The organism is Burkholderia pseudomultivorans (assembly GCF_902499075.1).
GTDB classification, from domain to species: Bacteria; Pseudomonadota; Gammaproteobacteria; order Burkholderiales; family Burkholderiaceae; genus Burkholderia; species Burkholderia pseudomultivorans.
In genome coordinates this window covers 111,459-166,877 of the sequence record NZ_CABVPP010000002.1, presented here as the reverse complement: position 1 = coordinate 166,877, position 55,419 = coordinate 111,459, and the positions used below count along the sequence as shown (strand labels likewise).

The following is a 55,419-nucleotide window of genomic DNA, read 5'->3' as shown; positions in this document are numbered from 1 at the left end:
GGTTGTCGACCAGTATGGTCATCTGTCGATTGCCAAATTTCCGAAGGAATCCGACGAATACAGCATCGAAGCCTGGGAGGAGGTGGCCCTGCGCCTGGCCGAACGCGCCGGCATTTCCACCCCGCATCACGCGCTACTTGAGGTGGCAGGCAAGCTTGTCCTGTTGTCGCGTCGCTTCGATCGTACCGGGCATATTCGCATTCCCTTTCTCTCGGCCATGTCGATGACAGGATCGCGGGACGGCCAGCGCGGCAGTTATCCCGAGCTGGTTGACGCACTGACACAACACGGCGCGAGAGCGCGGGCCGATGCTGCACAGCTGTATCGCCGCGTGACCTTCAACGTACTGGTCTCCAATGTCGATGATCATTTGCGCAACCACGGTTTTCTCTGGGCCGGACGCGATGGCTGGGTGTTGTCACCGGCCTATGACCTCAATCCCACGCCAACCGATGTCAAGGCGCGCATCCTGACGACCAACATCGATCTCGACGAGGGCACGTGTTCGGTCGACCTCCTCGAGAGTGCGGCCGAGTTTTTCGGCTTGTCGCTGAAACAGGCTCGGGCCGCGATCCGGGAGGTGGCCGACGTGACGCGGACATGGCAGGCGGTTGCCCAGGAAGTCGGCTGCAGACGTGCAGAGATCGCGCGCATGGCAAGTGCGTTCGAACACGACGATCTTGATGCGGCCTTGCGGTTGTGACGATATCGAGGAATCCCTTCGAACGAGACTGATGTGCCGACGCACTCTCACCCGCGCGAGTGCCCGAGCGAGCGCAAGTACGTCGGCACTTTCGCCTTGCTCGTCGCCTGCACCCGCGTCATCAGCGTGTGATCGATCCGGTCGAGTCCGTAGGTTCGGGCAATGTCGTGCTGCAGTCTGCACCAGAGATGACCGGCCATTTCGGCATCGACCATCGCGCGGTGCGCACGGCCCGATTTCGGCAACTGCAGCATCTCGGCGAGACTCGATAGACGGTGGCTCCGGGCGTCCGGGTAGATGCGTCTCGCGACCAGCATCGTGCACGCGAAGGCGTGCTCGGCGTCGACATCGAGGCGGCCGAGTTCGGCCTGCCAGAACCGTTTGTCGAAACCGGCGTTGTGGGCCACGACCGCATGCTTGCCGACGAACGCCGCCGCTTCTTTCATGACCTTCGACGCGGGCGGGGCCGACGCGATCATGTCGTTCGTGATGCCGGTCAGCGCGACGACATCGGACGGGATGCGTCTGCCTGCATTCATCAGGCTTTGATAACGGTCGACGATCTGCCCGTCCCGGAGCAGGATGACGGCGATTTCGGTCGCGCGGTCGCCCAGATTCGGCGAAAGCCCGGTTGTTTCAAAGTCCAGTACCGCAACGGTTTGCATGGTCAAGTCCTGTTACTTCTCGCGGCGATTTGTGGTTCGGCCGAGAGGGTAGCATCTTCGCGCCGGCGATGGCCTCGTCCATGCCGGGCAGCGACCGGTTTTGCCGTCTCGTCGTCGCGGCGAGCGGGACGGGCGCCGAATGACGATAATGGGCGCTTCGCACTGGTTTGCCTGCCATGCTGCCGTGACCCAGCTGACGCTACCCGGATTCGACTTGCCGCCACCGGTTCCCGAGCATCGCTTCTTCTTCGCGGTGATGCCCGATCCGGGCGCGGCCGCGCGCATTGCCGCGCTGGCCGAAGGCCTGCGGTCCGGGACGCCCGGGAGGGCAGCGATGTTGCGCACCGAGCGTCTGCACGTCACGCTGTATTCGCTGGGCGACTTCGCTTATGTGCCGGATGCCGCCATCGCGCGCGCACGTGCCGCGGCGGATCGTATCGCTGCATCCGCCTTTCGCGTTACCTTCGACAGGATCGTCAGCTTCAACGGGCGACCCGGCCATCAACCGGTGGTGCTGACGTCAAGCGCCGGAGCGGACGCATTGATCGCTTTTCAGCAGCAGCTTCGCGAGGCTCTGCGAGGGGCCGGCCTGCGTGTCTCGGCCGCGCGTTTCACGCCGCACGTGACCTTGCTGTATGGCGAACGCCGGCCCGAGCAGCCCCGCATCGAGCCGGTTACGTGGACCGTGAACGAATTCGTGTTGATCCACAGCTGGCTCGGCAGGACGCACTACGACGTCGTCGGGCGTTGGCTGATGACAGGCGGCGACTCGTCGGTCGACGCGCTTCGCTAGCGGTTCGAGACGGATTGACGAACTGCTTCCGAGAGTCGTCGGCCGGCCAGCGCAACAAAGATCGCGCCATCCCGCATTCACGACTCGCACGGTGATCCATCAAGCGCCGCCGCCCGTTCAACCGCGCGCCGCGCGACGTCCCGCACGCCCGCGCTCATCGGCAGATCGTCGCGGTCGAGTTCGGCGACACCGAACCAGCGTGTATCGAGCGCATCGTCGCCTGCGACGGGCGTGCCGCGCAGCCATCTGCACAGCACGACGACCAGCACGAAGTGGTAGCGCAGCGTGCCGTCGGCATCGCGGTCGAACGCATCGAGTGCGGTGAACACGTCCAATGCCTCGACGTCGACGCTCGTCTCTTCGGCGATCTCCCGCACGGCCGCGTCCGCGACCGGCTCGCCGGGCTCGATCTTGCCGCCGGGAAATCCCCAGCAGCCGGCGTCCGGCGGATTCGCGCGACGCACGAGCAATACGTCGCGCCCGCGAAGCACGACGCCGATCACGGCAGGAACGGGGTGGGCGGCGCGCGACGATTCGGACATGGCGTTCCTCAAGCGTGGTCGCGGGCAAACCCGCGTGTGTGCCGGCGGCTCATCGCGCCGCGTCGGTACGCTGCTCGATCGCGCGGATCACGGCGACCATGTCGTCCGATCCGTGTCCGGCGCGCTCGGTTTCGCCGTACAGCGCATGGCAGATGTCGAGCAGCGGCGACGCGACGCCGATGCTTCTCGCGGCTTCGGCGACGAGGCGCGCGTTCTTCAGCACGTCGGTAATCGCCGCCTGCACCGAGAAATCCGATTCGACGAGCTTGCCGAGCTTCACGCGCGACACGTCGCTCGCCATCGGGCCCGCGTTCAGCACGTCGGCGAAGCGGGCGAGATCGATGCCGTGACGCTGCGCGAAATGCGCGGCCTCGGTCAGGCCGGTGACCATCGTGATCAGGAACAGGTTGACGGCGAGCTTCATCGTCAGCGCCGCCGGCACGTCGCCGCACACGAAGCTGTCGCGGCACAGCGGCTGCACGAGCGAGCGTACCGCGTCGACGTCGTCCGGCGCGCCGGCCAGCATCACGACGAGCTGGCCCGCCTCGGCCGGCTTGCGCGAGCCCGATACGGGGGCCTCGACGTAGCGGCCCGACGCGGCGGCGACTTCGTCGGCCAGCGCGCGCGAGTATTCGGGGCGGATGCGTGCCCATGTTGACGATCGTGTGTCCGGCGACGCGGCGGGCAAAATCCGCCGTGCCGCGTCCAAGAACGGCGTCGGTTGCCGCGTCGTTCGCCAGCATCAGGATGATGGTGCGGCACGCGGCGAACACGTCGTCGGGGCCGTCGGCCACGCGCGCGCCGGCGTCGCGCAATGCGTCGGTGTTGCGGTTCGAGCGGCTCCACACGACCAGCGGCGTGCCGGCCCGCGCGAGATTGAGCGCCATCGGCGTGCCCATCACGCCGAGGCCGATGAATCCGACTGCTGTCTGCATGTGCGTGCTCCTGGAGAGGCGGAAACGAATGCCGCAGGCGTCAGTGTCGCAGCGTTTCGACGGGCGTGCAGGCGGGGGAGCGTTCGGAGACAGGAGCGGCGGCGTCTTCGTCGGGACATGACGACGTCATGATCGCGCGTCGGTGCGTGAGAGATCGACGGACGCAGGTGGCGGCACGAATCGTGTCTGCCGCGAGCCGGCGTTCATTGCGGTTGTCGATGACGACCGAGCCGCGTTGCACGCGATGCATGCTCGTCAGCGCGATGACGCAGGGAGGCGAGGGTCAAAGCAGCGAACGAACACGGTCGCATCCGGACGCGAAGCGGCCTGACGCGCGCAGCATCGTCCCGATCGGCGGCCGATCGGGACGACCCGGACCGCTTCCACCGCACGCGTCTTATGCTTGTGCGAGTTCCGCCAGATACGACCAAGGATAGATGCCGCGCGCATGACCGTCACCGAACACGAGGCGGATGCCATACCCCGCGGCTTCCACATGCTCCAGCGCAATGTCAGGCTGCACGGGGACGCTGCCACCGTCACGGCGGATCCTCCGGCATTCGGCGCACGGACAGTCGCGGCGCAGCCGCGCATAGTCGATGCGCTGCGTTTCGCGGTCCGGCCAGCGCAGCGTCATCGCGCGGCCCGAAGGATCGAGCGTGATGTCGGTCGGCGGCGTCATGGCGCTTCCCCGATTTGCCGGATCGCGATCCGCACGGCCTTGCGCACCTCCGGATCGCGATCCTCGAGCGCGTCGTGCAGGGCCGGCAGCGTAGCCGGGTCGCGCAGTTCGCCGAGCGCGAGCGCGGCTTCCTTGCGCAGGTTGCCGATCGCATGCGCGAGCAGCGCGGCGACAGCCGGCGCGGCGGCCGCGTCGCGCAACTGCCCGAGCGCGCGGGCCGCACGCACGCGCACTTGCCAGTAATCGTCGTCGAGTGCGGCGACGAGCGGTTTGCGAGCGTGCGCGACGCGCAGCTTGCCGAGCGTCGCGGCCGCTTCCTCGCGCACCTGCCATTCGCCGTCGCGCAGCGCGGCGAGCAGCGCGGCCGAGACAACCGTTTCGTCGGGCGTCGCGAACCCGACGGCGCCCACGGCGATGCGTCGCACCTCGGCGTCCGGATCGTTCGTCGCGACGCGTGCGAGCGGCGCCAGCGCGCGCGGGTCCCGCAGCCAGCCGAGCACCGCGACGGCTTCGCTGCGCACCGCCGCGGCCGCATCGTCGAGCGCATCCAGCGCGGGTTCGAACGCATCCGCGAAACGCAGTTCGCGCAGGCCGCGCAGGACGGCGCCGCGCACCAACGGTTCGGTGCGCTCGGCCCAACGTCGCAGCACCGGGCCGGATGCGGCGTCCTTCAGCTCGGACAGGCTCTGCGCCGCGGTGGCGCGAACTTCGTCGTCCGGATCGAGCAGCGCGCGGCACAGCGCGTCGACGACGTCGGGCTGTTCCCACGCGCCGAGCACGCGGGCGGCTTCATGACGCACGTCGGGCGATGGATCGTCGTGCAGCGCCGCGACGAATGCCGGCACGAGATCGGGATCCTCGAGATCGGCGAGTTCGTACAGCGCAATGCGGCGCACCGACGGATCGGGCGCGGCGAGGCGCGCGACGAGTGCAGCGGCGTCGTGCTCGTGCGCACCGGACAGCGGGAATGCGGAGGAATGGGCAGTCATGGGCAAATGGTCGGAGCGGTGAGGGGGCGGCGCGGGATCATCCCGCGTCGCGCAGCAGCGCGAGGCAGCGGCGCTTGATGTCGATGAACGCGGGATCGGTCGTGCTGTCGTCGGTGCGCGGCCGCGCAAGCGGCACCCGAATGTCGGCGACCAGGCGTGCGGGCCGTGGCGACAGCATCAGGATGCGATCGCCGAGAAACAGCGCTTCCTCGATGTCGTGCGTGACGAACAACACGGTCGTGCCGATCCGCGACCAGATGTCGAGCAGCAGCGTCTGCATCATCCGGCGCGTCTGCGCGTCGAGCGCACCGAACGGCTCGTCCATCAGCAGGATGCGCGGCCGGTTGATCAGCACGCGAGCAATCTCGACGCGCTGCTGCATGCCGCCGGACAGCTGGGCCGGGTAGTGCGCGCCGTAGCCGCCGAGCCCGACGAGTTCCAGCAGTGCAGCCGCTTCTCTCCGACGCTCGCGGGCAGGCACGCCCTTCATCTTCAGGCCGAACGCGACGTTGTCGATCACGCGTTTCCATGGAAACAGCGTGTGCTGCTGGAACACGAGCCCGCGATCGGGATGCGGGCGGTCGACCGGCACGCCGTCGACGACGATCTCGCCTTCGGTGGCCGCGACATGGCCGGCGAGCGCGCCGAGCAGCGTCGATTTCCCGCATCCCGACGGGCCGAGCACGCAGACGAATTCACCCGGCGCGATGTCGACGTCGAGCGCGTCGAGCGCCGCGAAGCGCGCGTGCGGCGGGCCGAGTTCGATCGTCAGCGCCCGCACGCCGACGCGGCCCGGCGCGGTCGATGCAAGCCCGGCCGCGCTCACGGCCGGCCTCCGCGCGGCGCGTACCACGGCGTGAGGGCCGCACCGATCCGCTTGACGAGCAGGCTGCTGCCCATCCCGAGCAGGCCGATCAACGCCATCCCGACCACGATGTCCGGATAGTTCTGCAGCGTGTAGGACTCCCATGTGAAGTAGCCGATGCCGTACTGGCCCGCGATCATTTCTGCCGTGACGAGGCAGAACCATGCGGTGCCCATGCCGATCGACAGGCCCGTGAAGATCGCCGGCGCGGCGCCGGGCAGGATCACTTCCGCATAGAGCGCGAGGCCGCGCGTGCCGAGGCTGCGCGCGGTCGCGACGAGCCGCGGATCGACGGCCTCGGCGCCGTGCACGGTGTTCAGCAGGATCGGGAACAGCGCGCCGACGAAGGTGATGAACATCATGCTGAGTTCCGACGACGGAAACATCAGGATCGCGAGCGGAATCCACGCGACGGCGGGGATCGGTCGCAGCACCTCGAGCGGCGGCAGCAGCGTATCCTCGAGCGCGCGGTAGCGGCCGATCGCGAGCCCGAGGCCGATGCCCGCGACGGCCGCCGCAACGAATCCCGCCAGCACGCGCGTGACGCTCGCGAGCAGGTGCATCGGCAGCTTCGGCGATTGCAGGAACGACCAGAGTGCCGGGCCGACGTCGGTCGGCGCGGGCACGTTCGCGAACGTGACGATGCTGAGCGACAGCCGCCAGTGGACGGCCGCCTGCCACAGCGCGACGCATGCGGCGAGCGACGCGATCCGCGAGGCGCGGCGGTGCAGCGAGGTGGAGCGGTCGCGCGTGGCGGCGCGCGACGCGAAGCCGTCGCTCGCGCGCGGCGGGTCGGGGAGACGACGTTTGGCGAGTTCGAAGGTGGCGGCCATGCGAATGTCCGGTGTCGATGAGTGGAGAAGGAGAGCCGGGCTCAGCGTACGGCGAGCGCCTGCGCGGCGCCGGTCTTCGCGGCCGCATAGTCGACGACCGCACCCGACACCTGCTGCGCGTATGCGTCGGCGCCCGTCTTCAGCAGGAACGCGGTGAGCGTGCCGCGCGCGTCTTTCACGTACCACGCCTGGTCGGCGAACAGTTTCAGGCCGCTCGCGTGGTCGTGCACGTACACCGCGCGCACCTTCGCGGACGGGCCGAGCTTATCGAGCGCGGCGAACGCGGCGAACGCGGCGGTCGGGCTCGCGTAGTGGCGCACGGCTTCGTCGCCGGCGAGCCAGACCTGTGCGACATCGTTGAAATCGCGAATCGGCTTGCCGGTCGATGCATCGTTCGCGACGAGCGGCTGCTTGCCGTAATGCTTGAGCGCCGCATCGTAGTCGAGCCCCGACGCCTTGAAGGCCGCGCGGATGTAGCGATCGTCGATGAAGGTCGCGGGATCGGGCGCGGTGTCGGTCTTCTTCAGCAGCTTGAGCGTATCGATCGCAGTGGCGACGGCCTGCCGGTATTCCGGCTTCCACGTCAGGTCGCGGGTCTGGATGCCGAGCGGGCCGTGATACAGGTAATCGACCGGTGCGTCGATGCCGGTGACCTTCTCGATCAGCAGACTGTACTTCTCCGGATTCTGCGCGAGCAGCCGGTTCGCCTCGATCACGGCCCGCAGGTACGCGACGACCACTTCCGGATAGCGCTGCGCATAGGCCGCGTCGACGAGCGCGCCGTGGAAGGTCGGTGCGTGGCTTTGCGCGCCGTCGTAGATCTTGCGCGCGATGCCGCGATACGGGAACAGGTCCGCGAACGGCACGAAGTCCGCATGCGCGTCGATCTTGTTCGCCTTCAGCGCGCTGCCGGCCACCTCCGGCGCCTGCGTGACGATGTTCACGTCGGTGTCGGGGTTCCAGCCCTGCGCCTTGATTGCGCGCAGCAGCATCCCGTGCGCGGTCGACGCGAACGGCACCGAGATCGTCTTGCCCTTCAGGTCGGCCAGCGAGCGCGCCGGCGAGCTCGTCGGCACGACGATGCCGTTGCCGCTGCCGTCGATGCTGCCGTCGAGCACGGTGATGAATACGCTGCTGCGGCCGGCCTTGCGGAACGCCGCGCCGTTCAGCGCGCCGGGAAAGTCGGCCATCGCACCGAAGTCGAGCTTGCCGGCGACCATCTCGTTGGTCAGCGGCGCGCCGGACGTGAAGTCCTTCCATTGCACGTCGTATTTCACGCCCTGGTATTTGCCGGTGCGCGGCAGGTACTTGTCGAGCAGGTGCAGTTCGCGAATCAGCAGGCCGCCGGTCGCGCAGTTGATCGTCGTGTCCTGCGTGCCGATCGCGACGCGAATCGTTTCGGCATGCGCGAAGCCGGTGGCGGCGACGACGAGCGATGCGGCGAACAGGCGGAAAATCCGTAGCGTGGGGTTCATGATGTTCGGAATCCGGAAAGAGGGAATCGATGCACCGGTCTTGCGCCGGGTCAGCGCAGCAGGTACGGGATGTCGACCTTGACCGCGCCGGTCGGGCAATCGCGCTCGCACGGCATGCAGTACCAGCATTCGTCGAACTGCATGTAGGCCTTGCCCTTGCCGACGTCGATCGCGAGCAGGTCGAGCGGGCATACGTCGACGCAGACGGTGCAGCCTTTGTCGGCGATGCAGCGTTCCTCGTCGATCGTGACGGGCGCGCTGCTGCGCAGGAAGATGTCGTGCGGGGTATGGGGCACGGTGAGGCTCCTCAGAGGGCGGCCGCGAGCGCGGCCGGTTCACGGATGCGCAGATGCGCGTAGGCGCTGCGCTCGTCGTCGGCGAGCGGCACGATGTACGGCTCGACCGCGCGCTTCTCGCTGCGCATCGCGCCGTCGGCGCCCTTGCTCAGCCACGTGTGGCAGAACCACTCGGCATCGTTGCGGTGCGGGAAATCGACGCGGTGGTGGTAAAGCCCCCAGCGGCTCTCGGTGCGGAACAGCGACGCGCGCGCGGCCATTTCGGCGCAATCGCGGATCGCGCGCACCTCGGCCGCACGCATCAGTTCGTGCGGATGGCTGGCCTTGATCGATTCGATATCCTCAGAAATTTCGGCAAAACGCTGCAAGCCGATTTCCATCTTGCGCGTCACCTTCGGCGGCTGCAGGTAGTCGTTCACCATGCGGCGCAGCTTGTATTCGACCTGCGCCGGTGCGAGGCCGCGGTCGCGCGCGAGCGGCGCCAGCACGCGCGCGCGTTCGGCATCGACCTGTGCGTCGTCGACGGCCGCGTGGTCGCGACCGGCAACATATTCTGCGGCGTTCTGCCCGGCAAACCAGCCGTACGTGAAGGCGCCGAGCATGTAGTTGTGCGGGACGGCGGCCATGTCGCCCGCCGCGTAGAGACCCGGCACGGTCGTTTCCGCTCGCGCGTTCACATAGACGCCCGATGCGCTGTGCCCGCTGCAGAAACCGATCTCGGAGATGTGCATCTCGACCATCTGGTGCCGGTAGTCGGTTCCGCGTCCGGCATGGAAGCGGCCGCGGCTCGGCCGCTCGTTCGTGTGCAGGATCTGCTCGATGGTCTGGATGGTTTCTTCCGCCAGATGGTTGAGCTTCAGGAACACGGGGCCGTTGCCGCTTTGCAGCTCCTGGTAGAACTCCCACATCATCTGGCCGCTCCAGTAGTCGCATTCGATGAAGCGTTCGCCCTTGCCGTTCGCGGTGAACCCGCCGAGCGGCCCCGTCACGTATGCGCAAGCAGGGCCGTTGTAGTCCTTGATCAGCGGATTGATCTGGAAGCATTCGAGGTTCGCGAGCGCCGCGCCCGCGTGATAGGCCATCGCGTAGCCGTCGCCGGCGTTGGTCGGGTTCTCGTACGTGCCCATCAGGTAGCCGGATGCCGGCAGGCCCAGGCGGCCGGCCGCGCCGCAGCAGAGAATCACGGCCTTCGCGCGGATCACGTGGAACTCCGCGGTGCGGCAGTCGAAGCCGAGCACGCCGCTTGCATGGCCCTGCGCATCGGTCAGCACGCGGGTCGCGACGATCCGGTTCGTGATCGCGATGCGCGCGCGTTTCAGCTGCCGGTACAACACCTTCTTGATGTCGTGCCCTTCGGGCATCGGCAGCACGTACGAGCCCATGTGATGCACCTTCTTCACCGCGTAGTCGCCGGTGCCGTCCTTTTCGAACTTCACGCCCCAGCGGTCGAGCTGCTCGATCGTCGCGAAGCTGTGCGTCGCGTACGCATGGACCGCTGCCTGGTCGACGATCCCGTCGTTCGCGATCGTGATCTCGCGCGTGTACTGCTCGGGCGTCGCATAGCCGGGGATCACCGCGTTGTTCAGGCCGTCCATGCCCATCGAGATTGCGCCGCTGCGTTTCACGTTGGCCTTCTCGAGCAGCAGCACGCGCAGCGACGGGTCGCGCTCCTTCGCCTTGATCGCGGCCATCGGGCCGGCCGTGCCGCCGCCGACCACGACGATGTCGTATTCCTGGATATGGGTGTTCATCGCGGGTTCCTTGCTGGTTTGCGCGTCTTCTGCCGGTCGATGCGCAGCCGGTACTGGAAGGCGTCGCCGCGGAAGTAGAGATGTTCGTAATCGATCGGCGTGCCCGACGCGTCGTGCGTCAGACGCTCGATGCGCAGCACCGGGCTGCTTTCCTCGACGCGCAGCGCGTCGACGATCTCGTCGTCGGCGAGGATCGCGTCGATCGACACGTCGGCGTGACCGAGCGGGATGCCGCAGTCGTTCTCGAGGATCAGGAAGATGTCGCGGGTCGCGAGGTCCGCGTTCGCGAGACGCTTGCCGAGCGCCTCCGGCACCCAGGTCTGTTCGAGCGACACCGGTTCGCGGTTCAGCAGCCGCACGCGGTGAATCTCGACGAGCGGTGCGCCCTCCGGCACGTGCAGTTTCGTCGCGAGATGGCGGTCGGCCTTGACGGTGCGCAGGCTGCGCAACTGGTTGACGATCTCGTAGCCCATCGACGACATCGCCTCGGCAAAGCCCTGCAGCGACGTGACGTTCTGGAACGCCTTCGGCTTCGACACGAAGGTGCCCTTGCCGTGAAGCTTGAACAGCAGGCCTTCCTTCTGCAGATCGCCGAGCGCCTGGCGCACGGTGATGCGGCTCACGTCGAACATCGCGCATAGCGCATGCTCGGACGGCATCCGGCTGTGCGGCGCATAGGTGCCGTCGAGGATGCGCGTGCGCAGCGTGTCCTTGATCTGCACGTAGAGCGGCGGGGGCGTGAGCGGTACGACATTGGGTGAGGGCATCGGTCGACTTGTTATGACAAGATGGGGCGAGTGTAGCCAGCGCGATCGCGCGTCCCAACCAACGATTTCTGCTTTCGACTTTCCGAATCCGGAAAAGGGGAGCGGGGCGGCCGTCCGGACACGGGCGCGATGTGAAGCCCGCGATCCTCGCCCGATCCGTCGCCAAAATCGACCGCCCCTCACCGATTTGCCTGCGCGGTGCCCGTGCATGTCGATTTTCCGATGCGTCGCGCGTCGTACCCATGTCGACCGGGCTGGCGACGGCGTTGACGCCGTTGGCGCCCGGCCCCACGGTGACCGATACGCGCAAGGAGACGCCAGATGCTGCAATCTCGATATCGCTGGGTAATCGTCGCCGCGGGCAGCCTGATGGGCTGCATCGCGGCCGGCGCGATGTTTTCGCTGCCCGTGTTCCTGCGGCCGATCGCGCGCGACACGGGCTGGTCGATGACCGGCATTTCCGGCGCGATGACGCTCGGTTTCATCGCGATGGCGTTCGCCAGCATTGCGTGGGGTGCACTGTCGGACCGCATCGGTGCGCGGGCGGTGGTCATCATGGGCGCGGTGCTGCTGTCGGCGAGCGTCGCGCTCGCCAGCCGCGCGTCGTCCTTGCTCGCGTTCCAGTCGATCTTCGGCGTCGTCGTTGGTACAGCGACCGCCGCGTTCTTCGCGCCGGTGATGGCGTGCGTGACCGGCTGGTTCGATACGCATCGCAGCCTCGCGGTGTCGCTCGTGTCGGCCGGGATGGGGATGGCGCCGATGACGATGTCGCCGCTCGCCGCCTGGCTCGTATCGACGCACGGCTGGCGCACGTCGATGCTGATCGTCGCCGGGCTGGCGGCCGTCGTGATGATCCCGGCGGCGCTCTTGATCCGCCGCGCGCCGTCGTCCGACGCCGCGCATCCGGCGCCGGTTGCGGCCGGTACCGACGACTCGTCGATGCCGGTCGCGCACGCGCTGCGCTCGCCGCAGTTCATGATCCTGCTGCTGACCAACTTCTTCTGCTGTGCGACGCATTCCGGCCCGATCTTCCATACGGTCAGCTACGCGGTGACCTGCGGGATCCCGTTGATCGTCGCGGTATCGATCTACAGCGTCGAAGGGCTCGCCGGCATGGGCGGGCGGATCGCGTTCGGGATCCTCGGCGACCGGCTCGGCGCGAAGCGCATGCTGGTCGCCGGGCTGCTGCTGCAGGCGCTTGGCGCGCTCGGCTACTACTTCGTGCGCACGCTCGACGGCTTCTACGCGGTCGCGACGCTGTTCGGCTTCATTTACGCGGGCGTGATGCCCTTGTATCCGGTGCTCGCGCGCGAGAATTTTCCGCTGCGGATGATGGGCACGGTGATCGGCGGCAGTGCGATGGCCGGCAGCCTCGGGATGGCGGCGGGGCCGGTCGCGGGCGGCCTGATCGTCGATGCGTTCGGCAGCTACGGCTGGCTCTACCTCGGTTCGTTCGCGATCGGCATCGGCGCATGCCTGATCGCGTTGACGTTTCGGCCGTTTGCGAAGACGCGGACGATGCGGGCGCCCGCGTGACGGTCGTTCGGCGATGCGACTGGCGTGTCGCCGGGCATGGGCGTGGTCGCGCTAGTCATGCGAGCCGGTCCGGAACACGCTGCGCAATTCGTCGTGGTTGTGCACGTTGAGCTTGCGATAGATCTTGCGTACGTGATCGATGACCGTGCTGTTGCGCAACGACAGGTCGCTTGCGATCTCGCTGTGAGAGCGGCCAAGCACGAGCTGCGTGCAGAGTTCGCGCTGTCGCTCGGTCAGGCCGAATTCGAAGCCGAGCCGTTCGATTTCCAGTTCGAGCGGCGCAAAATGCTCGATGTAGATCACGATCGAGAAATCGCGCTGCACGGCGCGCGTGTCGGCGAGGCGATAGGCCTTGAAACGGAACCGGCCGGCGGCATTGCGGCGCTCGAGCGTGGCAGGCGGCGCGGGCTGTCCGCGCCAGATCCGGTTGACGTTCGACAGCAGCGGCGCGAGCCAGGCGGGCAGGCGGTCGTGACGGTAGAACGCGAGCGCTTCGCCGGTCGCGAGCGACAGCATCCGGAGGCTGTCCGCGTTGTGCAGCAGGAACCGGCCGTCGCCGTCGACGACGACGATCGCGGACCGGCTGCCTTCCGCTTCGTGCAGCGGCGGGCGAGCCGGCCGCGACAGCGCATGCGCGAGGTGCCGCGCGACCGGTTCGATGTCGCGATGATGCTTTTCGGAAAACGGACGACTGCCCGGGGCACGCGCAAGCTGCAGGCTGCCCCAGCCGCGCGCGCCGTCCGTGGCCGTCAATTCGAGGCAGTGGCGCATCGAGGTCGGCCGCCACAGGTCCGCATACATCGCGCTCGACAGCAGCGCATCGTCGTAATGCGCGCTGTTCACGAAGCCGCGTCCGCGACGCATCGCATCCGAGAACGTGATGCCGAGCACTTCCTGGCGGGCCGTGTTGTGCACGTTCATGAAGTACGACGGCAATACCGTATGGACCGTGTCGTTCTCGCTGTACACGTCCGACAGCGCGTAGTGTTCGTCGGCATAGAAGAACATGCCCCAGTCGGCGCCGACGATCTGCCGCGCGGCTTCAATCACATGAGGAATCACGAGGCGCGGCTCGACGCCGAGCGAACAGAGTCGTCGGATATGACTCGCCAGCGCGACGTGCTTGTCGGACATGGAGACGTTCCTCGAGCGTGCATCGGCTTCGCGCGCGGCGTTGTGCCGATCGGCCGATTGCATGCGTGCACTCCTGTCCGTTCAGCTTAGACGCCCTGCATGACAACTACCGAAATCGCCCCCTTTCAAGGGGGCGTCAAACCGGCAGGCGGTTCCTATCATTGCTCCATTCCGGCCATATTGACGTGACGGACAGCGCGCTGCATCCGGTTCGCGGCATTCGTCCGATGCAACGCGAATGCGGCGGAATGCGCGAGCCTGTCGGTCGAAACGCGACGCGCCTGCAGCGCGAAGTCGCGCATGGCGATGAGCCGGTCCGGGGACGACATGGGAGATCGCCGTGAAGGGTCGACGCCGCGTGCGGCGGGTTCCGCGGCATGCGGGCGGGGCGTCGAAGTGCGCGGACGGCGGCAAGCCGGCGCCGTCCGCTTCGTTGGGGGAGTACAGCTTCATGTGAGGTGCCACGATGAAGACCATCTACAAGGCGGCGCTGGCCGCGATCTGCGTGCTGGGCGCGGCGGGGGCCGCCATCGCGCAGGAAGGGAGCGCGCCGGCGTCGTCGATGACGCCGTCCGATGCCGCGATCGGTGCGACGTCGATGGGCAGCATGCCCGGTGCAGGTTCGCAGGCGGGCAGTCCGACCGCGCTCACGCGCGCGCAGGTCAGGAACGAACTCCTGCGCGCGCAGAAGTCGGGTGAGCTCGAGCGCATCAACCAGTTGTACGGCGGCCAGTAGCGGCCGACATCACGGCGCGGCCGTCACGAATCGCGGCTGCGTCGATCGCCGGCGCCGGGTATCGGCGGCGCGGCGATGGGGCGATCATGCACGGCCGCGAGCCGGCACGCCCGTAAACAGGGCCGAAACAACGCCGCACAAGCACGGCGCGCGCGTGCCGTCAATCGCATATCGAGCATTCGTTCGAAGTGCCTGTCATACGCGCGTCACCCTGCTAGAATTCGGCTGCCGCATTGTTTCGATTGACCGATGAGATTGCTTGACGCCCTGGTCGAACAGCGTATTGCCGCCGCCGCCGCGCGGGGCGAGTTCGACGATTTGCCGGGTACCGGCGCGCCGCAAGCGCTGGACGACGACCTGCTCGTTCCCGAGGAGGTGCGGGTGGCCAACCGTATCCTGAAGAATGCGGGCTTCGTGCCGCCGGCTGTCGAGCAACTGCGCGCGCTGCGCAACCTGCAGGACGAACTGCAGGCGGTCAGCGACCGCGCCGCGCGCTGCCGGCTGCAGGCGAAGATCCTCGCGCTCGACATGGCGCTCGAATCGCTGCGCGGCGGCCCGATGGTGATGCCGCGCGACTACTGCCGGCGCATCGCCGAACGGCTGTGCGAGCGCGGGCTCGACGACGCAGCGGCCGAAGTGGGGCCGATGTGACGTCCGACGCGCTGCGCGACGCAGCAGCCGAACCCGCCGCCGATTCTCCTACCCCTGAAGAAGTCACGCCCGTATCGGCGCGCGACCTGCATTTCATGCGGCTCGCGCAAGCCGCGGCCGAAGAGGCGCGGGCGGCCGGCGAGGTGCCGGTCGGTGCGGTGCTGGTGCGCGGCGACGAAGTAATTGCGCGCGGCTTCAATCATCCGATCGGCGGACACGATCCGTCCGCACACGCGGAAATGGCCGCGCTGCGCATGGCCGCGCAGCATCTGCAGAATTACCGGATGCCCGGCTGCGAACTCTATGTGACGCTCGAGCCCTGCCTGATGTGTGCGGGCGCGATCATGCACGCGCGCATCGCACGCGTCGTCTACGGCGCGGCCGATCCGAAGACGGGCGCCTGCGGCAGCGTGATCGACGCGTTCGCGAATCCGCAGCTCAATCACCATACCGAAGTGATCGGCGGCGTGCTCGCCGACGAATGCGGCGCCGCGCTGAAGTCGTTCTTCGCCGAGCGTCGCCGCGCGCTGCGCGAGGCGCGGCTCGCGCGCGACGCGGCGTCCGGCGGCGCATCGTAGCCCCTTCATCGTGTCCGGCCGCCGCGAGCCGGGCGCGATGCCGGTTCGTGAACCGGACGCGGTTCGGACCCTCTAAACAGGTTTGACGATCCCGACACCTCCCGCCATGTCCTTCCAGCCCGCCGCGTCCTATACCATTCGCCTGCTGGCGCCCTCCGGCTATCCGCACGACCCTGACGCGATCAATCGCGCGCTCGAACGCCTGAGCAGCGCGCAGCATCGCATCGAGAACCTCGAGGCGACGCAGCGCCGCTTTCAGCGCTTCGGCGGCACCGACGGCGAGCGGGCGGGGGACCTGAACCGTCTCGCCGATCCCGCCCGCCCGCTGCCGGACATCGCGCTCGCGGTGCGCGGCGGCTACGGCGCCGCGCGCATCCTGCACGGCCTCGACTATCGCGGGCTCGAAAGCCGGCTGCGCGACCAGCCGATCGCGCTCGTCGGTCACAGCGATTTCACGGCGATCCAGCTTGCGCTGTACGCGAAGGCGCGCATCAAGACCTTCGGCGGCCCGATGCTGTCCGCCGATTTCGGCGCGGAAACGCCGAGCGACTTCACGATGCAGCACTTCTGGCGGACGCTGTCGCAGCCGACCACGACGATCGTCGCCGAAGCGCCGCAGGTGCAGACCGTCAACGTGACGGGCACGCTGTGGGGCGGCAATCTCGCGATCCTCGCGTCGCTGGTCGGCACGCCGTACATGCCCGCTATCGAAGGCGGGATCCTGTTCATCGAGGACGTCAACGAACAGCCGTTCCGCATCGAACGGATGATCTATCAGCTTCACCTGTCGGGGCTGCTTGCACGCCAGCAGGCGCTGGTGCTCGGCCAGTTCACCGGCGCGCGGACGTTCGAGTACGACAACGGCTACGACATGCAGGCGATGATCGAGCAGGTGCGCGCGGTGATCGGCATTCCGGTCGTCACGGGGCTGCAGTTCGGCCATGTGCCGGACCTGCTGACGCTGCCGTTCGGCGCGCAGGCGCAGCTGGTCGCGAATGCGCACGGCTTCCGGCTGACGCTGTCGGATTATCCGCATCTGGGCTGAGGTCGGACACGCGCAACCGAAAGGCGGGATCGTCGGATCCTGCCTTTTTCTTTAAGCGGCTATGCAACTAACGGTCAGAAATTTTCGTCGGCGAAACGTGGTCCATCGCCAATGCCTGCACCATTTTTGTCAACAAAACGGCCGGGAGGGTATACGACGAGATGGCGTTCTGTCAGGCCAGACAGGCTTGTCGCGCATGGATTTCGCGCATGACGCACCGCGACGGAGCAGGGCGATGCCCGCGGATTGTGCGCAGTTAGGCGAAGAAATTGTTGACAATCATTATGTCCGTTCTACGATGAGGACCATTACACGATGCAGATCATGAACGAGTCCGATTCCCGTCCGTCCGGCGCGCCCGGCCCCGAAGCGATCGCCGAGCGGATCCGCACCGCGATCCTCGAGCATCGGCTCGCGCCCGGCGCGAAGCTGACGGAGGCGCAGCTCTGCGACGTATTCGGCGTGAAGCGCGGGACGATCCGGCAGGCGCTCGCGCTGCTCGCGACCGACAAGCTGGTCGATCTCGAGCCGAACCGCGGCGCATTCGTCGCGAGCCCGACGCTGCAGGACGTGCATGAGGTGTTCGAGATGCGCCGGATCATCGAGCTCGCGGTGATGGAGCGGCTGGCGACGGGGCCCGGCGCGAAGCGGCTGAAGGGCGTGGCGGCGCTGCTCGACAAGGAGCGCGGCGCGTTCGAGCGGCGCGATTTCTCCGCGTGGATTCGCCTGTCGGGCGAGTTCCATACGGCGCTCGCCGAGCTGATGGGCAATGCGGCGCTCAGCGAGTGCCTCGAAGGGCTCGTCGCGCGCTCGACGCTGATGTCGGCGCTGTACGAATCGCACGGGCGCAGCCCGTGCTCGTGCGACGACCACGCGGAGATTCTTGCCGCGCTGGAGGCGGCCGATGCGAAGCGGGCGGTGACGCTGATGGCGCACCATCTGCAGCATGTCGAACTGAAGATGCTGGACCGGCCCGCACAAGGGCAGGTCGATCTGCGCGAAGTGTTCGGCGGCGCCTGAGCGGCGACGCGAATACGGCCGCGCGCCACGGAACGAGCGTATGCAGGCGCGCGGCGCATGCCGCGGGCCGCTGGTCCGACTCCGGACGACGATCCGGAGCGATGTCGATGACGGTGGAGCGGCTGTCCGGCCGCGGTCAAGGAGAAGTCATGGCTCAGTTCAGTGTGGCGCACGACAGCGCCTATCCGGCGGAGGAAGGCGGCGAGGGCGACGGCCCGACGCTGCCGGGCGGTTACAGCGAACGTCTGTATAACGAAGATTTGGCACCCCTTAAAAATCAGACATGGGGTGCGTACAACATCTTTGCGTTCTGGATGTCGGACGTGCACAGCGTCGGCGGCTACGTGTTTGCGGGCAGCCTGTTTGCGCTCGGGCTGACGAGCTGGCAGGTGCTGATCGCGTTGATCGTCGGGATCGGCATCGTGAACCTGCTGTGCAACCTGATCGCGCGGCCGAGCCAGCAGATCGGCGTGCCGTACCCGGTCGCGTGCCGCGCGACCTTCGGCGTGCTCGGCGCAAACGTGCCGGCCGTGATCCGCGGGCTGATCGCGATCGCGTGGTACGGGATCCAGACCTATCTCGCGTCGAGCGCGCTCGTGATCGTCGTGCTGAAATTCTTCCCGCAATGGATGCCTTACGCGGATGTGCATCGCTACGGGTTCCTCGGGCTTTCCGCGATCGGCTGGGCCGGCTTCATGCTGTTGTGGGTGCTGCAGGCGTTCGTGTTCTGGAACGGGATGGAGACGATCAAGAAGTTCATCGACTTCGCCGGCCCGGCCGTCTACGTCGTGATGTTCATCCTGGCCGGCTACATGGTGTGGCGCGCGGGTTGGCGCAACATCGGCATCAATCTCGGCGGCGTCCGCTATCACGGCGCGGAGGTGATTCCGGTGATGATCACGGCCGTGTCGCTGGTCGTGTCGTATTTCTCCGGGCCGATGCTGAATTTCGGCGATTTCTCGCGCTACTGCCGCACGTTCGGCGACGTGAAGCGCGGCAACTTCTGGGGGCTGCCGGTCAACTTCCTCGCGTTCTCGCTGGTCACGGTGATCACGACGGCCGCGACGCTGCCGGTGTTCGGCGAGCTGATCACCGATCCGGTCGAGACGGTCGGCCGCATCGACCATCCGACCGCGGTGATCCTCGGCGCGCTGACGTTCACGATCGCGACCATCGGCATCAACATCGTCGCGAACTTCGTGTCGCCTGCGTTCGACTTCTCGAACGTCGCGCCGCGGCTGATCAGCTGGCGCGCGGGCGGGATGCTCGCGGCCGTCGCATCGATCTTCATCACGCCGTGGAACCTGTTCAACAACCCGGCGGTGATCCATTACACGCTCGACGTGCTCGGCGCGTTCATCGGCCCGCTGTACGGCGTGCTGCTCGCCGATTTCTACCTCGTCAAGCGCGGCCGGCTCGTGCGCGACGACCTGTACACGATGTCCGAGCAGGGCGCGTACTGGTACACGGGCGGCGTCAATCGCCGCGCGCTCGCCGCGCTGCTGCCGGCCGCGCTGATCGCGATCGTCTGCGTGATGATGCCGGGCTGGCAGGGCGTCGCGAACTTCTCGTGGTTCATCGGTGCGGCGCTCGGCTTCGGGTTCTACCGGCTGTTCGCGAACGCAAAGGCCTGAGGAGCGCGCGATGAAGATCAAGCTGATCAATCCGAATACAACGCAGCGGATGACCGACGCGATGGGCCGCTGCGCGCGCGAGGTCGCGGCCGCCGGCACGACGGTGTCGGCCGTGAGCCCGCCGATGGGGCCGCCGTCGATCGAAGGGTATTACGACGAGGCGCTCGCGACGCCCGGGCTGCTCGCCGAGATCGCGCAGGGCGAGCGCGACGGCTTCGATGCATACGTGATCGCGTGTTTCGGCGATCCGGGCCTGTACGCGGCGCGCGAACTCGCGCGCGGGCCGGTGATCGGGATCGCCGAGGCCGCGATGCACGCCGCGAGCGTGCTCGCACCGGGCTTCTCGGTGGTCACGACGCTGGCGCGCACCTGCGGGATGGCATGGCATCTCGCGGAGCGCTACGGGATGAAGCGCTTCTGCCGTAACGTGCGCGCGACCGACGTCGCGGTGCTCGAACTCGATCGGCCGGGCTCGGCCGCAAGGCGGATCATCGTCGACGAATGCCGGCGCGCGCTCGACGAGGACGGCGCGGACGCGATCGTGCTCGGCTGCGCCGGCATGGCCGAGTTCGCGCGCGAGATCGAGCAGCAGATCGGCGCGCCGGTGGTCGAGGGCGTCACGGCGGCCGTCAAGTGGGCCGAGGCGCTCGTCGCGCTGCGCCTGGCGACCGCGAAGCGCGGCGACTACGCGCGGCCGCTGCCCAAGCGCTACGACGGCGAGTTCGCACGCTTCAGCCCGCCGGCCGACGCGGCGCCCGCCGACGCGCCAGGCGCAACGGCCGCAGCGGAACCGGTCCCGGATTTGCCGCAAGCGCACATACACGTCGTCTGACACGCACTATCTGCGCCGCTGTATGGGCGCGTATGGGCGTTTTCGCTACACTGGGCCGTCGTCGCATCGGCCCGCGCAGCCGGCTTCCGGCGTTGCGCGGGGCGATGCGAACCCATTATTTCAGCAAGCTTTCGTTGCACATCGAACCATGTCATACGATTCCAACTACCCTCGCGACCTGATCGGCTACGGCCGCCATCCCGTGCAGGCGAACTGGCCGGGGCGCGCCCGTGTCGCCGTGCAGTTCGTGCTGAACTACGAGGAGGGCGGCGAGAACTGCGTGCTGCACGGCGATCCGGGCTCCGAGCAGTTCCTGTCCGAGATCGTCGGCGCGGCCGCGTATCCGGACCGCCACATGAGCATGGAGTCGATCTACGAATATGGTTCGCGCGCCGGCGTGTGGCGCATCCTGCGCGAATTCGAGAAGCGCGGGCTGCCGCTGACGGTGTTCGGCGTCGGCATGGCGATCGAGCGGCATCCGGAGCTTGCGCGCGCATTCGTCGAGCTCGGCCATGAAATCGCGTGTCACGGCTGGCGCTGGATCCACTATCAGAGCATGGCGCCCGAGCTCGAGGCCGAGCACATGCGGCTCGGGATGGAAGCGATCGAGCGCGTGACGGGCGTGCGCCCGCTCGGCTGGTATACCGGTCGCGACAGCCCCAATACGCACCGCCTGGTCGCCGAATACGGCGGCTTCCTGTACGACTCCGACAACTACGGCGACGACCTGCCGTTCTGGATGGACGTCGGCGTGACGGGCGGCGGCACCACGCCGCAGCTGATCGTCCCGTACACGCTCGACACCAACGACATGCGCTTTGCGACGCCGCAGGGCTTCAATACCGGCGATCACTTCTTCGACTACCTGCGCGACGCGTTCGACGTGCTGTACGCGGAAGGCGACGAGGCGCCGAAGATGCTGTCGATCGGCATGCACTGCCGCCTGCTCGGCCGGCCGGGACGTTTCCGCGGGCTGCAGCGTTTCCTCGATCACATCGAGAAGCACGATCGCGTATGGGTGACGCGCCGTGTCGATATCGCACGTCACTGGCGTGAACATCATCCGTATCAGCCCAATCATCGAAACGAAGGGAAAGCATGAAGGCGATGCGTTACACGTTGGAACAACTGAACACGATGGCGCCGAGCGCATTCGTCGCGGCGCTGTCGGGGATTTTCGAACATTCGCCGTGGGTGGCCGAGCTCGCCGCGGGCGAGCGGCCGTTCGCGAGCATCGGCGCGTTGCACAAGACGATGTCCGGCGCGGTCGAAGCGGCCGGCGAGGCGCGCCAGCTCGCGCTGATCAACGCCCACCCGGAGCTGGCCGGCAAGGCCGCCGTGCGCGGCGAGCTGACGGCCGAGTCGACGCGTGAGCAGAGCGGCGCGGGCCTCGACCAGTGCACGCAGGAAGAATTCGACAAGCTGCTGACGTTGAATCGCACGTACCGCGAGAAGTTCGGCTTCCCGTTCATCCTCGCGGTGCGCGGCTACGACCGGCACGGCATCATCGCGAACTTCGAGTCGCGCGTGAATCATTCGCGCGACGAGGAACTGCGCGCGAGCCTCGACCAGATCTACCGGATCGCGCGCTTCCGGCTCGACGACCTGATCGACGCCTGACACGCCGTACGTAATACGGGCCGCCGCATTGCGGCGGCCTTTTCGCAATACTGACAAGGAAACATCATGGCTCTTCCGCTTCTCGATCCCGACGCACCCGATTTCACGCGGCGCTATGTGAATCTCGCCGACCCGCGTCTCGGTGCACAGGCGCTCGAGGCCAGCGACGATTTCTTCGCGCCGAAGGAGCGGATGCTGAACCCCGAGCCGGCCGTCTTCATCCCCGGCAAGTACGACGACCACGGCAAGTGGATGGACGGCTGGGAAACGCGCCGCAAGCGCACGACCGGCTATGACTGGTGCATCGTCAAGCTCGCGCGCCCGGGCGTGATCAAGGGCTTCGACATCGATACGAGCCACTTCACCGGCAACTTCCCGCCGGCCGCGTCGATCGAGGCCGCATACGTGCCCGACGGCGCGCCGACGCATTCGACCGAGTGGGTCGAGATCGTGCCGTCGACGACGCTGCAGGGCAACAGCCATCACTACGTCGCGGCGAGCGACGCGCGCGCGTTCACGCACCTGCGCGTGAACATCTATCCGGACGGCGGCATCGCGCGCCTGCGCGTGTACGGCCAGCCGCAGCTCGACTGGGCCGGCGCGAGCGCGACCGAGCAGTTCGATCTCGCGGCGATGGAGAACGGCGGTTACGTGGTGGCGGCGAACAACCAGCACTTCGGCGTCGCGTCGAACCTGCTGCTGCCGGGCCGCGGCGTGAACATGGGCGACGGCTGGGAAACCCGCCGCCGCCGCGAGCCGGGCAACGACTGGGCGATCATCGCGCTCGCGCAGCCGGGCGTGATCCGCAAGATCGAAGTCGATACGGCGTTCTTCAAGGGCAACTACCCGGACCGCTGCTCGATCCAGGCCGCGTATGTGTCGGGCGGCACCGACAGCTCGCTGATCACGCAGTCGATGTTCTGGCCCGTGCTGCTCGGCGAGCAGAAGCTGCAGATGGACAAGCAGCATTACTTCGAACAGGAAATCGCGTCGCTCGGCCCGGTCACGCACGTGCGCCTGAACATCATTCCGGACGGCGGCGTGTCGCGCCTGCGCCTGTGGGGGACGCTCGACAAATGAAAACGCTCGTTATCGAACCGCTGACCAAGGAAGCGTTCGCGCCGTTCGGCGACGTGATCGAAACCGAAGGCGCGAAGCAGATCCCGATCAACCTCGGCACGACGATCCGCTTTCACGACCTCGCGAAGGTCGATGTCGAAGAGGCAGGCGGGCGCACGCTCGTCAACCTGTTCCGCGGCCAGCCGCGCACGCTGCCGTTCGAAGTGAAGATGCTTGAGCGCCACCCGCTCGGCAGCCAGGCGTTCGTGCCGCTGAACGACAGGCCGTATCTCGTCGTCGTCGCGCCTGCGGGCGATCTCGACGAGACGAAGATCCGCGCGTTCGTGACGAGCGGCTGGCAGGGCGTCAACTATGCGAAGGGCGTGTGGCATCACCCGCTGATCGCGCTCGGCGAGGTCAGCGACTTCATCGTCGTCGACCGCGGCGGCGACGGGCTGAACCTGAACGAGCAGGATCTGCAGACGTCGCTGTGGCTCACCGACGAAGCACTGCATGCGTTGACGGCCTGAGTCGCCGGCGTCACGCATCGGTTTGCCGAAACCCGCGCAGTTTGCGCGGGTTTTTTTATGCCGGAGGCGGTCGCGTGGCGAGGTCGGCGCGCAGCCGTTATGTATCGAAGCAGGATCGCGGGCGCGTCTTTCCGACAAACCGATCTTGAGATCGCACTGCGTAAGATATTCCCGGAACTGCATTCGGGCGCTCGTGTGGTCGTATCGTTTCGGCCGGCACCAATGTGTCGCTATCCGAAGCGATCGCGAGTCTTCGCAACGGGGAGAACCTGACGATCGGCGTCGATGAGGTATTGGCCGCTCGTCGTCGCCGGCTCGTGTTGCTTCGCACCTCGTGAATCGCACCTCCACCCGGCGCATCGCACGACTGCCAACCCGCATCGCCTTCGCGATCGATCGCGCGATCATCGCGCATATTCCCGCGCCTTCCCGACAAGCAAAAAAAACGGGCCCGTTTCCGGGCCCGCGAACGGAGAGGGTGGCGCCGGCGCACCGGCACGCGGCAGCGTTACTTCGTCGCGCCGCCCTCGAACCATGCGGCGAGCTTCGTGCGCTCGTCGTCGGTCATGTGCGTGACGTTGCCGATCGGCATTGCCTTCAGTCGCACGGCTTGTTCGTAGATGCGCTGCGCATTCTTCGACACTTCGTCCGGCGTGTCGAACATCACGCCGGCGGGCGCGCTGCCCATCAGCGTCGGCTTGGCCGAGTGACATTCGACGCAGCGCTGCTGCAGGATCGGCATGATGTCGTTGATCACGACCTTCGGTGCGTTGGCCGCCTGCGCTTCCGGCGCGATCGGCTTCGGCATGGTCCAGACCAGCGCGCCCGACAGCAGCGCGACGCCACCGATCGGCAGGTACCACAGCTGCTTGCCGCGGTGACGCATCACGAAGAACTGACGGATCAGCGCGCCGGCCAGCATGATCAGCACGAGCACGATCCAGTTGAATTTGTTCGTGTACGTCATCGCATAGTGGTTCGACAGCATTGCGAACACGACCGGCAGCGTGAAATACGTGTTGTGCACCGAGCGTTGCTTGCCGCGCTTGCCGTAGATCGGGTTCGGTTCCTCGCCCTTGAGCATTTTGTCGACCATCTTGCGCTGGCCGGGGATGATCACGAAGAACACGTTCGCCGACATGATCGTCGCGAGCATCGCGCCGACGATCAGGTAGGCGGCGCGGCCGGCGAAGATGTGGCATGCCAGGTACGCGGCGGCGACCACGTAGATGCCGACGCAGATGCCGAGCACGCGATCGTTGGTGCCGAGGATGCGGCACAGCGAGTCGTAGACGATCCAGCCAGCCATCAGGAAGCCGAGCGCGGATGCGACGGCGACCACCGGGCCCATGTCGAGCACGCTCTTGTCGATCAGGTAGGTATTCGGTGCGAGCAGGTACAGCACGAAGAACAGCGAGAAGCCCGACAGCCAGGTCGTGTACGACGGCCACTTCGACCAGTGCAGGTCATCCGGCATTTCCGGCGGGGCGACCGTGTACTTCTGCATGTTGTAGAAACCGCCGCCGTGGACGTGCCACAGTTCGCCGAACACGCCGCGCTTGCGCTGGTTCGCGTCGGTAGGCGGTTTCAGGCTGTTGTCGAGCGCGACGAAATAGAAGGACTCGCCGATCCACGCAATGGCGACGATGACGTGCAGCCATCGCAGCGCGAGGTTCAGCCAGTCGGTGATGAAGCCTTCCATGAAACTCCTCCAGACTCAGATCGTTGTCTTGATGCGGGCAGCCGATACGTATGTCAGCTGCCGCGATAGGTGCTGTACGCCCACGGCGAGACGAGCAGCGGCACGTGATAGTGCGCGTCCGGATCGGCGATGCCGAAGCGCAGCACGACGCGGTCGACGAAACGGGGTTCGGGCACCTTCACGCCGAGCGACGCGAAGTAGTCGCCGGCATGGAACACGAGTTCGTATTCGCCGGCGGCGAGCGCGGCGCCTTCGAGCAGCGGTTCGTCGCAGCGGCCGTCGCTATTGGTCAGCACGGTCTTGATCGCGCGGCGCGATTCGCCGTCCAGCGCGTAGAGGTCCACCTTGAGTGCGGCGCCGGGACGACCGTTCGCCGTATCGAGTACGTGGGTAGTGAGCTTTCCCATTCGCAGTTTTCCTTGTGTGAATGCGAGGTTCGGCGGCGACTCGATCCAATGACTGTGCGGCGGATCGAGGCTCCACGTCACGTGGCTACATACCCGTCGGCGAAGTTGAAGCGAGCGCCGTGCAGGCATTGTAAAAAGGTTCCCCGCGCAAATACGGGCGCGATATCAAAGATAATGCGCCGCGCATGAGCGGCTGTCGACGCCGTGCCGGAAGCCGCCCGCGACGCGCCGCAGGCCACCCGCCGGGCCGGTGCGCGGCGTACCATATCGGATCCGTGAAGCGCGGTATTCGGGTGTGCGCATTGTGCGCGGCGCGCGCTTGGGCGATCCTGCCGCCGTGCGCGTCGGCCCGTGGCCGCCGCGTACCCCGAAGACGGCGAGCACGCCGGGTAACCGGGCCAGGGCGTTCGAACGGACGCAGGCACCGGGGCGTGCCGCGAATCAGCGTTCGAACGGCTGTGTGACCGTCTCCAGGACCCGCGCCTGGGGACAGACCGACGCGGAGAACGCATGAGCATCGAATCCCCATCCCGCCCGAAAACCTTGCTGGTCAAGCACGTCGATGTGCTCGTGACCATGGACGACACGCGCCGCGAACTGCGCGACGCGGGGCTGTACATCGAAGACAACCGGATCGTCGCGGTCGGGCCGACCGCCGAGCTGCCCGACACCGCGGACGAAGTGCTCGACCTGCGCGGGCACCTGGTGATCCCGGGGCTCGTGAACACGCACCATCACATGTACCAGAGCCTGACGCGCGCGGTGCCGGCTGCGCAGAACGCCGAGCTGTTCGGCTGGCTCACGAACCTGTACCGGATCTGGGCGCACCTGACGCCCGAGATGATCGAGGTGTCGACGCTCACCGCGATGGCCGAGCTGCTGCAGTCGGGCTGCACGACGTCGAGCGATCACCTGTACATCTATCCGAACGGCAGCCGGCTCGACGACAGCATCGGCGCCGCGCAGCGGATCGGCATGCGTTTTCATGCGAGCCGCGGCGCGATGAGCGTCGGCCAGCGCGACGGCGGCTTGCCGCCCGACTCGGTCGTCGAGCGCGAGCCGGACATCCTGCGCGACGCGCAGCGCCTGATCGAGACCTATCACGACGAAGGACGCTACGCGATGCTGCGCGTGGTGGTCGCGCCGTGCTCGCCGTTCTCGGTGAGCCGCGGACTGATGCGCGACGCCGCCGTGCTCGCGCGCGAGTACGGCGTGTCGCTGCACACGCACCTCGCGGAGAACGTCAACGACATCGCGTACAGCCGCGAGAAGTTCGGGATGACGCCCGCCGAATACGCGGAGGATCTCGGCTGGGTCGGCCACGACGTCTGGCATGCGCACTGCGTGCAGCTCGACGATGCGGGCATCGGCCTGTTCGCGCGCACCGGCACCGGCGTCGCGCACTGTCCGTGCTCGAACATGCGGCTTGCGTCGGGCATCGCGCCGGTGAAGAAGATGCGGCTCGCGGGCGTGCCGGTCGGGCTCGGCGTCGACGGCTCCGCGTCGAACGACGGTGCGCAGATGGTCGCCGAAGTGCGCCAGGCGCTGCTGCTGCAGCGGGTCGGCTTCGGCCCCGACGCGATGACCGCGCGCGAAGCGCTGGAGATCGCGACGCTCGGCGGCGCGAAGGTGCTGAACCGCGACGATATCGGCGCGCTGAAGCCGGGCATGGCCGCCGACTTCGCCGCGTTCGACCTGCGCCAGCCGCTGTTCGCGGGCGCGTTGCACGATCCGGTTGCGGCGCTCGTGTTCTGCGCGCCGTCGCAGACGGCCTACACGGTGGTGAACGGGAAGGTGGTGGTGCGGGAGGGGCGCCTGGCGACGCTCGACCTGCCGCCCGTCATCGAGCGTCACAACGCGCTCGCGCAGGCGCTGGTCGAAGCATCGCGCTGACGCGGGGCGGTGGCTTCGGCGCTTGCGGCGGCGCTGCCACTGCCGCCGTATGCCGCAGCGGTGTGCAGCGCTGGCCGTTACGGTTCGATCAGCGTGCGGGTGGCCTCGGCGACGAGGCCGCGCAGCCAGCGCACTTCGTCGGAGTAGTGGCAGCGCTCGTGCCACAGCTGGTAGTACTGCATCGGCGGGAAGTCGAGCGGCGCCGGCACGACCGACAGCGGCAGGAACTTCGCGTAGTGGTCGGCGAACAGCCGCGTCGTCGTGAAGATCAGGTCGGACTTCACGAGCACGTACGGCGCGAGGTTGAAGTACGGCAGCGTGACGACCACGTGACGCTTGAGCCGCTCGCGCGCGAGATGCACGTCGATCGCGCCGCGCTGGCCGACCGAGTACGGCGTCGGCGCGAGATGCGGCGCGTTCAGGTACTGGTCGAGCGTGAGCCCGCCGCGCTTCGCGAACGGGTGCGTGTTGCTCATCAGGCACACGATCTCGTCGACGAACAGGTTCGACAGGTGAAGCTGCTCGGGCGGCTCCGGCCAGTTGCCGACGACGATGTCGAGCTTGCCGTCTTCCAGCGCGAGCTCGTAGTCGAACGCGGGGCCGAGCGAATGGAACTCGAGCGTCGCGTTCGGCGCGGTCTGGCGGAAGCGTTCGACGACGGTCGGCACGAACAGCACGTTCAGGTAGTCGGGGCAGCCGATCCGGTAGCAGCGGATCGACGTGGCCGGGTCGAAATTGTGCTGCTGGAACTTGATGCGCTCGATTTCACGCAGTGCGTTTTGCACGGGCTCGAGCAGGCGCAGCCCGTATTCGGTCGGCACCATGCCGGACTTGCCGCGCACCAGCAGCGGGTCGCCGGTGATGTCGCGCAGGCGGCGCAGCGCGGCGCTGATCGCCGGCTGCGACTGGTTCAGTTTGACGGCTGCGCGCGTGACGCTGCGCTCCATCAACAAGGTGTGCAAGACGCGCAAGAGGTACGTGTCGATCGCCTCGCGTTGCTGACTCATGTTATCTCCGTTTATATGCCTGGGCTGATCGAGAGGGGTATGGGGTATATCGTTTTTAATATGAACGAAAGTCAGCGTCAAGAGATGGATACCCGCAGACCGCCGCCGGTCGGGCCGCGGCGCGACCGGAACGGGGCGGGGTGAGGCAGGAACGCGCGGTGGCGCGGCGGGCGCGCAGCCGGCTTGCGGCGGTGCGTGACGCCAGGTGACGTCGCGTGCGCGCGTCAGTCGTCGAGGCGCATGCCGACCTTCAGCGTGACCTGCCAGTGGACGACCTGGTCGCCTTCGATGTGGCCGCGCGTCTCGGTGACCTGGAACCAGTGCAGATTGTGCAGCGTCTTGCCGGCCTTCGAGATCGCGTTGCGGATGGCGTCGTCGCTCGATTGCTGCGACGAACCGGTCAGTTCGATCAGCTTGTATACGTGGTCGCTCATGATGCACTCCCTGGCGTGTCGAGGTGTGTGACCGACGCAAGCCGCGGTCCCGAAGCGCCGCCGCGCGTGCCCGGCTTCTTGAGTGATAGGTATGATGGGCGGCAAGTGCAACCCCAATTGGAGACGAGGAGCATCGTGGAAGTCGGATTTTGCGGACCGGGATTGATGGGCACGCCGATGATTCGGCATTTGCTGGCGGCCGGGCATCGCGTGAGCGTATGGAATCGCACGCGCGCGAAAGCGGAAGCGCTCGAGGCCGATGGCGCGCAGGTGGTCGATACGCCGCGCGAACTGGCGGAGCGCGTCGATACGGTATTCGTATGCGTGCTCGACGGACGTGCGGTCGGCGACGTCGCATTCGGCGCCGACGGCCTGCTCGCGGGCGACGCGGCGGCGCGCCGGCTGCGGCGCATCGTCGATCATTCGAGCATCCCGCCCGCCGCGACGCGCGACTACGCGGCGCGCGCGGCCGAACTCGGCGTCGGCTGGGTCGACGCGCCGGTGTCGGGTGGCGTGCCGGGCGCGCAGGCCGGCACGCTAGCCGTGATGGCGGGCGGTCGCGCGGCCGATCTCGACGCGGTGCGGCCGCTGATCGACACGTATGCGTCGCGCATCACGCACATGGGCGACGCGGGCGCGGGGCAGACCGCGAAGCTGTGCAATCAGGCGATCGTCACCGCGACGGTCACCGCGATCGCCGAGGCCGTGGGCCTGGCGCAGGCGAGCGGCATCGACGCCGCGCGTCTGGCCGAGGCGCTCGCCGGCGGCTGGGCCGATTCGGTGCTGCTGCAGACCTTCGTGCCGCGCATGACCTCGGGCGGGCATCCGCCGATCGGCGCGCTCAGCACGTTTCAGAAGGATGTCGATGCGATCGCCGATGCCGCGCGCGACACGGGCGCGGTGATGCCGGTGTCGTCCACCGTGCAGCAGGTATTGCGGCTCGGTGCCGCGCAGGGGTTGGCGGGTGCCGATTTCGCGGCGTTCATCGATATCGTGCGGCCCGGCAACGGACGCGGACACGCGCAGTGACACGCGGGCGCCGGCCGGCTCGGGCCGGCCGCGCGACGGCATAACGGCGCGCGTGAATGGCCGATGGGCCGCGCGAAGGCGGCCCATCGAATCGGTGGCGGTTCAGCCGAGAGAGCGTGGTGTCGTGTCGCCGGCGTTTTGCCGGCCGAGCCCGCCGCGCAGGCTCGCTTTCGTGCCTGCACCAAATTCGGGCAGGATGCGCGCGCGGGCGCGGCTTGCGAACACGAGGAAGCCGAAGCCGTTCGCTTCGTACCAGTACCCGCCGTTCTCGAGGCCGTCGAGCGGCTGCTCGAGCGCATTGGCGATCGACTCGATGCAGCGCTTGCGCAGTTCGGCGATCGCCGGATAGGGCGGCTGGGCGCCGCGCACGCTGCACAGGAGCACGTCGAGCCCGGGCAGCACGTGCGCGTAGAGGACCGGTTCGTCCTGTGCGCGGGCGCGGGCAATCTTGGTGTCGAGCTGGGCAAACGGTTTCGAATGGCGCAATACCGCAAGAAACGACTCCTGGCCATCCTGTTGCGCACGTCGACGTTTTTTCGGGAAGGACATAAACACTCGCCTCAAAAACAATTGCAAGAAATGCGGCACTTTCATGCGACCCACTCCCGGCTATGTACGCCGCATGTCGATCCTTTATAGCACACGAAAATGCTGCGCTCGTGCGGTGCGACGATCGATGTCTCCCGTCGACCCGCTCCCTACGATCGACACAGCCAGCGTCTTGGCGCCTGTACTGTCATTTAGTCTCCATCATAGACCTGCTTTTCGCGCGCGTGCATTCGCGCGTCACAAAAAAGTGCGATAGCCCGCTCGCGGCGGCGCGCGCATGAAAAAGGCCCGCACGGTGGCGGGCCTGGCGCACGGGGCGGGCGGCGCTCAGCGCTGCTTCAGCGAGTCGCGGATCTCGCGCAGCAGCACGATGTCCTCCGGCGTCGGGGCCGGTGCGGCCGCTTCGGCTTCGGCCGGCTTGCGCAGCTTGTTGATGAATTTCACCATCAGGAAAATGATGAACGCCAGGATGATGAAATTGATCAGCACGGTGATGAACGAGCCGTAGCCGAACGTTGCGACACCGGCAGCCTGCAGGTCCTTGTACGAATCGGGATTTCCCTTGAACGTCGGGGGGATGGTGCCGAGCAGAACGAATTTGTTCGAGAAATCCAGACCGCCCGTCAGCACGCCGATCACCGGCATGATGAGGTCCTTCACGACCGAGTCGACGATCTTCGAGAACGCGCCGCCGATGATCACGCCGACGGCGAGATCCATCACGTTGCCCTTGACGGCGAACTCCTTGAATTCCTTGATTATGCTCATGAGCGGCTTTCTCCTGTTGGGGGCGAGGGGAAGCGTGCCGCGACGCGCAGGGCTGCGAAGCGTCGATATAAGGGGTCGGTGGCACGCCGATGGCCGCATGATAGCGAACGCGCCCCATTGTCGGTAGTCCATCTTGAAATGATTGACAAAGTGAGACGTTCGCGCGGCCGGTGAAGCGGGGGCTGCCACGGGTGCTGCGAGGCGCCGCGCATCGAGCGGGCGCCCCGGTCGATGAGGGGCTCAGGTGTTGTCGTCGGTCCAGCCGTCGTCGTTGCTGCCGAGATCGACGCCGCCACCGTTGCCGTCGCTCCAGTTCGAATCGTCGCCACGGCCGACGTCGAAGCCCGGGTCGTTGTTCTGGCGGCGGCGCTCGTCGTCGACGATCACGTCGCGCTCGACCATGCGCTCCCGGCCGCCCGACATCGCCTCGCCGAGCAGCACGCCGGTCAGCAGCCCGCCCATCCCGCTGCCGAAGCCGCCGCCTTGCTGGATTACGACGGGCGGCTGCTGGGGCGGGTAGGGTTGCGGCGGATACGGCTGGCCCTGCGCGCCGGTCACGCGATCGGCTTCCTGCGCGTAGACCGAGCCGCTGCCGTTCGCCGGCGCCGTGGCTTGCGCGCTCGGGTCGGGGCGACCTTCGACGCGCGCCTTTACGCTGGCGTGGCGCTGCTCGAGCTCGTCGATGCGGTACGGCGGCACCGGATCCTTGCCGTTCGACAGCGATTCGACGAGCGCGCGCGCATCGGTTTCGATGCCTTCGATTTCGCCGGTGAGCGCGGCGGCGCCGGGCAAGGTCGACAGCTTCGCATCGAGCTTCAGCGGACGGATGTCGTTCAGCACGTCGGTCGCGCGCTTCAGTTGCGCGCGGCGTTCGTCGTCGGCGCGGCTGTCGCCGGCCGAGCGCGCGCGACGCAAGGTCCAGCGCAGCACCAGCGCGACGATCGCGACGATCAGGCCGAGACCGATCCACATGCCGGTGGACGGCCCGTGTTTTTCGGCCGGTACGGCCGGCGCGAGCGACGATTGCAGCGAGCCGGCCTGCGTGGCCGACGGCGCGTTGCCGATGGTGCGTGCGGCGTCCGAGCGAATGCGCGCTTCGGTCTGCGCGAAGCGCGCCGCATCGGTGAAGCGCAGTTGCGGATCGAGCGACTTCGCGCGCTGCAGCTGCGCGAGCGCGTCGGACGCACGGCCTTCGCGGTCCAGCACCTGCGCGTACAGGTAGCGCGCATGCGCGTTGTTCGGATGGGCGTCGATGACTTGCGACAACTGCGTGTCGGCTTGCTGCCAGTTGCGTTGCGCGATCGATTGCTCGACCTGCTGCAGCGACGGGACCGCAAATGCGGCGGACGACAGCAGCATCAACGAGAGGCCGAGAGCGGCGAGGGATTTCTTCATGGTCGAACCGGGCGCGGGCGCCCGTCTCCTGACGATCGGTTCGCGCCGCGCGCCCGGGGCGGGCCGCGGCGCGGTTCCGTCACAGCGGTTACTGCGCCGGCGTATCGAGCTGCTTCTTCAGTGCGGCGAGGCGGTCCTCGACCGATGGGCCCTTGTTCAGCGCGGCGAGCTTGTCGTCCAGCGCCTTGCCGCTCGACGTGTCGGCCGAATTCAGGCGTGCGTCCGAGCGCGCGTTCTGCAGCGCGACCTTGTCCTCGAGCTTCTGGAAATCCTCGGACAGGTTCTTGCCGCCGATGCCGCCGAGCGCGCTTGCCGCGACGTCCTTCGCCTGCGCGATTTCCTGCTTGGCCTGCAGGATGTTCGAACGCGAGTTCAGGTCGTTGCGGCGCTGGCGCATGTCGGCGATCTGCCCCTTCAGCTTGTCGACCGACGGCTCGAGCGTCGTCAGTTCGGCCGCGAGCGCGTCGCGCTCGGCTTCGGCGTTCGCCTGCGCGGCCAGCGCCTCGCGCGCGAGCGCTTCGTCGCCGGATTGCAGCGCACGTTTCGCGCCGTCCTCGTACTTCTTCACCTTGTCGTCGGCCGCATCGCGCTTGCTGCGCTGGGTCGCGACCTGTGCCTCGATCTCGATCAGCGAATTCTCGGCACGGCCGATGCTGTCGTCGAGCTCCCGCACGATCTGCCGTGCGTCGCGCGACGGATCCTGTACCGAATCGGCCGCATCGTTGAGCAGGCCCTTGATCGTGCGCGAAATAGAGTCGAAAAGCGACATGAAATCCTCCGTGGTTGAAAGGCGCCGCGTGACCGCGGCATCGCTCGCTGCGAGCCGGTTCGGACCCGCATGAGCCGGCGGATATTACACCACCGGTTCACTTAAATACGGCTTAAACGCGCGAGTTCAAGCGGTCGTTGCAGCGATTCGCACAACGACGGCGCGCAAGCTTTCGCAACTGAAAGAAAGGCGCGCGCCGCTGCGGGATCGCGTGTCCATGATAGGTCGAGGATGCCGCCAATACGGGGCGTTCATTACCGATGTGCGGGAATTTTTACAAAAAATCGCGAAGGCGCCCGATCGATTTCATTAAAATGCGCTGTCACGTCGCGGGAACGGATCGTCGCACGGCGGGGTCTGTCGACGTGACAGTAGCCACGAAGCACCCACTCTGATTCATCCGCTTGCATTTCCGCATGCGTCCGAGGGCGCCACGTACGCCCGCCATTCCGACATGCCAATTATCAAACGACCGTCTTCTCCGCCCGACCGGACCGAACCCCACTACACGCTGCGCCGTTCGCCGTCGGGAGCCTATTACTCCGATGACGACGACGGCGACCAGCGCCGCGCGCCGCGCAGCGACGGCGGGGGCCGCGGGCGCCGCTCGTTCGGCTCGCGCGTCGCGCTGTGGTTCGTCGGCCTGTTCGCGACGCTCGCGATCGTCGGCGCGCTGATCGTCGGCTACGCGCTCGTCGTGATGGCGCCGCAGCTGCCGTCGCTCGACGCGCTGACCAACTATCAGCCGAAGGTGCCGCTGCGCGTGTTTACCGCCGATCACGTGCTGATCGGCGAGTTCGGCGAGGAGCGCCGCAGCCTCGTGCGCTTCCAGGACATTCCCGACGTGATGAAGAAGGCGGTGCTCGCGATCGAGGACTACCGCTTCTACGAACACGGCGGCGTCGATTTCGTCGGCATCCTGCGCGCGGGCGTGGCCGACCTGATGCACGGCGGCGCGCGCCAGGGCGCGAGCACGATCACGATGCAGGTCGCGCGCAACTTCTTCCTGTCGAGCGAGAAGACCTACACGCGCAAGATCTACGAGATGCTGCTCGCGTACAAGATCGAGAAGGCCCTGACGAAGGACCAGATTCTCGAGCTGTACATGAACCAGATCTATCTCGGCCAGCGTTCGTACGGTTTCGCGGCCGCCGCGCGCGTGTATTTCGGCAAGGACCTGAAGGACATCACGCTCGCGGAAGCCGCGATGCTCGCGGGGCTGCCGAAGGCGCCGTCCGCGTATAACCCGGTCGTCAATCCGAAGCGCGCGAAGGTGCGCCAGGAATACATCCTGAAGCGGATGCTCGAGATCGGCTACATCACGCAGCCGCAGTACGACGAGGCCGTGAAGGAAGAGATTCACGTGCGCACGCCCGGCAACCAGTACGCGGTGCACGGCGAATACGTCGCCGAGATGGTGCGGCAGATGATGTACCAGCAGTACAAGGACGAGACCTATACGCGCGGGCTGACCGTGACGACGACGATCAACTCGGCCGATCAGGAAGCCGCGTATCAGGCCGTGCGCCGCGGGATTCTCGACTACGAGCGCCGACACGGCTATCGCGGGCCGGAAGGCGCGATCAAGCTGCCGGCGGCCGGCGACGACCGCGACGAGGCGATCGACGACGCGCTCGCCGATCACCCGGACAACGGCGACCTGCAGTCGGCGGTCGTGCTGTCGGCGGCGCCCAGCGCGGTCGAGGTGCAGTTCGTCGGCGGCGCGACGACGACGATCGGCCCGGCCGGCCTGCGTTTCGTGTCGGCCGCGCTCAGCGCGCGTGCGAACGATACGCTGCGCATCAAGCCGGGCTCGATCGTGCGTGTGCTGAAGGACGGCAAGACGGGCTGGCAGATCGTGCAGCTGCCGCAGGTCGAAGGCGCGCTCGTCGCGATCGCGCCGCAGGACGGCGCGATCCGCTCGCTGGTCGGCGGCTTCGACTTCAACAAGAGCAAGTTCAACCACGTGACGCAGGCGTGGCGGCAGCCGGGCTCGTCGTTCAAGCCGTTCATCTACTCGGCATCGCTCGACAAGGGCCTCGGGCCGGCGACGATCATCAACGACGCGCCGCTGTACTTCCCGCCGAGCGTGCCGGGCGGCACCGCGTGGGAGCCGAAGGACGACGATCAGCCGGACGGCCCGATGACGATGCGTACCGGCCTGCAGCGTTCGAAGAACCTCGTGTCGATCCGGATCCTCGCATCGATCGGCACGCAGTACGCGCAGGAATACGTGACGCAGCGCTTCGGCTTCGATCCGAAGAAGACGCCGCCGTACCTGCCGATGGCGCTCGGCGCGGGGCTCGTGACGCCGCTGCAGCTCGCGACCGGCTATGCGGTGTTCGCGAACGGCGGCTACAAGGTCGATCCGTACCTGATCGCCGAAGTCGACGACGCGCGCGGCCAGCCGCTGCAGAAATCGCAGCCGGCGATCGCGGGCAGCACGGCGCCGCGCACGATCGAAGGGCGCAACGCGTACGTGATGAACAGCCTGCTGCATACGGTCGCGACGGCCGGCACGGGCGCGGGCACCAACGTGCTGGGCCGCGGCGACCTGCAGGGCAAGACCGGTACGACGAACGATGCGAAGGACGGCTGGTTTGCCGGCTACCAGCAGTCGCTCGTCGCGGTCGCGTGGATGGGCTTCGACCAGCCGAAGAGCCTCGGCAGCCGCGAATTCGGCGCGCAGCTCGCGCTGCCGATCTGGGTGAACTACATGCGCACCGCGCTCAACGGCGTGCCTGAGCAGCAGATGCCGATGCCGGACGGGCTGACGTCGATCGACGGCGAACTGTATTACGCGGATCGCACGCCGGGCAACGGGTTTGTCGCGAGCGTCGACATCAACCCGGCGGCGAACGCGATCAGCGCGAACGACGCGCTCGGCTCGGCCGGTGCGGAAGGGCTCACGCCGCCGCCGGTCACGCCGCAGGAGAAGCAGCAGATCATGGACATGTTCGAGAGCAAGTAGGCGGTACGCTGTTCTTCATCCATGCGACGGGCGCCTTCGGGCGCCTGTTTTTTTGTTTGTTGCGGATTTTTGGGGAGCGCTAGAGGGCAATGGCGGTGTTCGGCCACAAACGGCCTTTCGACACAGCATTTTTGATCGTCGACAATCGGTGCGGATAAGGGCGTAGCCTTTAGCGGTTACCGTCGATCAGATCGTTCAGCAGCGCATCGAACGCGGCCTGTGCGTCTTCAAGTTCCTGCAGGGCGGCATCGAAGGTTTGCAGCGCGAACGGCGAAGGCTCGCCGCTGCCTTGCGGCGGAAATTGCTTCTGCATCGAGGCGAACGTACTCTGCACACGCAGTGTGGCGGCCACCATGCGCTCCATCGCCTGGGTTTCTTCGGCTCGGGCCTGTTCCGGACTCATTCCACTCTCCCTGGATGGTTTTCTTGAAGACCAGATCGTACACGCTGTGTCCGTTCTTGCCGCCCTTGGCAGAACGACTCCGTTGAAAGTTCCAACGGCACGCTGCGCGAGAAGCGATTTAATCGGGAATGATTCCGCAGTCGCGGCGAGGCCAAGTACTCATCGAGCGTGGCTACAAAATCCCGCCGTAGGTCACAACGATTGGCCGCTTTGGATGAATCTGAAGGGCCGTTCAGGGTCGACAAGCGCCGCCCAAGAATTCCCCGAAGATCAGAACGACGCACAGGCGGCCACGAGCGTAATACCGACCGATTCCTGATGAAACCGCTGCGCGTACGCGTCGCGGATCGCCTTGAGCCGCGTGCGCGTGTCCGGCGTATCGTCGGCAACGATACGCACGACGAAGCTTGCCTCCTGCGTGATCCGCCCGGTCACGCGATCGCGCCACTGTCCCTGCGCGTCCCAGTACGTGAAGCCGTCGGGAAAGCGCGGTGTGACGACATCCGCGAGGAACGCCGCACGCTCCGCATCGGTGACAGGCGCGCGCCCCGCGATGTCGCGGCCGAACAGCAAATCGGCCTGCAGCGCCGCGTGCTCGCCGGGCTGCGTGCATGTGCATGCCGTGCCAGCGACGGGCGAGGGCATTCCCGCGCAACCGGCGAGGAGCGCGATTGCCGCGGCGCCGATCGCGAGCCGCACGCGTCGCCGCCACGCAGCAGCGGCAGCACGTAGGCGCAACCTCGCAGACCGCATCTGCCCATTTCGCGCCCAGCGCGTTTCTCGCGCGTAAAACGCTGCGCGTTCAACCACTTGCGGGTTTGTTCGGCGAGTTATCAACAGGGCTGTCAACACAAACTGGGGATAACCCTAGGTCACTCGCGCGCACGTCAGCGCTGCAGCTGCGCATGCGCGAGATGCATGCCGAGCGTGCCGGGATCGGTGTTCGTGCCCGACAGCAGCACGCCGACGCGCTTGCCCTGCAGCGGCTCGCGCAGCGAGCCGAGCAGCGCCGCGAGCGCGGCCGCGCATGCCGGCTCGACCGCGAGCTTCAGGTGCGAGAACAGGAACAGCATCGCCGTGCGCAGCGCGTCGTCGGACACCGTGACGATGCGATCGACATGGCGTCGGCACAGCTGGTAGCTGTATTCCTCGGTATGCGGTGCCATCAGCGAATCGGCGATCGTCTGCATCGCGCTCATCTTGACCGTGTGATTGGCCGCGAAGCTGCGGCTCATCGCGTCGGCGCCCTCCGGCTCGACGCCGTACACATGCACGTGCGGATTCGCGAGTCGCAGCGCGGTCGCCATGCCGGCCGCGAGGCCGCCGCCGCCGATCGGCACGATCACCGCGTCGAGGTCGGGCGCCTGCGTCGCCCATTCGTAGCCGAGCGTCGCGGTGCCGAGAATCGTGTGATAGCCGTTGAACGGATGGATGAAGAAGCGGCCTTCCTCGGCCTCGATCCGCCGCACGAGGTCGAAGGCCTGCGATGCGCTGCCCGCGAGCACGACTTCCGCGCGGTACTGCTTGCATTGCGCGATGCGCGTCGGGCTCGCGGTATGGAACATCACGACCTTCGCGCTGCTGCCGAGCCGCATCGCCGCATACGCGACGGCCGCCGCGTGATTGCCGGCCGACACGCAGGTGACGCCGGCGTTCTTGCGCGCCTCGTCGAGCGCGAGCAGGTGCGTGAACGCGCCGCGCGCCTTGAAGCTGCCGCTCGCCTGCAGCAGCTCGAACTTGAAGTTGACGTGCGTGCCTTCGAGCGAAGGCAGGTCGGCGCGTTCGAACACGGGCGTGCGCGCAACCCACGGTGACAGCGCGAAATGCTGCGCGGCGATTTCGTCGAGCGTCGGGATCGGCTCGCCGTCGATCGTCGGATGGGCGATGCCCTGTTGTTCAGTCGACATGGCGTGGCGTGTGGCGGAGTGATCCGGCCCGCGCACGCGGGCCGGCGTGGCGGGGATCGGTCAGTGTGCGTCGACCGACATGCTGCGGATGAATTTGCGCAGGAACTGCTCGCAGCCGGCGAGCTGCGCGAGCTCGACGTATTCGTTCGGCTTGTGCGCCTGCTCGATGTTGCCGGGACCGCATACGACGCTCGGGATGCCCGCGCGTTCGAACAGGCCGGCTTCGGTGCCGTACGCGACCTTGCGCTTGTCCTGGTCGGCCGTCAGCGCGCGCACGAGTTGCGTGATCGCGGCCTGCTCGGTGGCGTCGAGGCCGGGCGCCGCGGCGATCTTCGAGAACTCGATTGCCGCGTTCGGATGCTCGCGGCGCATCTGCGGCAGCAGCGTTTCCTGCGCATACGCTTCGATGCGCGCGAAGATCTGTTCGGGATCGAGCGTCGGCAGGTTGCGGAACTCGAAGTCGAACCGGCATTCGGCCGGTACCGTGTTGATCGCGTTGCCGCCCTGGATCGTGCTGGTTTGCGCGGTCGTGAACGGCACGTCGTACAGCGCGTCGAACGGACCTTCCGCGCGGAAGCGGTCGGCGATATCGCGGATATGGCAGATCAGGCGCGCCGCGTATTCGATCGCGTTCAGCCCCTTCGGCGTCAGCGACGAATGCGCCGCGTGGCCGCGCACGCAGCAGCGGTACGCGTTGATGCCCTTGTGCGCGATGATCGGCCGCATGCTGGTCGGCTCGCCGACGATGCAGCCCGACGGCTGCACGCCGCGCTTCACGAGATCGGCGATCATCAGCGGCGCGCCGGCGCAGCCGATTTCCTCGTCGTAGGACAGCGCGAAATGGATCGGCTTCGCGAGCCGGGTCGCCTGCATCTCGGGCAGCAGCGCGAGCGCGGTGCCGATGAAGCCCTTCATGTCGCAGGTGCCGCGGCCGTACAGGCGATCGTCGCGGATTTCCGGCGCGAACGGATCGCTGTCCCACTGCTGGCCGTCGACCGGCACGACGTCGGTGTGCCCGGACAGCACGATGCCGCCGTGGGTCGAGCCGTCGTGCGCGGGCACGGTCGCGAACAGGTTCGCCCAGCCTTCGCGCGGATCGTGCGTGATCGTCGACGCGATGCCTTTCGCGGCGAGCGCGTCGCGCACCGTTTCGATCAGGCCGAGATTCGGCACGCGGCTCGTCGTGTCCATCGACACCAGCTGCTTGACCCAGGGCAGGCCGACGAGCGCATCGCCGTCGTGTTGACCGGCGGCGGAGGGCGTCGTCGCGTCGAGAGTGGACATGGCAGAACTCCGTCAGATGAATGGGAAAATCATACTCAAAAACGCGTCGGCCCGCCTCGGTCGGGCGCCGTGCGGTGCAGCATCGCGACCCGCCGCGGCGCGCACCGCCGCGTCAGCGCGCGGCCGCCGACGCGCCCTCGCGGTTGTGGCCGAGCGCGCGCAGCGTTTCCTTGACGGTCGACACGCGCACCGCCAGGTCGGGCGAGCGCGTCTCGATGCGCAGCTTGTCCTGGCCCGCGAGCTTGATGTGCCGGTGCTTCTGCACCATCTCGATGATCCGCATCGGATCGATCGGCGGATTCGGCACGAACTGCAGCCCGATCGCGACTTCGCTCGCGTCGATCTTGGTGATGCCGAGCGGCTTCGCGGCAAGGCGCAGCCGATGCGTCTCGACGAGCGCGTGCGCCTGCGGCGGCAGCTTGCCGAAGCGGTCGATCAGCTCCTCCTGGATCCCGTCGATCGCGTCGCCGTGCTCGCAGTTCGCGAGACGCTTGTACAGCGACAGCCGTTCCTGCACGTCCGCGCAGTAGTCGGCCGGCAGGATCGCGGGCGCGTGCAGGTTGATCTCGGTGGTCGCGGCGAGCGGCGCGGTGAGGTCGGGTTCCTTGCCGTTCTTCAGCGCCTTGACCGCGTCGTTCAGCATTTCCGTATAGAGCTGGAAGCCGATCTCGTGGATCTCGCCCGACTGCTTGTCGCCGAGCACCTCGCCGGTGCCGCGGATCTCGAGGTCGTGCATCGCGAGATAGAAGCCCGAGCCGAGTTCCTCCATCTGCTGGATCGCTTCGAGCCGGCGCTGCGCCTGCTTGGTCAGCGCCTGCGGATCGTGCACGAGCAGGTACGCATACGCCTGGTGGTGCGAGCGGCCGACGCGGCCGCGCAGCTGGTGCAGCTGCGCGAGGCCGAACTTGTCCGCGCGATGCATGATGATCGTGTTCGCGCTCGGCACGTCGATGCCCGTCTCGATGATGGTCGTGCACAGCAGCACGTTCGCGCGCTGCCCGACGAAATCGCGCATCACGCGCTCGAGCTCGCGCTCGTGCATCTGCCCGTGCGCGATCGCGATGCGCGCCTCGGGCACCAGCTCCTCGAGCATCGCCTTGCGATTCTCGATCGTCTCGACCTCGTTGTGCAGGAAGTAGACCTGGCCGCCGCGCTTCAGCTCGCGCAGCATCGCCTCGCGGATTACGCTTTCCTCCTCGCGGCGCACGAAGGTCTTGATCGCGAGCCGCTTCTGCGGCGCGGTCGCGATCACCGAGAAGTCGCGCAGCCCTTCGAGCGCCATCCCGAGCGTGCGCGGGATCGGCGTCGCGGTCAGCGTCAGCACGTCGACTTCCGCGCGCAGCGCCTTCAGCGCTTCCTTCTGGCGCACGCCGAAGCGGTGTTCCTCGTCGATGATCACGAGCCCGAGCCGCTTGAACTGCACGTCCGACGACAGCAGCTTGTGCGTGCCGATCACGATGTCGACGCTGCCTTCGTTGATCTGCGCGATCGCTGCGTTCACTTCCTTGGTGGTCTTGAAGCGCGACAGCTCGACGATGCGCACCGGCCAGTCCGCGAAGCGGTCGGCGAAGGTCTGCGTATGCTGCTCGGCGAGCAGCGTGGTCGGCGACAGCAGCGCGACCTGCTTGCCGCCCATCACCGCGATGAACGCCGCGCGCAGCGCGACTTCGGTCTTGCCGAAGCCGACGTCGCCGCACACGAGGCGGTCCATCGGCTTGCCGCTCGTCATGTCGCCGATCACGGCGGCGATCGCCGCCGCCTGGTCGGGCGTTTCCTCGAAGCCGAAGCTTTCCGCGAACTTCACGTAGTCGCGCGGCTCGAGCGCGAACGCATGGCCTTCGCGCGCGGCGCGGCGCGCGTACAGGTTCAGCAGCTCGGCCGCGGTGTCGCGGATCTGCTGCGCGGCCTTGCGCTTCGCGCGCTCCCACTGGCCCGAGCCGAGCGCGTGCAGCGGCGCGCTGTCCGGATCGGCGCCGCTGTAGCGCGAGATCACGTGCAGTTGCGCGACCGGCACGTACAGCTTGCTGTCACCCGCGTATTCGAGATGCAGGAATTCGGTTTCGCCTTCGCCGAGATCCATCGACACGAGGCCCATGTAACGGCCGATGCCGTGCTGCGCGTGGACGACCGGGTCGCCGACTTTCAGCTCCGACAGGTCGCGCACCATCGCGTCGACGTTGCTCGCCTGTTCCTGCCGGCGGCGGCCCGCGCGGCGGCCGAGCGTGCCGTACAGCTCGGTCTCGGTGACGACCGCGTAGCCTTCGCCCGGCACCGCGAAGCCGCTCGCGAGCGGCGCGACGCCGAGCGCGAAGCGCGCGTCGCTTTCCAGCCAGCCCGCGAAGTGATCGTTCGCAGCGGGGCGCAGATGATGCTCGGCGAGCAGCTGCAGGATCGTCTCGCGGCGGCCGGCCGACTCGACGGTCAGCAGCACGCGCTTGCCGGACGTTTCGACGAAGGTGCGCAGCGCGGCGAGCGGATCGTCCGCATGACGGTCGACCGACAGGTCGGGCAGCGCGGTCGCCCAGCCGCCGGACGGCTGCGCGGGCAGCACGACGCGCGCGAACGGTTTCGCGAGCGTGAAGAAGTCCTCGTCGGACAGGAACAGCCGCTGCGGCTCGAGGATCGGCCGCTCGCGGTCGTGCGACAGGAACGCGTGGCGCTGCCGCGTATCGGCGGTGAAGCGCCGGATCGACGCGTCGAGATCGCCGGTGAACACCAGGTGCGCGTTCTGCGGCAGGTAGTGGAACAGCGTCGCGGTTTCGTCGAAGAACAGCGGCAGGTAGTACTCGATGCCGGCCGACGGCACGCCGTTGCCGATGTCCTTGTAGATCGGCGCGCGGCTCGGGTCGCCTTCGAAGGTCTCGCGCCAGCGGCTGCGAAAGGCCGTGCGCGCGGCTTCGTCGAACGGAAACTCGCGGCCGGGCAGCAGGCGCACGTCGCGCACCGGATAGAGGCTGCGCTGCGTGTCGGGATCGAACGCGCGGATCGAGTCGACCTGGTCGTCGAACAGGTCGATCCGGTACGGCAGCGGCGAGCCCATCGGGAACAGGTCGATCAGCGAGCCGCGCACGCAGTATTCGCCGGGCCGCACGACCTGGCTCACGTGCTCGTAGCCGGCCAGCGTCAGCTGCGCCTTCAGCTTCGCCTCGTCGAGCCGCTCGCCCTGCGCGAACGCGAACGTGTAGGCGGCCATGAACGACGCGGGCGGCATCCGGTACAGCGCGGTCGTCGCGGGCACCAGCAGGATGTCGCAGCGGCCCTCGCCGAGGTCGTGCAGCGTCGCGAGACGCTCGGACACGAGATCCTGGTGCGGCGAGAACGTGTCGTACGGCAGCGTTTCCCAGTCCGGCAGCAGGCGTACGCGCGCGTCGGGCGAGAAATAGCGGATTTCCTGCGAGAGCCGCTGCGCGTCGACTGCGTTCGCGCAGATGACCGCGAGCAGCGGCACGTCGTGGCGGTTGTCGGCGAGATAGCGGGCGATGGCGAGCGCGTCGGCGGAGCCGTGCGCGCCATCGAAGGCGAAGCGCTGGCCGGGCTTGATGCGCGGAACGGGCGAGGTGGAAGCGTTGTCTGGCATAGGGACGGCTGGGGTGGCGTGCGCGGGCGCATCGCGGTGCGCCGGTCGAGACGAAAGACCTATTATAAAATCCGCTTCTCGATTTCATCTTTCCGGCGTTTCCCTTCGTGACTCCCCGACTTTTCGCCCTGATTCCCTGTGCCGGCACAGGCAGCCGCTCCGGTTCAGCCGTGCCGAAGCAATACCGCACGCTGGCCGGCCGCGCGCTGCTCCATTACACGCTCGCCGCCTTCGACGCGTGCAGCGAGTTCGCGCAGACGCTCGTCGTCCTCGCGCCCGACGACACGCATTTCGATGCGCGCCGCTTCGCGGGCCTGCGCTTCGCGGTACGGCGCTGCGGCGGCGCGTCGCGGCAGGCGTCGGTGCTCAACGGGCTGCTCGAACTGGCCGAATTCGGCGCGACCGACCGCGACTGGGTGCTGGTGCACGACGCCGCGCGCCCGGGGATCACGCCGGAACTGATCCGCACGCTGGTCGCGGCGCTGAAGGACGACCCGGTCGGCGGTATCGTCGCGCTGCCGGTGGCCGATACGCTCAAGCGCGTGCCGGCCGGCGGCGACGCGATCGCGCGCACCGAGTCGCGCGATGCGCTGTGGCAGGCGCAGACGCCGCAGATGTTCCGCATCGGCATGCTGCGCGACGCGATCCTGCGCGCGCAGCACGAAGGCCACGACCTGACCGACGAGGCGAGCGCGATCGAATGGGCGGGCCATACGCCGCGCGTCGTGCAGGGCAGCCTGCGCAACTTCAAGGTCACCTATCCGGAAGACTTCGCGCTCGCGGAAGCGATTCTCGCGCGTCCGGCGAACGCGTCCTGACTTTCACCTCATCTCAATCGGAACACGCATGGATTTCAGAATCGGACAAGGCTACGACGTGCACCAGCTCGTCCCCGGGCGCCCGCTCATCATCGGCGGCGTGACGATCCCGTACGAGCGCGGCCTGCTCGGCCACTCGGACGCGGACGTGCTGCTGCACGCGATTACCGACGCGCTGTTCGGCGCCGCGGCGCTCGGCGACATCGGCCGCCATTTCTCGGACACCGACGCGGCGTTCAAGGGCGCGGACAGCCGCGTGCTGCTGCGCGAATGCGTCGTGCGCGTAAAGGCGGCCGGCTTCGCGATCCAGAACGTCGACAGCACCGTGATCGCGCAGGCGCCGAAGCTCGCGCCGCATATCGAAGGGATGCGCGCGAACATCGCCGCCGATCTCGGGCTGCCGCTCGATCGCGTGAACGTAAAGGCGAAGACTAACGAGAAGCTCGGCTATCTGGGCCGCGGCGAGGGCATCGAGGCGCAGGCCGCCGCGCTGCTGGTGAAGCCGGCCGCGTAACGGGCGGCGGGGCGGCAGCGCGGCGCGGCCGGGGCCTGCGCCGCCGGTCAAACGAGAAATGCCACGCAATTGCGTGGCATTTTCTTGCTGCAACGTAGCGCGCGACAGAGGCGGCAGGGGCAGCCCGGCCGGTCGCGCCGCGCGGCCGCTTATTCGCCTTCGGCGGCGATCACCTGCGCAGCGGCGTTGATCACCGATGCGATGCGGCCGACGTCGCGCAGCTGCGTGACGGTCATCCCTTGCTCGTTCTTCAGCAGCGCGTAGTGCGACTTCACGCAGAAGTGGCACTTGCCGACGATCGACGCGGCGAGCGCGTACATCTCGAAACGGCGCTTGTCGACGCCGCCGTGCGACGCATACGCACCCATCCGCAGCTCGGCGCGCTGCGTCTTCAGGTCGGCATCTTCGGCCATCTCGACATACGGATACCAGGTGTTGTTCATCCCCATCAGCGCGGCGGCCGTCAGCGCGGCATTCGTTTCTTCGGGCGACAGCACGCCGGCTTCGCGGATCGTCTTCACGAGCACCGTGCTCTTCGCCGCGACCGCCGCCGCGAGCGCGACGCCGACCGCGTCGTTGCCTTCGAGCGACGAGCGCGAGATCGTGCCGTCGAGGTTCAGGCGAATGTCCTTCGCGTAGTCGGGGATGCGTGCCTTAATCGAGTCGATGAATTCCATTGATATCTCCTATGGGTTGGCCGTTAAAAAAGCCCGCAGGCAGGACGTGCGCCGCGGGCTTCGTGCATCGATGCGCTTACAGCGTTGCGCCGCCGACTGCACGGTTGCACGGGCACAGTTCGTCCGTTTGCAGGCCGTCGAGAATACGCAGGACTTCTTCCGGGCTGCGGCCGACGTTCAGGTTGTTCACCGAAACGTGCTGGATCGTGTTGTCCGGGTCGACGATGAACGTCGCGCGCAGGGCCACGCCGGCTTCCTTGTCGCGCACGCCGAGCTGGTCGATCAGCTCGCCCTTGACGTCGCCGAACGAGTAGTGGTTCAGCTTGTCGAGGTCTTTGTGTTCACGGCGCCATGCGAGCTTGACGAATTCGTTGTCCGAGCTGCCGCCGAGCAGGACGGCGTCGCGCTCTTCGAACTGCTTCGCGAGCTTCGCGAACTCGACGATTTCCGTCGGGCACACGAACGTGAAATCCTTCGGATAGAAGTAGATGATCTTCCACTTGCCCGGGAACGACGCTTCGGTGACGGTCTCGAACGCCGACTGGCCGTTTTCCTCGTGGTTGTTGAAGCCCGGCTTCGCGGCTACGACGGTGAAAGCTTCGAGTTTGTCGCCAACGGTTTTCATGCGGTTACTCCTGTGTGTGTTGGGAAGAAGACTGAGTCAAGCTACCTCGTTGCTGCAACGATCATGTGACAGCATGGGGAACACTCTAGCACTATTGACTAAGCGCTTCAATAGATTTTGACTAAGCATCCCCATAGTTTTTTTCAACCGTCCCGATAGTGTGACGCGCAAGACGCGTGCGCGCTCGCGTCACGCGGTCGCACGCGTCTTGCCGGCGCCGGGGAATTCGAGCGTGACTTCGAGGCCCGCCTCGGGGCTGCGGTTGCGCAGGCGCAGCGCGCCGCGGTAGCGGCCGACCAGGCGCAGCACGATCGCCATGCCGAGGCCGGTGCCGTCGGCCTTGGTGCGCGCGGTGTCGACGCGATAGAACGGGCGCATCACGAGCGGGAGCTGGTCCTCGGGGATGCCGGGGCCCTCGTCGCTGACCGACAGCTCGACGCGCGCGTGCGACACGCGCGTCTCCAGCGTGATGCGCGAGACGCCGTCCTGCTTGCTCTGGCCGTACTTGCGCGCGTTCTCGACGAGGTTGCCGATCACGCGGCGCATGTCGGTTTCGTCGGCTTCGATGATCGCGGTCGGCGCGAGCTGCGTGCGGATCTCGACGCCGTCCTCGCTCGCCACGCGCGCGGCGACTTCGTGCGCGATCGACGACAGGTCGACCGGCTCGGGCTTGCGCTGGGTCGGCCGCGCATAGTCGATGAACGCGGCGATGATGCGATCCATCTGCTCGATGTCGTCGACCATCGCGTCCTTGGTCGCCTGGTCCGACGGGCTCATCTCGGTTTCGAGGCGCAGCCGCGCGAGCGGCGTGCGCAGGTCGTGCGAAATGCCCGCGAGCATCAGCGCGCGGTCGGCCTCGAGCTGCTCGAGGTCGCGCACCATCTGGTTGAAGCTGCGGTTGGTCTCGGCCGCGACACCCATCCCGCGCTCGGGCAGCGGCTCGGGCGCCTGGCCCGAACCGACCTGGCGCGCGGCCAGCGCAAGCCGCGAGAACGGCCGGTTCACGAGACTCGTGATGAACGCGGAGCCGAACAGCGACAGCGCGAGCGCGAACAGCCCCCAGCCGGCCCACTGCAGGCCCGTGACATTGTCGAGCTGGTCGCGGTCGAGCGCGACCCAGTAGTCGTCGTCGTCGATCTTGAAGCTGATCCACACGCCCGGAATGTCGTTGACCGACTGCGCGATCACGGTATCGTCGCCGAGGCGGCTGCGGATGTCGTGCTCGATCAACCGGTTCAGCGATTCGTCGGGCTGCAGCTTGAACTTGTCGGTTTTCTCGCGCGGGTAAACGCGCACGCCCTCGTTGCTCTCGAGATCCTGCAGCAGCGCGCGGCGCAGGTCGGGATCGGAGTAGAGCAGCGCGGTGCGCGTGAGCTTCACGACCGCGACGAGCTGCAGCGCGACGCGCTGCGCGCGCGGCTCGCGCTCGATCACGCGAAAGCTCTGGAACCACGCGGCGAGACTGACCGAGATCAGCAGCGCGATCAGCAGGAAGGTGCGCCAGAACAGCCCGCCGAACGCGAGCTGCAGGAGGCGCCGGTCGATACGCATGGGGCGGGTCGTGGACGGGCGAAACCGGAGAAGAAAAAGATCAGGCGGCGCCGTCCGGGATGAACACGTAGCCGAGACCCCAGACGGTCTGGATGAAGCGCGGGCTGCCCGGATCCGGTTCGATCAGCTTGCGCAGGCGCGAGATCTGCACGTCGAGGCTGCGGTCGAACACTTCGTATTCGCGGCCGCGTGCAAGCTCCATCAGCTTTTCGCGCGACAGCGGCTGGCGCGGATGGCGTGCGAACACCTTCAGCACCGAGAACTCGCCGGTCGTCAGCGGGATTTCCTGGCCGGACTTCGTCAGCGTGCGCGTCGCGAGGTTCAGCGAGAACTCGCCGAACTCGAACACCTCGGTGGTTTCCGACGGCGCGCCCGGCAGCTCGGCCGGCGCCTGGCGGCGCAGCACCGCGTGAATGCGCGCGACCAGTTCGCGCGGGTTGAACGGCTTCGGCAGGTAGTCGTCGGCGCCCATCTCGAGGCCGACGATGCGATCGACATCCTCGCCCTTCGCGGTGAGCATGATGATCGGCGTGCGGTCGTTGCTGCCGCGCAGGCGGCGGCAGATCGACAGGCCGTCTTCGCCCGGCAGCATCAGGTCGAGCACGAGCAGGTCGAAACGCTCGCGCACCCAGAGCTTGTTCATCGCGGTCGCGTTCTCCGCGACATAGACATTGAAGCCCTGCTCGCCGAGATAACGGCGCAGCAGGTCGCGCAGGCGCGGGTCGTCGTCGACGACGAGAATCTTGGAGGGGTTTTTCGTTTCCATGATCGGCATCTTATCGCGAATGGGAAATGACGCACCGTCGAGGATTTTGGCGCGTTACAGTCAGTTACAAAATTTACCCGTGGTGTCGCGCGGAGTAAAGGCACGCTATAGAGATTCCTTTACTCGAAGCCGAAATTCGGTGGATACTCGCTGGACTCCATCTTTCATCTTTGTACGCCCGAATTCCGCAGGGTTTTTCTAGTACCAGAGGTAACCGGTTGCCGCGTGACGAAGGGAACAAATCGACCAAAGAAGCGAGGACGGTCATGCGATCTGCCCGGATTGCACTGATGCTGACGATCGCGCTTGCCGGTCCGTATGCGTCGAACTTCGCGTATGCGCAACGCCCCGAGCAGGGCGCATCGTCGCGCAAGCTGCCGCGCGGCAAAGCGCCTCAGCCCGATCGCGCCGCCGATTCGGCGGTCCGCTCAGCCGTGCCTCCCGATCTCGAACAGCGCCGCCGCGACGGGCACATGACGCCCGAAGAACGTCATCTGCTGCGCCAGCATATCGAGGACGCCGTCCGCGAGCTGTACAAGCGCTGAGCGCGTCGTCTTCCGCGATGCGCGGAAAAACTCCGTAGCAATTTTTCAGTCAACGTGCATTCGTCGCCTGCCGTTGAACCGGCATCCGCGCCGCCGGTGCGTTTCGGGAGTCCATGACGATGAAAGCGAACGTTGCCGAACCGGCGCCGTCGCCTGCGATGCAGGCGACGCTCGACGCCGACGACGCGCTGTTCTTCCTCGGTCGCACCGGCTTCTCGCCCGCGCCGGGCGATGTCGCGCGCATGGTCGGCATGACGCGCGCGCAAGTCGTTGCCGATACGCTCGGCAACCTCCGCAGCGAGCCCGTCACGTCGTGGCCCGACTGGATCGCCGAGCCGCCGCCGAGCCGCGCGCAGCGGCAGGCGCTGACGCAGGATCAGCGGCGCGACGAACGGCGCCGGCGCAATCTGCGTTACGACGCGTTACGGGCGGCCTGGGTCAACGAGATGGTCGCGACGCCGTCGCCGCTCGTCGAGCGCATGACGCTGTTCTGGCACGGGCACTTCACGTCCGGGCAGGACAAGGTGCCGTACCCGCAGACGATGGCCGCGCAGAACGCGCTGTTTCGCCGCGCCGCGCTCGGCAATTTCGGCACGCTGCTGCATGCGGTCGCGAAGGATCCGGCGATGCTGCAGTACCTCGACGGCGCCAGCAACCGCAAGGGGCGGCCGAACGAGAATTTCGCGCGCGAGGTGATGGAGCTGTTCACGCTCGGCGAAGGGCATTACACCCAGCACGACGTGACCGAAGCCGCGCGCGCGATGACGGGCTGGACGGTCGATCCCGACACGCTGCGCTTCACGGTGCGCGCGGACTGGCACGACGCAGGCGACAAGACGATTCTCGGCGAAACCGGGCCGTTCGACGGCGACGGCTTTCTCGACATCCTGCTGCAGCGGCCCGAGACTGCGCGTTTCATCGTCGGCAAGCTTTGGCGGGAGTTCGTGTCGGACACGCCCGATGCGCGCGAACTCGATGCGGTGGCCGAGCGCTTTCGCGCGAGCGGCTACGACATTCGCACGGCGCTCGCCGCGCTGTGGTCGACCGATGCGTTCTGGGATCCGCGCAACCGCGGCGTGCTCGTGAAGTCGCCGGCCGAATTCGTCGTCGGCTCGGTGCGTATGTTCGACGTCGCGTACGGCGATCCGCAGATGCTCGCGAACACCGTGCGCACGCTCGGCCAGAACCTGTTCTATCCGCCGAACGTGAAGGGCTGGCCCGGCGGCGCGCTGTGGATCAACAGCACGACGCTGCTCGCGCGCAAGCAATTCGTCGAGCAGCTGTTTCGCGCGACCGAGACGGCCGGCATGCGGCCGCCGGCATCGCCGAATGCAGCCGCGCGCGCGATGCCGGTGGTCGACACGACGGCCGCCGCCGGGATGCGCGGCGCGCCGCCGAAGCCCGCGCGCGGCGGCTTGCGCTTCGATCTCGAGCGCTGGCTCGCGCAGTATCGCGCGCGGCCGCAGGCGATTGCCGGGCTGTCGACCGAGCTTCAGCTGCAGCACGCGGTGCTGCCGGTATCGCCGGTCGCGGCGATCGATACGGATTCGACCGGCAGCGCGTATCTCGAGGCGCTGCTGATGGACCCGGCCTACCAACTGAAATGACGAGGAAGCGGGTCCGGGCCGAGGCGGTGCGCAGGCCGCGCGGCGGACCAGGGGATGCATGATGAACCGACGTGATTTTCTGACGCTGACGGGCGCCGCGGCCGCGGCGGGCGTATCGCTGTGGCAGCCGACGGCGCATGCGGCGATCGCCGCCGAAGGGCGGCCGGCAGCCGGCTATGCGAACGTGCTGATCCTCGTCGAGCTGAAGGGCGGCAACGACGGGCTGAACACCGTGGTGCCGTATGCGGATCCGCTGTACTACCAGTACCGGCGCAGCATCGGCATCAAGCGCGAACAGGTGCTGCAGCTCGATGCGCAGACCGGGCTGCATCCGTCGCTCGCGCCGCTGATGCCGCTGTGGCGAGACGGGCAGGTCGCGATCGTGCAGGGCGTCGGCTATCCGCAGCCGAACCTGTCGCATTTCCGCTCGATCGAGATCTGGGACACCGCGTCGCGTTCGGATCAATATCTGCACGAAGGCTGGCTCACGCGCACGTTCGCGCAGGCGCCGGTGCCGCCCGGCTTCGCGGCGGATGGCGTGGTGCTCGGCAGCGCCGAGATGGGGCCGCTCGCGAACGGCGCGCGCGCGATCGCGCTCGTCAATCCCGCGCAGTTCATCCGAGCGGCGCGGCTCGCGGAGCCGTCGTCGCTGCGCGAACGCAACCCCGCGCTCGCGCACGTGATCGATGTCGAGAACGATATCGTGAAGGCGGCCGACCGGCTGCGTCCGCGCGGCGGGATGCGCGCGTTCAGGACCGCGTTTCCGGCCGGCGCGTTCGGCACCTCGGTGAAGACCGCGATGCAGGTGCTGGCTGCGTGCGAGGCGGCCGGGCCCGGCGCGCAGGACGGCGTCGCGGTGCTGCGCCTGACGCTCAACGGCTTCGACACGCATCAGAACCAGCCCGGCCAGCAGGCCGCGCTGCTCAAGCAGTTCGCGGAAGGGATGAGCGCGATGCGCGGCGCGCTGGTCGAACTCGGGCGCTGGAACCAGACGCTGGTGATGACCTACGCGGAATTCGGGCGGCGCGTGCGCGAGAACCAGAGCAACGGCACCGACCACGGCACCGCCGCCGCGCATTTCGTGACGGGCGGGCGCGTGGCGGGCGGGCTGTACGGCGCGCCGCCGGCGCTGGCGCGGCTCGACGGCAACGGCAACCTGCCGGTCGCCGTCGATTTCCGTCAGCTGTATGCGACCGTGCTCGGGCCGTGGTGGGGGCTCGACGCGACGCGCGTGCTGCAGCAGCGCTTCGACCCGCTGCCGCTGCTGAAGGTGTGACGGCGACGCGCGTTCGGGATCAGCGACGACGCGCGGCGCGCCACGCGATCCACAGCTTGCGGATCGGCGTCAGCGCGATGCGCTGGTGCAGCACCTGATAGCCGTCGCGCTCGATTTCGTCGAGCAGCGCGTGTGCCAGCGCGAGCTGCGCGCGCAGCGTGCGTTGCGCGCGGCGTTCGGTGGCGGGAATCGCCGCTTCGGCGGCCGTAAGCGCTTCGCGTGCACGCGCGGTCTGGAATTGCAGCAGCTCGGTGAATGCGGGGCTGTAGCGCCGGTTCAGCAGGTCGGCGGCAGTCACGTCGTAGCGCTGCAGTTCGTCGATCGGCAGGTAGATGCGGCCGTGGCGCGCGTCGTTGCCGAGCTCCTGCACGAACTGCGCGAGCATCAGCGCGCGGCCGACGTCGTCGGCCCACGGCTGCGGGTCGTCCGGCTGCGCGGCACTCGCGCGCGCGACGAGCGCCGCGAACGTGCCGCCGACCTGCGAGATATAGCGCTGCAGGTTCGCGAAGTCGAGATAGCGCGCCTGTTCGAGATCCATCCCGTAGCCGTTGACGAGCGCGCGCAGCGCGTCGGCTTCGACTGCGATCGACGGATGGTGTTGCGCGAGTGCCTTCGTGACGGGGTGCGTCGGTTGGCCCGCGGCGAGCGCCGCGAGTTCCTTGTGCCACCACGCGAGCTTCGTGTGTCCGACGGTCGGGTCGCTGGTTTCCTTGACGGTTTCCTCGAGTTCGCGGCGCAGCGCGAACAGCGCCGTGAGGCGCGGCGCGGCCGCGAGCGGCGCCTGACGCAGCGCGTAGTAGACGCTGGAGCCTTCGGGGGCGGCCTTTTGCTGACAGTAGTCGTCGAAGTTCACGGGCGGAATCGTGTCGGGGCGGGATCGGGGGACGCGCGACGGCGCGTGGCCGAAACGTCGAGCGCGGCATTCTAGCACCGCTGCGCGACGGCTGTCGGCGAGACGAGACAACGCCGCGCAGATCGGGTAGAATCTCGCGCTCGCCTGATCGGGCGTGCCGGTTTCAGACCGGCGGGATGTCCCGGGCGCGCGGTGAGAAAGAACGCATATAGCGTTCCTGTTCCGCGCGGTCAGGCGACAGAGCATGCGCGTGAGTGGCGAAATTGGTAGACGCACCAGGTTTAGGTCCTGACGCCCGCAAGGGTGTGCCGGTTCGAGTCCGGCCTCACGCACCACATATACTCCCAAGCAATCAAATGTTTGGCCAAAAAGCCCCGTCAGTCAAGTACTTACGGGGCTTTTTGTTACCAGCGTTGCGCATAGTTTCCCATTGACACCCACAGTATCAGGGGGCATCGTAGGGGGCAGTTTCCGATATTTTGGGGCTTCGAAATGCCCCCATGCCCAAATGCCCCTTACCGATGTCGCTGTTCGCGCGGCGAAGCCTCGCGAGAAGTCCTATAAGCTGGCCGACGGCCAAGGTATGTACCTCGAAGTCATGCCGAATGGGTCGAAGTACTGGCGGCTGAAGTATCGCATCGATGGCAAGGAGAAACGGATGGCCCTCGGGGTCTATCCGGCCGTGACGTTGCTCGCTGCCCGGAAGGCCCGTGACGAGATCAAGGAGCAGTTGCGCGCCGGTCTCGATCCATCGCACGAAAAGAAGCGCGTGAAGGCGCAGCGCAGCCTGGATCGCGCGAACTCGTTCGAGCCGATCGCGCGGGAGTGGCATGAGCAGAAGAAGGGCGCTTGGAGCGAGCGACACGCTGACCGGATCATGAAGTTGCTCGAGCGAGAGCTGTTTCCGGTGCTCGGCGCGCGACCCATCGCCGAGATCACGGCGCCCGAGTTGCTGGCGGTGATTCGTAAGATCGAGGCTCGCGATGCAATCGAGCTCGCGCACAAGGCGATTCAGGCGACGAGCCAGATCTTCCGATATGCCATCGCCACCGGTCGGGCAGAGCGAGATCCGGCGCCTGATCTCCGCGGCGCACTCAAGACGCGCACCGTCGTACATATGAAGCGCGTCAGCGAGGCTGAGCTGCCGGAGCTGATGCAGAAGATCAACGCGTACGAAGGTGACTACCAGACTCGGCTGGCGCTGCAGTTCATGGCACTGACGTTCGTCCGAACGAGCGAGCTCCGGTTCGCTGAGTGGACCGAGATCGATGAGAAGAAGAAAGAATGGCGCATCCCGGCCGAGAAGATGAAGATGCGCGCGCCGCACATCGTGCCGCTGTCGAAGCAGGCGCTTGAGGTTGTTGCGAAGCTGCGCGAACTGAACGGCCATAGCCAGTTCCTGTTTCCGAGCCGGTCGAGTTCGAAGAAACCGATGAGCGAGAATACGATCCTGTATGCCCTGTACCGAATGGGCTACCACTCACGGATGACGGGGCACGGCTTCCGTGGTCTCGCGTCGACTATCCTGAACGAGCACAATTTCAACCGGGATTGGATCGAGCGGCAGTTAGCTCACAGCGAGCGGGACGGCGTCCGGGCTGCGTACAACCATGCGGAGTACCTGCCGGAGCGCCGGAAGATGATGCAGTGGTGGGGCGACTACTTGGGCAACGCTGATTCAAACCTAGTTGCCCGCTGACGGCTAATTGCACCGATGCAGCGCGAGAGAGTGGTTGTCATACCACTAAATTGCTAGCCCATCGATTGAAGAAACCTATTTGCTACAATGTATCCGTGCGGATACAGTTGATCCATGAACACGATCAACCAAACTGACGAGTTCCAGGAATGGCTCCACGATCTGAAGGACAAGGTCGGAAAGGGTGCCATCCTCGGTCGAATTACCCGCGCTCGTGGTGGGAATTTTGGCGACCATAAGGACTTGGGTGATGGTGTTTGGGAGATGCGGATCGATGTAGGGCCTGGTTACCGCGTCTATTTCGGCCGCGAAGGCAAGGTGGTGTACTTGCTCATTTGCGGGGGTGATAAATCCTCTCAGGACAAGGATATCAAGCACGCAAAGGCGATCTGGGAACAACTGAGGAAGGAGTAGCCATGACAACAACCGAAGCGATCAAAGTGACGCCCTTTGATGCATCGGAATACCTTGACGACGAAGACACGATCGCCAGCTACATCAGCGCAGCGATTGAAGCAGACGACCAAGATGTTCTTCTTCTAGCTCTCGCTGACGTCGCGAAAGCCAGAGGCATGGCTAAGGTAGCAGCCGATGCTGGATTGGGCCGAGAGAGTCTGTACAAGGCTCTGCGGCCAGGTGCGAATCCTAAATTCGACACCATCAAGAAGCTAATGCATGCTCTGGGGGTTACATTCACTGCAGTCCCCAATCGAAAGAGCTGA

The 55,419-nt window shown here is 67.0% G+C and carries 55 protein-coding genes, 1 tRNA gene and 1 pseudogene (1 of these 57 cut by a window edge); 26 read left to right on the top strand and 31 right to left on the bottom strand.

Going from position 1 to position 55,419, the window contains the following annotated elements:
* A protein-coding gene (locus tag BST28156_RS03175; protein ID WP_174901465.1) for a type II toxin-antitoxin system HipA family toxin crosses the window boundary here: on the top strand, positions 1-703 show its 3' portion. The gene continues 545 nt to the left of window position 1, outside the view; 703 of the gene's 1,248 nt are visible here — the last part of the coding sequence; its start codon lies beyond the left edge, outside the window; its stop codon occupies positions 701-703.
* Between the two features lie 47 nt (positions 704-750).
* Here the strand turns inward: BST28156_RS03175 and BST28156_RS03170 are convergent, their stop codons facing one another.
* Positions 751-1,368 carry a 3'-5' exonuclease gene (locus BST28156_RS03170; RefSeq protein ID WP_174901464.1) on the bottom strand — a complete coding sequence of 206 codons (618 nt, stop codon included), beginning with the start codon at positions 1,366-1,368 and terminating at the stop codon, positions 751-753.
* Positions 1,369-1,516: 148 nt separating this feature from the next.
* Between BST28156_RS03170 and thpR the strand changes: the two genes are divergently transcribed.
* The gene (thpR, locus tag BST28156_RS03165; protein ID WP_060240053.1) at positions 1,517-2,161 is read left to right on the top strand and encodes an RNA 2',3'-cyclic phosphodiesterase; all 645 of its coding nucleotides are present in this window, start codon (positions 1,517-1,519) and stop codon (positions 2,159-2,161) included.
* A gap of 77 nt (positions 2,162-2,238) precedes the next feature.
* Here thpR and BST28156_RS03160 read toward each other — a convergent pair whose 3' ends face one another.
* The 10 genes and pseudogenes from BST28156_RS03160 to BST28156_RS03115 all read right to left on the bottom strand — a co-directional run bounded on the left by BST28156_RS03160 (position 2,239) and on the right by BST28156_RS03115 (position 11,296).
* A complete protein-coding gene (locus BST28156_RS03160; RefSeq protein WP_174901463.1) occupies positions 2,239-2,703 on the bottom strand; it encodes an NUDIX hydrolase in 465 nt (154 codons plus the stop codon).
* A gap of 49 nt (positions 2,704-2,752) precedes the next feature.
* Positions 2,753-3,638: pseudogene (locus BST28156_RS03155) on the bottom strand (NAD(P)-dependent oxidoreductase).
* Between the two features lie 397 nt (positions 3,639-4,035).
* Positions 4,036-4,320: a gamma-butyrobetaine hydroxylase-like domain-containing protein gene (locus BST28156_RS03150; protein WP_174901462.1), complete on the bottom strand. Its 285-nt coding sequence runs from the start codon at positions 4,318-4,320 to the stop codon at positions 4,036-4,038.
* Positions 4,317-5,309 carry a HEAT repeat domain-containing protein gene (locus BST28156_RS03145; RefSeq protein ID WP_174901461.1) on the bottom strand — a complete coding sequence of 331 codons (993 nt, stop codon included), beginning with the start codon at positions 5,307-5,309 and terminating at the stop codon, positions 4,317-4,319. Before BST28156_RS03145 ends, BST28156_RS03150 begins: the two co-directional genes overlap by 4 nt.
* A gap of 37 nt (positions 5,310-5,346) precedes the next feature.
* On the bottom strand, positions 5,347-6,135 hold the full coding sequence (locus BST28156_RS03140; RefSeq protein WP_174901460.1) for an ABC transporter ATP-binding protein: 789 nt from the start codon (positions 6,133-6,135) through the stop codon (positions 5,347-5,349).
* Positions 6,132-7,007: an ABC transporter permease gene (locus BST28156_RS03135; RefSeq protein WP_174901459.1), complete on the bottom strand. Its 876-nt coding sequence runs from the start codon at positions 7,005-7,007 to the stop codon at positions 6,132-6,134. Before BST28156_RS03135 ends, BST28156_RS03140 begins: the two co-directional genes overlap by 4 nt.
* A gap of 41 nt (positions 7,008-7,048) precedes the next feature.
* Complete coding sequence (locus BST28156_RS03130; RefSeq protein ID WP_174901458.1) at positions 7,049-8,482, bottom strand: ABC transporter substrate-binding protein; 1,434 nt, start codon at positions 8,480-8,482, stop codon at positions 7,049-7,051.
* Positions 8,483-8,532: 50 nt separating this feature from the next.
* Complete coding sequence (locus BST28156_RS03125; protein WP_060240070.1) at positions 8,533-8,778, bottom strand: 4Fe-4S dicluster domain-containing protein; 246 nt, start codon at positions 8,776-8,778, stop codon at positions 8,533-8,535.
* A gap of 11 nt (positions 8,779-8,789) precedes the next feature.
* Positions 8,790-10,529 carry a fumarate reductase/succinate dehydrogenase flavoprotein subunit gene (locus BST28156_RS03120; protein ID WP_174901457.1) on the bottom strand — a complete coding sequence of 580 codons (1,740 nt, stop codon included), beginning with the start codon at positions 10,527-10,529 and terminating at the stop codon, positions 8,790-8,792.
* Positions 10,526-11,296, bottom strand: a complete 771-nt coding sequence (locus BST28156_RS03115; protein ID WP_174901456.1) for a GntR family transcriptional regulator — start codon at positions 11,294-11,296, stop codon at positions 10,526-10,528. The genes BST28156_RS03120 and BST28156_RS03115 overlap by 4 nt, the downstream gene beginning before the upstream one ends.
* 321 nt (positions 11,297-11,617) lie before the next feature.
* Between BST28156_RS03115 and BST28156_RS03110 the strand changes: the two genes are divergently transcribed.
* Positions 11,618-12,832, top strand: coding sequence for an MFS transporter (locus BST28156_RS03110; protein ID WP_174901455.1), 1,215 nt, complete (start codon positions 11,618-11,620; stop codon positions 12,830-12,832).
* A gap of 51 nt (positions 12,833-12,883) precedes the next feature.
* Here the strand turns inward: BST28156_RS03110 and BST28156_RS03105 are convergent, their stop codons facing one another.
* Both BST28156_RS03105 and BST28156_RS03100 read right to left on the bottom strand, forming a co-directional pair.
* Complete coding sequence (locus tag BST28156_RS03105; protein ID WP_060240127.1) at positions 12,884-13,966, bottom strand: helix-turn-helix transcriptional regulator; 1,083 nt, start codon at positions 13,964-13,966, stop codon at positions 12,884-12,886.
* 158 nt (positions 13,967-14,124) lie between these two features.
* Positions 14,125-14,295 carry a hypothetical protein gene (locus BST28156_RS03100; protein WP_174901454.1) on the bottom strand — a complete coding sequence of 57 codons (171 nt, stop codon included), beginning with the start codon at positions 14,293-14,295 and terminating at the stop codon, positions 14,125-14,127.
* A gap of 137 nt (positions 14,296-14,432) precedes the next feature.
* On the opposite strand from BST28156_RS03100, the gene BST28156_RS03095 reads away from it, so the two are divergent.
* The 11 genes from BST28156_RS03095 (at position 14,433) to BST28156_RS03045 (ending at position 23,671) form a co-directional block, all read left to right on the top strand.
* On the top strand, positions 14,433-14,702 hold the full coding sequence (locus BST28156_RS03095; protein ID WP_060240079.1) for a DUF4148 domain-containing protein: 270 nt from the start codon (positions 14,433-14,435) through the stop codon (positions 14,700-14,702).
* 249 nt (positions 14,703-14,951) lie between these two features.
* On the top strand, positions 14,952-15,353 hold the full coding sequence (locus BST28156_RS03090; protein ID WP_060240081.1) for a DnaJ family domain-containing protein: 402 nt from the start codon (positions 14,952-14,954) through the stop codon (positions 15,351-15,353).
* Positions 15,350-15,931, top strand: a complete 582-nt coding sequence (gene tadA / locus BST28156_RS03085) for a tRNA adenosine(34) deaminase TadA (RefSeq protein WP_081077063.1) — start codon at positions 15,350-15,352, stop codon at positions 15,929-15,931. Before BST28156_RS03090 ends, tadA begins: the two co-directional genes overlap by 4 nt.
* Before the next feature lie 106 nt (positions 15,932-16,037).
* On the top strand, positions 16,038-16,976 hold the full coding sequence (ldcA, locus tag BST28156_RS03080; protein WP_174901453.1) for a muramoyltetrapeptide carboxypeptidase: 939 nt from the start codon (positions 16,038-16,040) through the stop codon (positions 16,974-16,976).
* A gap of 315 nt (positions 16,977-17,291) precedes the next feature.
* Positions 17,292-17,996 carry a GntR family transcriptional regulator gene (locus tag BST28156_RS03075; RefSeq protein ID WP_060240089.1) on the top strand — a complete coding sequence of 235 codons (705 nt, stop codon included), beginning with the start codon at positions 17,292-17,294 and terminating at the stop codon, positions 17,994-17,996.
* 149 nt (positions 17,997-18,145) lie between these two features.
* On the top strand, positions 18,146-19,630 hold the full coding sequence (locus tag BST28156_RS03070; RefSeq protein WP_174901452.1) for an NCS1 family nucleobase:cation symporter-1: 1,485 nt from the start codon (positions 18,146-18,148) through the stop codon (positions 19,628-19,630).
* Between the two features lie 10 nt (positions 19,631-19,640).
* Positions 19,641-20,462, top strand: a complete 822-nt coding sequence (locus BST28156_RS03065) for an aspartate/glutamate racemase family protein (RefSeq protein ID WP_060240092.1) — start codon at positions 19,641-19,643, stop codon at positions 20,460-20,462.
* A gap of 148 nt (positions 20,463-20,610) precedes the next feature.
* Positions 20,611-21,564 carry an allantoinase PuuE gene (gene puuE, locus BST28156_RS03060; protein ID WP_009694811.1) on the top strand — a complete coding sequence of 318 codons (954 nt, stop codon included), beginning with the start codon at positions 20,611-20,613 and terminating at the stop codon, positions 21,562-21,564.
* Positions 21,561-22,082, top strand: a complete 522-nt coding sequence (gene uraD, locus BST28156_RS03055; RefSeq protein ID WP_174901451.1) for a 2-oxo-4-hydroxy-4-carboxy-5-ureidoimidazoline decarboxylase — start codon at positions 21,561-21,563, stop codon at positions 22,080-22,082. Before puuE ends, uraD begins: the two co-directional genes overlap by 4 nt.
* 66 nt (positions 22,083-22,148) lie before the next feature.
* Positions 22,149-23,162: an allantoicase gene (alc, locus tag BST28156_RS03050; RefSeq protein ID WP_059512809.1), complete on the top strand. Its 1,014-nt coding sequence runs from the start codon at positions 22,149-22,151 to the stop codon at positions 23,160-23,162.
* The gene (locus BST28156_RS03045) at positions 23,159-23,671 is read left to right on the top strand and encodes an ureidoglycolate lyase (RefSeq protein ID WP_009694807.1); all 513 of its coding nucleotides are present in this window, start codon (positions 23,159-23,161) and stop codon (positions 23,669-23,671) included. Before alc ends, BST28156_RS03045 begins: the two co-directional genes overlap by 4 nt.
* Positions 23,672-24,179: 508 nt before the next feature.
* Here the strand turns inward: BST28156_RS03045 and BST28156_RS03040 are convergent.
* Positions 24,180-25,373, bottom strand: coding sequence for a urate hydroxylase PuuD (locus BST28156_RS03040; RefSeq protein WP_174901450.1), 1,194 nt, complete (start codon positions 25,371-25,373; stop codon positions 24,180-24,182).
* A gap of 53 nt (positions 25,374-25,426) precedes the next feature.
* Positions 25,427-25,780, bottom strand: coding sequence for a hydroxyisourate hydrolase (gene uraH / locus BST28156_RS03035; RefSeq protein ID WP_060240099.1), 354 nt, complete (start codon positions 25,778-25,780; stop codon positions 25,427-25,429).
* A gap of 510 nt (positions 25,781-26,290) precedes the next feature.
* Here uraH and BST28156_RS03030 point away from each other — a divergent pair.
* Positions 26,291-27,673, top strand: coding sequence for an 8-oxoguanine deaminase (locus BST28156_RS03030; protein ID WP_174901449.1), 1,383 nt, complete (start codon positions 26,291-26,293; stop codon positions 27,671-27,673).
* Between the two features lie 77 nt (positions 27,674-27,750).
* On the opposite strand, the gene BST28156_RS03025 is transcribed toward BST28156_RS03030, so the two are convergent.
* Both BST28156_RS03025 and BST28156_RS03020 read right to left on the bottom strand, forming a co-directional pair.
* Positions 27,751-28,680: a LysR substrate-binding domain-containing protein gene (locus BST28156_RS03025; RefSeq protein ID WP_174901448.1), complete on the bottom strand. Its 930-nt coding sequence runs from the start codon at positions 28,678-28,680 to the stop codon at positions 27,751-27,753.
* Positions 28,681-28,904: 224 nt separating this feature from the next.
* A complete protein-coding gene (locus BST28156_RS03020) occupies positions 28,905-29,114 on the bottom strand; it encodes a dodecin (RefSeq protein WP_059512805.1) in 210 nt (69 codons plus the stop codon).
* A gap of 135 nt (positions 29,115-29,249) precedes the next feature.
* Between BST28156_RS03020 and BST28156_RS03015 the strand changes: the two genes are divergently transcribed.
* The gene (locus BST28156_RS03015; protein ID WP_174901447.1) at positions 29,250-30,143 is read left to right on the top strand and encodes an NAD(P)-dependent oxidoreductase; all 894 of its coding nucleotides are present in this window, start codon (positions 29,250-29,252) and stop codon (positions 30,141-30,143) included.
* A gap of 102 nt (positions 30,144-30,245) precedes the next feature.
* Here BST28156_RS03015 and BST28156_RS03010 read toward each other — a convergent pair whose 3' ends face one another.
* The 4 genes from BST28156_RS03010 to BST28156_RS02995 all read right to left on the bottom strand — a co-directional run bounded on the left by BST28156_RS03010 (position 30,246) and on the right by BST28156_RS02995 (position 33,624).
* Positions 30,246-30,692 carry a hypothetical protein gene (locus BST28156_RS03010; RefSeq protein WP_027784713.1) on the bottom strand — a complete coding sequence of 149 codons (447 nt, stop codon included), beginning with the start codon at positions 30,690-30,692 and terminating at the stop codon, positions 30,246-30,248.
* A gap of 327 nt (positions 30,693-31,019) precedes the next feature.
* Positions 31,020-31,460: a large conductance mechanosensitive channel protein MscL gene (mscL, locus tag BST28156_RS03005; RefSeq protein WP_009689958.1), complete on the bottom strand. Its 441-nt coding sequence runs from the start codon at positions 31,458-31,460 to the stop codon at positions 31,020-31,022.
* Between the two features lie 240 nt (positions 31,461-31,700).
* Positions 31,701-32,855, bottom strand: coding sequence for a tetratricopeptide repeat protein (locus BST28156_RS03000; protein WP_174901446.1), 1,155 nt, complete (start codon positions 32,853-32,855; stop codon positions 31,701-31,703).
* Between the two features lie 88 nt (positions 32,856-32,943).
* On the bottom strand, positions 32,944-33,624 hold the full coding sequence (locus BST28156_RS02995) for a PspA/IM30 family protein (protein WP_009689956.1): 681 nt from the start codon (positions 33,622-33,624) through the stop codon (positions 32,944-32,946).
* Between the two features lie 454 nt (positions 33,625-34,078).
* On the opposite strand from BST28156_RS02995, the gene BST28156_RS02990 reads away from it, so the two are divergent.
* Positions 34,079-36,595: a penicillin-binding protein 1A gene (locus BST28156_RS02990; protein WP_174901445.1), complete on the top strand. Its 2,517-nt coding sequence runs from the start codon at positions 34,079-34,081 to the stop codon at positions 36,593-36,595.
* Positions 36,596-36,764: 169 nt separating this feature from the next.
* Here BST28156_RS02990 and BST28156_RS02985 read toward each other — a convergent pair whose 3' ends face one another.
* The 5 genes from BST28156_RS02985 to mfd form a co-directional block, all read right to left on the bottom strand.
* Positions 36,765-36,998 (bottom strand): hypothetical protein, encoded by a 234-nt coding sequence (locus BST28156_RS02985; RefSeq protein ID WP_009691834.1) that lies wholly within the window; start codon positions 36,996-36,998, stop codon positions 36,765-36,767.
* 270 nt (positions 36,999-37,268) lie between these two features.
* Entirely contained in the window at positions 37,269-37,751 is a 483-nt protein-coding gene (locus BST28156_RS02980; RefSeq protein WP_174901496.1) for a DUF3574 domain-containing protein, read from the bottom strand.
* A 134-nt stretch (positions 37,752-37,885) separates the two neighbouring features.
* Positions 37,886-38,905 (bottom strand): threonine/serine dehydratase family protein, encoded by a 1,020-nt coding sequence (locus tag BST28156_RS02975; protein WP_174901444.1) that lies wholly within the window; start codon positions 38,903-38,905, stop codon positions 37,886-37,888.
* A 60-nt stretch (positions 38,906-38,965) separates the two neighbouring features.
* Positions 38,966-40,189 (bottom strand): acetylornithine deacetylase, encoded by a 1,224-nt coding sequence (gene argE, locus BST28156_RS02970; protein WP_060249371.1) that lies wholly within the window; start codon positions 40,187-40,189, stop codon positions 38,966-38,968.
* A 112-nt stretch (positions 40,190-40,301) separates the two neighbouring features.
* The gene (mfd, locus tag BST28156_RS02965) at positions 40,302-43,766 is read right to left on the bottom strand and encodes a transcription-repair coupling factor (RefSeq protein ID WP_174901443.1); all 3,465 of its coding nucleotides are present in this window, start codon (positions 43,764-43,766) and stop codon (positions 40,302-40,304) included.
* 107 nt (positions 43,767-43,873) lie between these two features.
* On the opposite strand from mfd, the gene ispD reads away from it, so the two are divergent.
* Complete coding sequence (gene ispD, locus BST28156_RS02960) at positions 43,874-44,584, top strand: 2-C-methyl-D-erythritol 4-phosphate cytidylyltransferase (protein WP_174901442.1); 711 nt, start codon at positions 43,874-43,876, stop codon at positions 44,582-44,584.
* 28 nt (positions 44,585-44,612) lie between these two features.
* Positions 44,613-45,098: a 2-C-methyl-D-erythritol 2,4-cyclodiphosphate synthase gene (gene ispF / locus BST28156_RS02955; RefSeq protein ID WP_174901441.1), complete on the top strand. Its 486-nt coding sequence runs from the start codon at positions 44,613-44,615 to the stop codon at positions 45,096-45,098.
* Positions 45,099-45,247: 149 nt separating this feature from the next.
* Here ispF and BST28156_RS02950 read toward each other — a convergent pair whose 3' ends face one another.
* The 4 genes from BST28156_RS02950 to ompR all read right to left on the bottom strand — a co-directional run bounded on the left by BST28156_RS02950 (position 45,248) and on the right by ompR (position 48,726).
* Positions 45,248-45,775, bottom strand: a complete 528-nt coding sequence (locus BST28156_RS02950; protein ID WP_174901440.1) for a carboxymuconolactone decarboxylase family protein — start codon at positions 45,773-45,775, stop codon at positions 45,248-45,250.
* Between the two features lie 76 nt (positions 45,776-45,851).
* The gene (locus BST28156_RS02945) at positions 45,852-46,400 is read right to left on the bottom strand and encodes a peroxiredoxin (protein ID WP_009691824.1); all 549 of its coding nucleotides are present in this window, start codon (positions 46,398-46,400) and stop codon (positions 45,852-45,854) included.
* Positions 46,401-46,589: 189 nt separating this feature from the next.
* Positions 46,590-47,951 carry an ATP-binding protein gene (locus BST28156_RS02940; RefSeq protein WP_060239643.1) on the bottom strand — a complete coding sequence of 454 codons (1,362 nt, stop codon included), beginning with the start codon at positions 47,949-47,951 and terminating at the stop codon, positions 46,590-46,592.
* Between the two features lie 40 nt (positions 47,952-47,991).
* Positions 47,992-48,726, bottom strand: a complete 735-nt coding sequence (gene ompR / locus BST28156_RS02935; RefSeq protein ID WP_006478565.1) for an osmolarity response regulator transcription factor OmpR — start codon at positions 48,724-48,726, stop codon at positions 47,992-47,994.
* Positions 48,727-48,983: 257 nt separating this feature from the next.
* On the opposite strand from ompR, the gene BST28156_RS02930 reads away from it, so the two are divergent.
* The 3 genes from BST28156_RS02930 (at position 48,984) to BST28156_RS02920 (ending at position 52,145) form a co-directional block, all read left to right on the top strand.
* Positions 48,984-49,262, top strand: a complete 279-nt coding sequence (locus BST28156_RS02930) for a hypothetical protein (RefSeq protein ID WP_009691822.1) — start codon at positions 48,984-48,986, stop codon at positions 49,260-49,262.
* A gap of 119 nt (positions 49,263-49,381) precedes the next feature.
* Complete coding sequence (locus tag BST28156_RS02925; RefSeq protein WP_174901439.1) at positions 49,382-50,869, top strand: DUF1800 domain-containing protein; 1,488 nt, start codon at positions 49,382-49,384, stop codon at positions 50,867-50,869.
* 61 nt (positions 50,870-50,930) lie between these two features.
* Entirely contained in the window at positions 50,931-52,145 is a 1,215-nt protein-coding gene (locus BST28156_RS02920; protein ID WP_174901438.1) for a DUF1501 domain-containing protein, read from the top strand.
* Positions 52,146-52,164: 19 nt separating this feature from the next.
* On the opposite strand, the gene hpnD is transcribed toward BST28156_RS02920, so the two are convergent.
* Positions 52,165-52,998: a presqualene diphosphate synthase HpnD gene (gene hpnD, locus BST28156_RS02915; RefSeq protein WP_174901437.1), complete on the bottom strand. Its 834-nt coding sequence runs from the start codon at positions 52,996-52,998 to the stop codon at positions 52,165-52,167.
* A 248-nt stretch (positions 52,999-53,246) separates the two neighbouring features.
* Between hpnD and BST28156_RS02910 the strand changes: the two genes are divergently transcribed.
* From BST28156_RS02910 to BST28156_RS02895, 4 genes are all read left to right on the top strand, one after another.
* Positions 53,247-53,333: transfer RNA gene (locus BST28156_RS02910), tRNA-Leu, on the top strand.
* 173 nt (positions 53,334-53,506) lie between these two features.
* Positions 53,507-54,697: a tyrosine-type recombinase/integrase gene (locus BST28156_RS02905; protein WP_174901436.1), complete on the top strand. Its 1,191-nt coding sequence runs from the start codon at positions 53,507-53,509 to the stop codon at positions 54,695-54,697.
* Positions 54,698-54,811: 114 nt separating this feature from the next.
* The gene (locus BST28156_RS02900) at positions 54,812-55,111 is read left to right on the top strand and encodes a type II toxin-antitoxin system RelE/ParE family toxin (RefSeq protein ID WP_043282337.1); all 300 of its coding nucleotides are present in this window, start codon (positions 54,812-54,814) and stop codon (positions 55,109-55,111) included.
* A gap of 2 nt (positions 55,112-55,113) precedes the next feature.
* Positions 55,114-55,419 carry an addiction module antidote protein gene (locus tag BST28156_RS02895; protein WP_080594244.1) on the top strand — a complete coding sequence of 102 codons (306 nt, stop codon included), beginning with the start codon at positions 55,114-55,116 and terminating at the stop codon, positions 55,417-55,419.

Coding starts and splice junctions, on each gene's coding strand:
- uraH (WP_060240099.1), bottom strand. CDS start 25,780: ATGGGAAAGCTCACTACCCACGTACTCGATACGGCGAACGGTCGTCCC.
- BST28156_RS02940 (WP_060239643.1), bottom strand. CDS start 47,951: ATGCGTATCGACCGGCGCCTCCTGCAGCTCGCGTTCGGCGGGCTGTTC.
- alc (WP_059512809.1), top strand. CDS start 22,149: ATGGCTCTTCCGCTTCTCGATCCCGACGCACCCGATTTCACGCGGCGC.
- mfd (WP_174901443.1), bottom strand. CDS start 43,766: ATGCCAGACAACGCTTCCACCTCGCCCGTTCCGCGCATCAAGCCCGGC.
- BST28156_RS03110 (WP_174901455.1), top strand. CDS start 11,618: ATGCTGCAATCTCGATATCGCTGGGTAATCGTCGCCGCGGGCAGCCTG.
- BST28156_RS02945 (WP_009691824.1), bottom strand. CDS start 46,400: ATGAAAACCGTTGGCGACAAACTCGAAGCTTTCACCGTCGTAGCCGCG.
- puuE (WP_009694811.1), top strand. CDS start 20,611: ATGTCATACGATTCCAACTACCCTCGCGACCTGATCGGCTACGGCCGC.
- BST28156_RS02990 (WP_174901445.1), top strand. CDS start 34,079: ATGCCAATTATCAAACGACCGTCTTCTCCGCCCGACCGGACCGAACCC.
- BST28156_RS02980 (WP_174901496.1), bottom strand. CDS start 37,751: ATGCGGTCTGCGAGGTTGCGCCTACGTGCTGCCGCTGCTGCGTGGCGG.
- BST28156_RS03075 (WP_060240089.1), top strand. CDS start 17,292: ATGCAGATCATGAACGAGTCCGATTCCCGTCCGTCCGGCGCGCCCGGC.
- argE (WP_060249371.1), bottom strand. CDS start 40,189: ATGTCCACTCTCGACGCGACGACGCCCTCCGCCGCCGGTCAACACGAC.
- BST28156_RS03135 (WP_174901459.1), bottom strand. CDS start 7,007: ATGGCCGCCACCTTCGAACTCGCCAAACGTCGTCTCCCCGACCCGCCG.
- BST28156_RS03020 (WP_059512805.1), bottom strand. CDS start 29,114: ATGAGCGACCACGTATACAAGCTGATCGAACTGACCGGTTCGTCGCAG.
- BST28156_RS02895 (WP_080594244.1), top strand. CDS start 55,114: ATGACAACAACCGAAGCGATCAAAGTGACGCCCTTTGATGCATCGGAA.
- BST28156_RS02930 (WP_009691822.1), top strand. CDS start 48,984: ATGCGATCTGCCCGGATTGCACTGATGCTGACGATCGCGCTTGCCGGT.
- BST28156_RS03070 (WP_174901452.1), top strand. CDS start 18,146: ATGGCTCAGTTCAGTGTGGCGCACGACAGCGCCTATCCGGCGGAGGAA.
- BST28156_RS03150 (WP_174901462.1), bottom strand. CDS start 4,320: ATGACGCCGCCGACCGACATCACGCTCGATCCTTCGGGCCGCGCGATG.
- BST28156_RS03105 (WP_060240127.1), bottom strand. CDS start 13,966: ATGTCCGACAAGCACGTCGCGCTGGCGAGTCATATCCGACGACTCTGT.
- BST28156_RS03090 (WP_060240081.1), top strand. CDS start 14,952: ATGAGATTGCTTGACGCCCTGGTCGAACAGCGTATTGCCGCCGCCGCC.
- uraD (WP_174901451.1), top strand. CDS start 21,561: ATGAAGGCGATGCGTTACACGTTGGAACAACTGAACACGATGGCGCCG.
- BST28156_RS03030 (WP_174901449.1), top strand. CDS start 26,291: ATGAGCATCGAATCCCCATCCCGCCCGAAAACCTTGCTGGTCAAGCAC.
- BST28156_RS02985 (WP_009691834.1), bottom strand. CDS start 36,998: ATGAGTCCGGAACAGGCCCGAGCCGAAGAAACCCAGGCGATGGAGCGC.
- BST28156_RS03145 (WP_174901461.1), bottom strand. CDS start 5,309: ATGACTGCCCATTCCTCCGCATTCCCGCTGTCCGGTGCGCACGAGCAC.
- BST28156_RS02920 (WP_174901438.1), top strand. CDS start 50,931: ATGAACCGACGTGATTTTCTGACGCTGACGGGCGCCGCGGCCGCGGCG.
- BST28156_RS03000 (WP_174901446.1), bottom strand. CDS start 32,855: ATGAAGAAATCCCTCGCCGCTCTCGGCCTCTCGTTGATGCTGCTGTCG.
- BST28156_RS03045 (WP_009694807.1), top strand. CDS start 23,159: ATGAAAACGCTCGTTATCGAACCGCTGACCAAGGAAGCGTTCGCGCCG.
- BST28156_RS03115 (WP_174901456.1), bottom strand. CDS start 11,296: ATGCCCTCACCCAATGTCGTACCGCTCACGCCCCCGCCGCTCTACGTG.
- BST28156_RS03120 (WP_174901457.1), bottom strand. CDS start 10,529: ATGAACACCCATATCCAGGAATACGACATCGTCGTGGTCGGCGGCGGC.
- ldcA (WP_174901453.1), top strand. CDS start 16,038: ATGTCCTTCCAGCCCGCCGCGTCCTATACCATTCGCCTGCTGGCGCCC.
- BST28156_RS02995 (WP_009689956.1), bottom strand. CDS start 33,624: ATGTCGCTTTTCGACTCTATTTCGCGCACGATCAAGGGCCTGCTCAAC.
- ispF (WP_174901441.1), top strand. CDS start 44,613: ATGGATTTCAGAATCGGACAAGGCTACGACGTGCACCAGCTCGTCCCC.
- BST28156_RS02925 (WP_174901439.1), top strand. CDS start 49,382: ATGAAAGCGAACGTTGCCGAACCGGCGCCGTCGCCTGCGATGCAGGCG.
- mscL (WP_009689958.1), bottom strand. CDS start 31,460: ATGAGCATAATCAAGGAATTCAAGGAGTTCGCCGTCAAGGGCAACGTG.
- BST28156_RS03160 (WP_174901463.1), bottom strand. CDS start 2,703: ATGTCCGAATCGTCGCGCGCCGCCCACCCCGTTCCTGCCGTGATCGGC.
- BST28156_RS02900 (WP_043282337.1), top strand. CDS start 54,812: ATGAACACGATCAACCAAACTGACGAGTTCCAGGAATGGCTCCACGAT.
- ompR (WP_006478565.1), bottom strand. CDS start 48,726: ATGCCGATCATGGAAACGAAAAACCCCTCCAAGATTCTCGTCGTCGAC.
- BST28156_RS03025 (WP_174901448.1), bottom strand. CDS start 28,680: ATGAGTCAGCAACGCGAGGCGATCGACACGTACCTCTTGCGCGTCTTG.
- BST28156_RS02905 (WP_174901436.1), top strand. CDS start 53,507: ATGCCCCTTACCGATGTCGCTGTTCGCGCGGCGAAGCCTCGCGAGAAG.
- BST28156_RS03010 (WP_027784713.1), bottom strand. CDS start 30,692: ATGTCCTTCCCGAAAAAACGTCGACGTGCGCAACAGGATGGCCAGGAG.
- BST28156_RS03130 (WP_174901458.1), bottom strand. CDS start 8,482: ATGAACCCCACGCTACGGATTTTCCGCCTGTTCGCCGCATCGCTCGTC.
- thpR (WP_060240053.1), top strand. CDS start 1,517: ATGGGCGCTTCGCACTGGTTTGCCTGCCATGCTGCCGTGACCCAGCTG.
- BST28156_RS02950 (WP_174901440.1), bottom strand. CDS start 45,775: ATGGAATTCATCGACTCGATTAAGGCACGCATCCCCGACTACGCGAAG.
- BST28156_RS03170 (WP_174901464.1), bottom strand. CDS start 1,368: ATGCAAACCGTTGCGGTACTGGACTTTGAAACAACCGGGCTTTCGCCG.
- BST28156_RS03100 (WP_174901454.1), bottom strand. CDS start 14,295: ATGTCGTCCCCGGACCGGCTCATCGCCATGCGCGACTTCGCGCTGCAG.
- BST28156_RS03040 (WP_174901450.1), bottom strand. CDS start 25,373: ATGGAAGGCTTCATCACCGACTGGCTGAACCTCGCGCTGCGATGGCTG.
- BST28156_RS03095 (WP_060240079.1), top strand. CDS start 14,433: ATGAAGACCATCTACAAGGCGGCGCTGGCCGCGATCTGCGTGCTGGGC.
- BST28156_RS02975 (WP_174901444.1), bottom strand. CDS start 38,905: ATGTCGACTGAACAACAGGGCATCGCCCATCCGACGATCGACGGCGAG.
- BST28156_RS03065 (WP_060240092.1), top strand. CDS start 19,641: ATGAAGATCAAGCTGATCAATCCGAATACAACGCAGCGGATGACCGAC.